Annotated in this window: 62 protein-coding genes and 1 other annotated feature (2 of these 63 only partly in view); of the genes, 11 read left to right on the top strand and 51 right to left on the bottom strand. The window is 37.9% G+C overall.

From position 1 onward, the window contains the following. Positions 1-460, bottom strand: partial view of a superoxide dismutase gene (locus tag ACQ5H4_RS10400; RefSeq protein WP_430774858.1) — the 5' portion only. Its footprint begins 149 nt before the window's first position; only the first 460 of its 609 coding nucleotides appear in the window; its start codon is at positions 458-460; the stop codon falls past the left edge of the window. A gap of 374 nt (positions 461-834) precedes the next feature. Here ACQ5H4_RS10400 and ACQ5H4_RS10395 point away from each other — a divergent pair, with 374 nt between their 5' ends. Further along, a complete protein-coding gene (locus tag ACQ5H4_RS10395) occupies positions 835-1,530 on the top strand; it encodes a Crp/Fnr family transcriptional regulator (RefSeq protein ID WP_430774857.1) in 696 nt (231 codons plus the stop codon). Positions 1,531-1,568: 38 nt separating this feature from the next. Here ACQ5H4_RS10395 and ACQ5H4_RS10390 read toward each other — a convergent pair whose 3' ends face one another. Both ACQ5H4_RS10390 and ACQ5H4_RS10385 read right to left on the bottom strand, forming a co-directional pair. Continuing rightward, positions 1,569-2,051 (bottom strand): DUF456 domain-containing protein, encoded by a 483-nt coding sequence (locus tag ACQ5H4_RS10390; protein WP_430774856.1) that lies wholly within the window; start codon positions 2,049-2,051, stop codon positions 1,569-1,571. Between the two features lie 45 nt (positions 2,052-2,096). After that, positions 2,097-3,710, bottom strand: coding sequence for a Na/Pi cotransporter family protein (locus ACQ5H4_RS10385; RefSeq protein ID WP_430774949.1), 1,614 nt, complete (start codon positions 3,708-3,710; stop codon positions 2,097-2,099). 266 nt (positions 3,711-3,976) lie between these two features. Here ACQ5H4_RS10385 and ACQ5H4_RS10380 point away from each other — a divergent pair, with 266 nt between their 5' ends. The 3 genes from ACQ5H4_RS10380 (at position 3,977) to ispG (ending at position 6,427) form a co-directional block, all read left to right on the top strand. Further along, on the top strand, positions 3,977-4,747 hold the full coding sequence (locus tag ACQ5H4_RS10380) for a DUF1189 domain-containing protein (RefSeq protein ID WP_430774855.1): 771 nt from the start codon (positions 3,977-3,979) through the stop codon (positions 4,745-4,747). A gap of 99 nt (positions 4,748-4,846) precedes the next feature. After that, positions 4,847-5,203 carry a hypothetical protein gene (locus ACQ5H4_RS10375; RefSeq protein WP_430774854.1) on the top strand — a complete coding sequence of 119 codons (357 nt, stop codon included), beginning with the start codon at positions 4,847-4,849 and terminating at the stop codon, positions 5,201-5,203. A 117-nt stretch (positions 5,204-5,320) separates the two neighbouring features. Beyond that, positions 5,321-6,427, top strand: a complete 1,107-nt coding sequence (gene ispG / locus ACQ5H4_RS10370) for a flavodoxin-dependent (E)-4-hydroxy-3-methylbut-2-enyl-diphosphate synthase (RefSeq protein ID WP_430774853.1) — start codon at positions 5,321-5,323, stop codon at positions 6,425-6,427. 55 nt (positions 6,428-6,482) lie between these two features. Here the strand turns inward: ispG and ACQ5H4_RS10365 are convergent, their stop codons facing one another. Further along, positions 6,483-6,860 (bottom strand): hypothetical protein, encoded by a 378-nt coding sequence (locus tag ACQ5H4_RS10365; protein ID WP_251514267.1) that lies wholly within the window; start codon positions 6,858-6,860, stop codon positions 6,483-6,485. 128 nt (positions 6,861-6,988) lie between these two features. Between ACQ5H4_RS10365 and ACQ5H4_RS10360 the strand changes: the two genes are divergently transcribed. After that, entirely contained in the window at positions 6,989-7,558 is a 570-nt protein-coding gene (locus tag ACQ5H4_RS10360) for a 5' nucleotidase, NT5C type (protein ID WP_430774852.1), read from the top strand. Positions 7,559-7,561: 3 nt separating this feature from the next. Here ACQ5H4_RS10360 and ACQ5H4_RS10355 read toward each other — a convergent pair whose 3' ends face one another. The 3 genes from ACQ5H4_RS10355 to ACQ5H4_RS10345 are packed head-to-tail and all read right to left on the bottom strand — an operon-like array spanning position 7,562 to position 9,614. Further along, positions 7,562-7,978 carry a Fur family transcriptional regulator gene (locus ACQ5H4_RS10355; protein ID WP_430774851.1) on the bottom strand — a complete coding sequence of 139 codons (417 nt, stop codon included), beginning with the start codon at positions 7,976-7,978 and terminating at the stop codon, positions 7,562-7,564. Next, positions 7,975-8,826, bottom strand: coding sequence for a metal ABC transporter permease (locus tag ACQ5H4_RS10350; RefSeq protein ID WP_430774850.1), 852 nt, complete (start codon positions 8,824-8,826; stop codon positions 7,975-7,977). The genes ACQ5H4_RS10355 and ACQ5H4_RS10350 overlap by 4 nt, the downstream gene beginning before the upstream one ends. Next, a complete protein-coding gene (locus ACQ5H4_RS10345) occupies positions 8,823-9,614 on the bottom strand; it encodes a metal ABC transporter ATP-binding protein (protein WP_430774849.1) in 792 nt (263 codons plus the stop codon). Before ACQ5H4_RS10345 ends, ACQ5H4_RS10350 begins: the two co-directional genes overlap by 4 nt. 150 nt (positions 9,615-9,764) lie before the next feature. Between ACQ5H4_RS10345 and ACQ5H4_RS10340 the strand changes: the two genes are divergently transcribed. Further along, positions 9,765-10,019: a DUF2624 domain-containing protein gene (locus tag ACQ5H4_RS10340; protein WP_430774848.1), complete on the top strand. Its 255-nt coding sequence runs from the start codon at positions 9,765-9,767 to the stop codon at positions 10,017-10,019. Positions 10,020-10,056: 37 nt separating this feature from the next. Here ACQ5H4_RS10340 and ACQ5H4_RS10335 read toward each other — a convergent pair whose 3' ends face one another. Together ACQ5H4_RS10335 and ACQ5H4_RS10330 are read right to left on the bottom strand one after the other, a co-directional pair. Continuing rightward, positions 10,057-10,953 (bottom strand): deoxyribonuclease IV, encoded by an 897-nt coding sequence (locus tag ACQ5H4_RS10335; protein ID WP_430774847.1) that lies wholly within the window; start codon positions 10,951-10,953, stop codon positions 10,057-10,059. Positions 10,954-10,972: 19 nt separating this feature from the next. Beyond that, on the bottom strand, positions 10,973-12,283 hold the full coding sequence (locus ACQ5H4_RS10330) for a DEAD/DEAH box helicase (RefSeq protein WP_430774846.1): 1,311 nt from the start codon (positions 12,281-12,283) through the stop codon (positions 10,973-10,975). Positions 12,284-12,504: 221 nt separating this feature from the next. On the opposite strand from ACQ5H4_RS10330, the gene vrrA reads away from it, so the two are divergent. Both vrrA and ACQ5H4_RS10320 read left to right on the top strand, forming a co-directional pair. After that, positions 12,505-13,152 carry a VrrA/YqfQ family protein gene (gene vrrA, locus ACQ5H4_RS10325; RefSeq protein WP_430774845.1) on the top strand — a complete coding sequence of 216 codons (648 nt, stop codon included), beginning with the start codon at positions 12,505-12,507 and terminating at the stop codon, positions 13,150-13,152. A 102-nt stretch (positions 13,153-13,254) separates the two neighbouring features. Then, positions 13,255-14,193: a 4-hydroxy-3-methylbut-2-enyl diphosphate reductase gene (locus ACQ5H4_RS10320; protein WP_430774844.1), complete on the top strand. Its 939-nt coding sequence runs from the start codon at positions 13,255-13,257 to the stop codon at positions 14,191-14,193. A 38-nt stretch (positions 14,194-14,231) separates the two neighbouring features. Here ACQ5H4_RS10320 and ACQ5H4_RS10315 read toward each other — a convergent pair whose 3' ends face one another. The 27 genes from ACQ5H4_RS10315 to rpsU form a co-directional block, all read right to left on the bottom strand. Next, a complete protein-coding gene (locus tag ACQ5H4_RS10315; RefSeq protein ID WP_430774843.1) occupies positions 14,232-15,347 on the bottom strand; it encodes a Nif3-like dinuclear metal center hexameric protein in 1,116 nt (371 codons plus the stop codon). Further along, a complete protein-coding gene (locus tag ACQ5H4_RS10310; protein WP_430774842.1) occupies positions 15,344-16,054 on the bottom strand; it encodes a tRNA (adenine(22)-N(1))-methyltransferase in 711 nt (236 codons plus the stop codon). The genes ACQ5H4_RS10315 and ACQ5H4_RS10310 overlap by 4 nt, the downstream gene beginning before the upstream one ends. Before the next feature lie 79 nt (positions 16,055-16,133). Then, positions 16,134-16,496 (bottom strand): cytochrome c550, encoded by a 363-nt coding sequence (gene cccA, locus ACQ5H4_RS10305; RefSeq protein WP_430774841.1) that lies wholly within the window; start codon positions 16,494-16,496, stop codon positions 16,134-16,136. 177 nt (positions 16,497-16,673) lie between these two features. Beyond that, positions 16,674-17,813: an acyl-CoA dehydrogenase family protein gene (locus ACQ5H4_RS10300; protein ID WP_430774840.1), complete on the bottom strand. Its 1,140-nt coding sequence runs from the start codon at positions 17,811-17,813 to the stop codon at positions 16,674-16,676. A gap of 101 nt (positions 17,814-17,914) precedes the next feature. After that, the gene (locus ACQ5H4_RS10295) at positions 17,915-18,442 is read right to left on the bottom strand and encodes a hypothetical protein (protein WP_430774839.1); all 528 of its coding nucleotides are present in this window, start codon (positions 18,440-18,442) and stop codon (positions 17,915-17,917) included. A gap of 77 nt (positions 18,443-18,519) precedes the next feature. Beyond that, positions 18,520-19,644, bottom strand: coding sequence for an RNA polymerase sigma factor RpoD (rpoD, locus tag ACQ5H4_RS10290; RefSeq protein WP_430774838.1), 1,125 nt, complete (start codon positions 19,642-19,644; stop codon positions 18,520-18,522). A gap of 33 nt (positions 19,645-19,677) precedes the next feature. Further along, the gene (gene dnaG / locus ACQ5H4_RS10285) at positions 19,678-21,492 is read right to left on the bottom strand and encodes a DNA primase (protein WP_430774837.1); all 1,815 of its coding nucleotides are present in this window, start codon (positions 21,490-21,492) and stop codon (positions 19,678-19,680) included. Positions 21,493-21,531: 39 nt separating this feature from the next. Further along, positions 21,532-22,002, bottom strand: coding sequence for a YaiI/YqxD family protein (locus ACQ5H4_RS10280; RefSeq protein ID WP_119709163.1), 471 nt, complete (start codon positions 22,000-22,002; stop codon positions 21,532-21,534). Positions 22,003-22,266: 264 nt separating this feature from the next. Next, positions 22,267-23,076 carry a pyruvate, water dikinase regulatory protein gene (locus ACQ5H4_RS10275; RefSeq protein ID WP_430774836.1) on the bottom strand — a complete coding sequence of 270 codons (810 nt, stop codon included), beginning with the start codon at positions 23,074-23,076 and terminating at the stop codon, positions 22,267-22,269. Between the two features lie 65 nt (positions 23,077-23,141). Next, positions 23,142-23,774 (bottom strand): transcriptional regulator CcpN, encoded by a 633-nt coding sequence (gene ccpN / locus ACQ5H4_RS10270; RefSeq protein WP_430774835.1) that lies wholly within the window; start codon positions 23,772-23,774, stop codon positions 23,142-23,144. 130 nt (positions 23,775-23,904) lie between these two features. Continuing rightward, a complete protein-coding gene (gene glyS, locus ACQ5H4_RS10265; protein WP_430774834.1) occupies positions 23,905-25,980 on the bottom strand; it encodes a glycine--tRNA ligase subunit beta in 2,076 nt (691 codons plus the stop codon). Beyond that, positions 25,973-26,863 (bottom strand): glycine--tRNA ligase subunit alpha, encoded by an 891-nt coding sequence (glyQ, locus tag ACQ5H4_RS10260; protein WP_430774833.1) that lies wholly within the window; start codon positions 26,861-26,863, stop codon positions 25,973-25,975. Before glyQ ends, glyS begins: the two co-directional genes overlap by 8 nt. A gap of 81 nt (positions 26,864-26,944) precedes the next feature. Next, positions 26,945-27,124 (bottom strand) — a binding site (T-box leader). A 46-nt stretch (positions 27,125-27,170) separates the two neighbouring features. Beyond that, positions 27,171-27,926 carry a DNA repair protein RecO gene (recO, locus tag ACQ5H4_RS10255; protein ID WP_430774832.1) on the bottom strand — a complete coding sequence of 252 codons (756 nt, stop codon included), beginning with the start codon at positions 27,924-27,926 and terminating at the stop codon, positions 27,171-27,173. A 29-nt stretch (positions 27,927-27,955) separates the two neighbouring features. Beyond that, on the bottom strand, positions 27,956-28,099 hold the full coding sequence (locus tag ACQ5H4_RS10250) for a YqzL family protein (protein ID WP_119709169.1): 144 nt from the start codon (positions 28,097-28,099) through the stop codon (positions 27,956-27,958). 153 nt (positions 28,100-28,252) lie between these two features. Continuing rightward, positions 28,253-29,170 (bottom strand): GTPase Era, encoded by a 918-nt coding sequence (gene era, locus ACQ5H4_RS10245; RefSeq protein WP_430774831.1) that lies wholly within the window; start codon positions 29,168-29,170, stop codon positions 28,253-28,255. Next, a complete protein-coding gene (locus tag ACQ5H4_RS10240; protein ID WP_430774830.1) occupies positions 29,163-29,564 on the bottom strand; it encodes a cytidine deaminase in 402 nt (133 codons plus the stop codon). The genes era and ACQ5H4_RS10240 overlap by 8 nt, the downstream gene beginning before the upstream one ends. A gap of 200 nt (positions 29,565-29,764) precedes the next feature. Then, positions 29,765-30,148: a diacylglycerol kinase family protein gene (locus ACQ5H4_RS10235; RefSeq protein WP_430774829.1), complete on the bottom strand. Its 384-nt coding sequence runs from the start codon at positions 30,146-30,148 to the stop codon at positions 29,765-29,767. Then, positions 30,126-30,596 carry an rRNA maturation RNase YbeY gene (gene ybeY / locus ACQ5H4_RS10230; RefSeq protein ID WP_430774828.1) on the bottom strand — a complete coding sequence of 157 codons (471 nt, stop codon included), beginning with the start codon at positions 30,594-30,596 and terminating at the stop codon, positions 30,126-30,128. Before ybeY ends, ACQ5H4_RS10235 begins: the two co-directional genes overlap by 23 nt. Next, the gene (locus ACQ5H4_RS10225; protein WP_430774827.1) at positions 30,593-32,773 is read right to left on the bottom strand and encodes an HD family phosphohydrolase; all 2,181 of its coding nucleotides are present in this window, start codon (positions 32,771-32,773) and stop codon (positions 30,593-30,595) included. Before ACQ5H4_RS10225 ends, ybeY begins: the two co-directional genes overlap by 4 nt. A 130-nt stretch (positions 32,774-32,903) precedes the next feature. Further along, the gene (locus ACQ5H4_RS10220) at positions 32,904-33,869 is read right to left on the bottom strand and encodes a PhoH family protein (protein WP_430774826.1); all 966 of its coding nucleotides are present in this window, start codon (positions 33,867-33,869) and stop codon (positions 32,904-32,906) included. Next, positions 33,866-35,059 carry a sporulation protein YqfD gene (gene yqfD, locus ACQ5H4_RS10215; protein ID WP_430774825.1) on the bottom strand — a complete coding sequence of 398 codons (1,194 nt, stop codon included), beginning with the start codon at positions 35,057-35,059 and terminating at the stop codon, positions 33,866-33,868. Before yqfD ends, ACQ5H4_RS10220 begins: the two co-directional genes overlap by 4 nt. A gap of 41 nt (positions 35,060-35,100) precedes the next feature. Beyond that, the gene (yqfC, locus tag ACQ5H4_RS10210) at positions 35,101-35,385 is read right to left on the bottom strand and encodes a sporulation protein YqfC (protein WP_119709176.1); all 285 of its coding nucleotides are present in this window, start codon (positions 35,383-35,385) and stop codon (positions 35,101-35,103) included. An 81-nt stretch (positions 35,386-35,466) separates the two neighbouring features. After that, the gene (locus ACQ5H4_RS10205) at positions 35,467-35,964 is read right to left on the bottom strand and encodes a hypothetical protein (protein ID WP_430774824.1); all 498 of its coding nucleotides are present in this window, start codon (positions 35,962-35,964) and stop codon (positions 35,467-35,469) included. A 37-nt stretch (positions 35,965-36,001) separates the two neighbouring features. Further along, positions 36,002-36,991 carry a flotillin-like protein FloA gene (gene floA / locus ACQ5H4_RS10200; protein ID WP_430774823.1) on the bottom strand — a complete coding sequence of 330 codons (990 nt, stop codon included), beginning with the start codon at positions 36,989-36,991 and terminating at the stop codon, positions 36,002-36,004. Further along, positions 36,988-38,289 carry an NfeD family protein gene (locus ACQ5H4_RS10195; protein WP_430774948.1) on the bottom strand — a complete coding sequence of 434 codons (1,302 nt, stop codon included), beginning with the start codon at positions 38,287-38,289 and terminating at the stop codon, positions 36,988-36,990. The genes floA and ACQ5H4_RS10195 overlap by 4 nt, the downstream gene beginning before the upstream one ends. Before the next feature lie 178 nt (positions 38,290-38,467). Then, positions 38,468-38,911 carry a GatB/YqeY domain-containing protein gene (locus ACQ5H4_RS10190; RefSeq protein WP_430774822.1) on the bottom strand — a complete coding sequence of 148 codons (444 nt, stop codon included), beginning with the start codon at positions 38,909-38,911 and terminating at the stop codon, positions 38,468-38,470. Positions 38,912-38,925: 14 nt separating this feature from the next. Further along, positions 38,926-39,099 (bottom strand): 30S ribosomal protein S21, encoded by a 174-nt coding sequence (rpsU, locus tag ACQ5H4_RS10185; RefSeq protein WP_019154564.1) that lies wholly within the window; start codon positions 39,097-39,099, stop codon positions 38,926-38,928. Positions 39,100-39,314: 215 nt separating this feature from the next. Between rpsU and ACQ5H4_RS10180 the strand changes: the two genes are divergently transcribed. Further along, a complete protein-coding gene (locus ACQ5H4_RS10180) occupies positions 39,315-40,238 on the top strand; it encodes a Na/Pi symporter (protein WP_430774821.1) in 924 nt (307 codons plus the stop codon). A gap of 29 nt (positions 40,239-40,267) precedes the next feature. Here ACQ5H4_RS10180 and deoC read toward each other — a convergent pair whose 3' ends face one another. The 13 genes from deoC to gpr all read right to left on the bottom strand — a co-directional run bounded on the left by deoC (position 40,268) and on the right by gpr (position 54,938). After that, the gene (deoC, locus tag ACQ5H4_RS10175) at positions 40,268-40,936 is read right to left on the bottom strand and encodes a deoxyribose-phosphate aldolase (protein WP_430774820.1); all 669 of its coding nucleotides are present in this window, start codon (positions 40,934-40,936) and stop codon (positions 40,268-40,270) included. A 22-nt stretch (positions 40,937-40,958) separates the two neighbouring features. After that, on the bottom strand, positions 40,959-42,308 hold the full coding sequence (gene mtaB, locus ACQ5H4_RS10170) for a tRNA (N(6)-L-threonylcarbamoyladenosine(37)-C(2))-methylthiotransferase MtaB (RefSeq protein ID WP_430774819.1): 1,350 nt from the start codon (positions 42,306-42,308) through the stop codon (positions 40,959-40,961). A gap of 5 nt (positions 42,309-42,313) precedes the next feature. Continuing rightward, positions 42,314-43,060 carry a 16S rRNA (uracil(1498)-N(3))-methyltransferase gene (locus tag ACQ5H4_RS10165; protein WP_430774818.1) on the bottom strand — a complete coding sequence of 249 codons (747 nt, stop codon included), beginning with the start codon at positions 43,058-43,060 and terminating at the stop codon, positions 42,314-42,316. Positions 43,061-43,111: 51 nt separating this feature from the next. After that, positions 43,112-44,050 carry a 50S ribosomal protein L11 methyltransferase gene (prmA, locus tag ACQ5H4_RS10160; RefSeq protein ID WP_430774817.1) on the bottom strand — a complete coding sequence of 313 codons (939 nt, stop codon included), beginning with the start codon at positions 44,048-44,050 and terminating at the stop codon, positions 43,112-43,114. A 20-nt stretch (positions 44,051-44,070) separates the two neighbouring features. Continuing rightward, entirely contained in the window at positions 44,071-45,192 is a 1,122-nt protein-coding gene (dnaJ, locus tag ACQ5H4_RS10155) for a molecular chaperone DnaJ (protein ID WP_430774816.1), read from the bottom strand. 126 nt (positions 45,193-45,318) lie between these two features. Then, positions 45,319-47,145: a molecular chaperone DnaK gene (gene dnaK, locus ACQ5H4_RS10150; RefSeq protein ID WP_430774815.1), complete on the bottom strand. Its 1,827-nt coding sequence runs from the start codon at positions 47,143-47,145 to the stop codon at positions 45,319-45,321. Between the two features lie 34 nt (positions 47,146-47,179). Further along, entirely contained in the window at positions 47,180-47,764 is a 585-nt protein-coding gene (gene grpE / locus ACQ5H4_RS10145; protein ID WP_430774814.1) for a nucleotide exchange factor GrpE, read from the bottom strand. Positions 47,765-47,853: 89 nt separating this feature from the next. Beyond that, the gene (gene hrcA, locus ACQ5H4_RS10140; RefSeq protein WP_430774813.1) at positions 47,854-48,885 is read right to left on the bottom strand and encodes a heat-inducible transcriptional repressor HrcA; all 1,032 of its coding nucleotides are present in this window, start codon (positions 48,883-48,885) and stop codon (positions 47,854-47,856) included. 85 nt (positions 48,886-48,970) lie between these two features. Then, on the bottom strand, positions 48,971-50,110 hold the full coding sequence (hemW, locus tag ACQ5H4_RS10135) for a radical SAM family heme chaperone HemW (protein ID WP_430774811.1): 1,140 nt from the start codon (positions 50,108-50,110) through the stop codon (positions 48,971-48,973). A 99-nt stretch (positions 50,111-50,209) separates the two neighbouring features. Next, entirely contained in the window at positions 50,210-52,045 is a 1,836-nt protein-coding gene (gene lepA, locus ACQ5H4_RS10130; RefSeq protein WP_430774810.1) for a translation elongation factor 4, read from the bottom strand. A gap of 142 nt (positions 52,046-52,187) precedes the next feature. Continuing rightward, positions 52,188-52,517, bottom strand: coding sequence for a YqxA family protein (locus ACQ5H4_RS10125; RefSeq protein WP_430774809.1), 330 nt, complete (start codon positions 52,515-52,517; stop codon positions 52,188-52,190). A 20-nt stretch (positions 52,518-52,537) separates the two neighbouring features. Next, entirely contained in the window at positions 52,538-53,737 is a 1,200-nt protein-coding gene (gene spoIIP, locus ACQ5H4_RS10120) for a stage II sporulation protein P (RefSeq protein ID WP_430774808.1), read from the bottom strand. 76 nt (positions 53,738-53,813) lie between these two features. Beyond that, entirely contained in the window at positions 53,814-54,938 is a 1,125-nt protein-coding gene (gpr, locus tag ACQ5H4_RS10115) for a GPR endopeptidase (RefSeq protein ID WP_430774807.1), read from the bottom strand. A 226-nt stretch (positions 54,939-55,164) separates the two neighbouring features. Here gpr and rpsT point away from each other — a divergent pair, with 226 nt between their 5' ends. Then, positions 55,165-55,431, top strand: coding sequence for a 30S ribosomal protein S20 (rpsT, locus tag ACQ5H4_RS10110; RefSeq protein WP_119709192.1), 267 nt, complete (start codon positions 55,165-55,167; stop codon positions 55,429-55,431). Positions 55,432-55,493: 62 nt separating this feature from the next. Here the strand turns inward: rpsT and holA are convergent, their stop codons facing one another. After that, on the bottom strand, positions 55,494-56,516 hold the full coding sequence (gene holA, locus ACQ5H4_RS10105) for a DNA polymerase III subunit delta (RefSeq protein WP_430774806.1): 1,023 nt from the start codon (positions 56,514-56,516) through the stop codon (positions 55,494-55,496). A 298-nt stretch (positions 56,517-56,814) separates the two neighbouring features. Here holA and ACQ5H4_RS10100 point away from each other — a divergent pair, with 298 nt between their 5' ends. After that, positions 56,815-56,949, top strand: a complete 135-nt coding sequence (locus ACQ5H4_RS10100; protein ID WP_084361972.1) for a YqzM family protein — start codon at positions 56,815-56,817, stop codon at positions 56,947-56,949. Positions 56,950-57,002: 53 nt separating this feature from the next. Here ACQ5H4_RS10100 and ACQ5H4_RS10095 read toward each other — a convergent pair whose 3' ends face one another. Beyond that, on the bottom strand, positions 57,003-57,671 hold the end of the coding sequence (locus tag ACQ5H4_RS10095; RefSeq protein WP_430774805.1) for a DNA internalization-related competence protein ComEC/Rec2. The gene runs 1,650 nt beyond the window's last position; the window shows 669 of its 2,319 coding nt (coding positions 1,651-2,319); the start codon falls outside the window, past its right edge; the stop codon is at positions 57,003-57,005.

The raw sequence follows: 57,671 nt of genomic DNA, 5'->3' as shown, positions 1-57,671 counted from the left end.
TTAATGGAGAGTCTTGATTTGGTGTGCTTGTCACTTCTAGTTCTCCGTTATTTACCGCAAGCCAAGCCCAACCAGAACCAAAACGAGTTGTAGCAGCCTTTGCAAATTCCTCTTTAAAGCTATCAAGATTTCCAAACTTTGCATTAATTGCAGCTAGAAGATCACCAGTAGGCTCTCCACCACCATTTGGAGATAAGATTTGCCAGAACAATGTGTGGTTAGCGTGACCTCCACCGTTGTTACGTACTGCAGTGCGAGCTGCTTCAGGTACTGCATCAAGATTAGCAATTACTTCTTCAACTGATTTTGACAGTAATTCTTCATTTCCAGCTAAAGCATTATTCAAGTTGGTTACGTAAGTGTTGTGATGCTTTGAGTGGTGAATGTTCATTGTTTCCTTGTCGATATGTGGTTCTAGAGCGTCGTAAGCATAAGGTAGTTGCGGTAATTCGAATGCCATGAATAACTCCTCCTAAATATGTATAATGATTTTTTCTTTAGAAAAACCCTTTCATTTTTAACATTTGGATATTCCTAAAGTTATTAACTTAAGATTACCAAACTTGGCAACTTTGTTCAAATATTAAGCTTAAGCCAACAGATTTACATTACCCCTTTTGGAGAGAAATATTCGCAAAACTGGATGATATCTCTTCCTTTTATCATACCATTTCTGATGTTTCGATAATTTGTCAAAATTGTAAATATTAGCGTCATGTCAATGATTTAAGTCATAGTAGTTATGGATTGTTCTTTTTAAAGGACGGTACGTTATTGACACTCTTTATGTATTTTTATTAAATCAAAGAGAGGAGAGGAAAGGGCGGGTATTACATGAATGAAATAAATGTTTCATTATATAGCTTACTCATACAAGAATTTATAGATAAAGAAAATATACAGAAAATAAAATCAGGTACTACCATATTTAATGAAAGAGATTCTGTGAGTCATATTTATATTCTTTTACAGGGAAGTTTGTCTCTTGGAAGAGTTCATATGAGAGGAAAAGAATTTATTATTAAAATTCTTAATGGAGAAGAATTAATCATTGAATACCAATTATTTAAAACAAATCCGATTTATCACTTTTTTGCAAAAACCATTTCAGATTGTGAATTTCTTATAATCAAAAGAGAAGAGTTCGAAAAGTTTGCGATGAGTTCACCTCGCGTCCTGAGTGCATTGACATCTTGGCTCAGCACTAGATATTTAAAAGCTCAAATGAAGTGTCAGGATCTCATTATGAATGGAAAAAAAGGTGGACTTTATAGTATCTTAATTCGACTTTGTAATAGTTACGGAATAATGACTGATAAAGGAATTTTAATTGACTTACCACTCACCCACCAGGAACTGGCAAGTCTTACGTATGGAACAAGAGAAGTCATACAGCGCATGCTAAAGGAACTTAGGGAACTAGATGTAATATCCTATGATCAACAGAAGTTTACCGTGAAAAATTTAGCCTATTTAAAGCAAGAAGTAGATTGTCAAAACTGCCCCCATGAAATATGCGGGTTAAACTAAAAGAGAAAAGGGCTCATAAGCTCTTTTCTCTTTCTAGTTTATAGAACCACAAAGACAAAATAGACAATCATAAATAATTGAATAAGTCCTTTTGTAATCACGCTACTAATAAACCCGACTACCGACCCAACACCAACTTTCAAGGATTCACTTAACCCTCTTTTATTGATCAGAAGCTCTGCAATAACCGCACCAATAAAGGGCCCTAATATAATTCCTAGAATTGGGATAATAAAGGGACCTATTAATAAACCAATTGTACTTCCCCAAATTCCAGCTTTTGAGCCTCCGAATTTTTTCACTCCAAATAAATTCGCTAAATAATCTGCGCCAAATAATAAGAGGACAAATAAACTTTGAATGCTCCAAAACAACCAATTAAAAGGTTCAAAGGAGAATAAAAAGCCGTAAAGGATAAAACCGCCAACCAAAAATAGCACACCTGGAATGATCGGATAAATCAAACCTACAAAAGAAACTAGAAATAACAATACAATAATAAGCCAATACACTAGTTCCATCTTGTCACCTCTGTACAAAAAAACAAGGGAAGTCCCCTTGTTTTTTTAAGAATGTCTTACTCCAAGAACTGCTTCTGCAATATTTACAGCATGATCACCGATACGTTCTAGATTGCTAATAATATCAACAAACACAATTCCAGCTGAACCGGAGCACTTTCCTTCATTCAAACGAAGTATATGCTGCTTACGAAGAGTTCTTTCCATTTTATCAATTTGATTTTCTTTTTCAACCACATGACGAGCCGCATCCAAGTCTTTATGATCAAGAGATTGAAGTGCTTCTTGAACAGTAGAGATCGTTAAAGCAAACATTTCCTCTAAATCTTTCATTGCACTGTCTGTAATTTTCACTTTATTTGAATTTTGATATTCTACAAGCTCAACAATATTTTCGAAATGGTCCCCTATTCTCTCAATATCACGAACCGTATCCATTAGTGTTGTATGCTCTTCTGAATCATTTGTTGAGAGAGGGCTTGTAGCCAGCTGCACTAAATAATCAGTAATTTTTCGGTCAAGATTATTTATTGCACTTTCTAACTGATACGCCGATTCAGCATGCTTGTTCTGCTTAGAATTCACAAAATTACTTGTTTCCTCTAACCCTTTAATGGCAAATTGTCCCATTCTCAAAACTTCTTCCTTTGCTTGTCCTAAAGCAATAGAAGGAGACTGTTTAATAAAGTTAGGGTCTAAATGCTTCGATTTGTAATCAATTAGAGAGTCATCACCTGGTATTAGCTTGATCACAATAAGCGCAAGTAAACCAATAAACGGAAATTGAATAATTGTATTTGTCGTATTGAAGATACCATGAGCAAAGGCAATCGTCATTTCTTCATTTAAATTTAAAGCACCTTGTAAAGATGTGATAACTTTTGTAAAAGGAACCAGTAAAATCATAAAGATGGCTGTACCAATTAGATTAAATAGCACATGCGTGGCAGCCGCTCTTCTTGCTGCAACCGATGCACCAATTGATGCTAATACAGCTGTTATTGTTGTTCCAATATTATCACCAAACAATACAGGTAATGCCGCATCAATGTTAATTAGATTTTCGGCATATAGGCCCTGTAATATTCCAATCGTTGCACTAGAACTTTGTACAATAACGGTAAATACCGTTCCAATCACAACACCCAAAATAGGATTAGAACTCATATTAACGGTTAACTCGTGAAAGGCCTCTAAGCTTCTTAGCGGCTTCATCCCACCACTCATTAACTCTAATCCATAAAACAATGCACCGAAACCAAAAATAATTTGTCCAATGCTTGTTGTTTTATTGCTTTTAAAGAAGAATATAAGGATTGAACCAAGAGCAATAATTGGAAGCGCATATTCACCAATATCTATACCAATGATAAATGCCGTAACGGTTGTACCGATGTTTGCCCCCATGATGACACCGATTGCTTGTCGCAATGTCATAAAACCAGCACTAACTAACCCAACCGTAATAACCGTAGTACCCGAACTACTTTGGATTAGCACTGTAACAATAATCCCTGCTAACACACCCATGAAAGGATTGGTTGTAAATCGATCAAGAATATCTCTTAATTTGTCTCCTGCCGACTTTTGTAACCCATCCCCCATAAACTTGATACCAAATAAGAAAATTCCAAGGCCACCTAAAAACTCAAAAATCATTTGTTGAATATTTAATTCCAAGTATTTCAACCCCTACACTTTTTTCGACATTTTTCTTAAAAACCCTTAATCATTATGTGTAACGTAAAGGAAAAAGTAAATATTATTATCTTTAAATTTACAATGCCTTAACAAAAGGATAGTAATGTTACAATTATGTTACAAAACAAATTCCTATTTTTTAACTAATCGTGTTAATTTGGACAACAAAGCCATATAACGATAAAATAATGAAGGATTACATAGAAAGGTGTGTGTCATGCGTCATGAACATATTTCAGCAATTATTTAAAAGTCTCTACTCCCCGAAAGACATTGCTAAAACAAGATTCCAAGGTATTGGAAAAACCATTCTTTATGTCTTTCTACTAACTCTCGTTTCTGTTATCCCAACCGTTAGCTATGTAAGTTCAGCTATAAATAATGGAATTGAGACAGCCGCCCACACAGTAGATAATGAACTTCCTGATTTTTCAATAGAAAATGGGGAACTCTCAGCAGACCAAGAGGAACCGATCTATATTGAGGATACTGATTTTACCATTATTTTTGATTCTACAGGTGAAGTTAGTGAGAACGATTTAGAGGGTTATGAGAATGCCTTTGCTCTTCTTCAGAATGAGTTTGTACTTATTGCTGGAGGAACGCTCGACACTTACGACTATTCAACTTTAACCGACCTAAACATTACGAAGGATAGTATTTTGGAAGTGATTCATTCCGTTGACGGTTTATTATCAGTTATTATTCCCGTCCTTGCACTTGCCATTTATATTTTTTCAAGTGGAATCAAATTTATTGAAATTACCATTCTTGCATTGTTCGGCCTATTTATTAAGAATGTAACCAGTCGTAATCTACCATATCGTCAATTATGGAGACTATCAGCTTATAGCGTGACTCTCCCTACTATTTTCTTTACGATAATGGAAGCTTTTCAAACGAACGTTCCTAACGGTTTCCTAATTAATTGGTTCGTTTCTATCATTATGTTATATTTAACAGTACGAGAAATCCCTCAGAAAGCTAAGCAATAAAAGAAAAACGCGATTTTACGCGTTTTTCTTTTTTATTTGTACTATCAATCTATCTACTGCATATAAATAGAGTAACTCTACTAATAAGGAGAATCGTCCATGAAACGTCTCTTCGTTTCTCTACTAGTTACTCTTATTGTATATATCATATATGTGGACTTAAGTATAGGTACAATACCAAACACAAACAACAAAACGATAGAATCCATTAAAGTAGATTCTAAAGTCAATCACACAGAAGAGACTGTTATTGCCTCTTTTAGTAAAACAGTGGAACAAGGAGATACTGTTCTTTCGATCATAGAGGCACAACTAGAGGGAGCAATACCCGTTCCAATTGAAAAAGTAGTAAATGATTTTATCATATTAAATGAAGGCAAAAAACCAGAGGAAATTCATGCCGGAAAGATATACCTATTTCCTGATTACAGCAAGTCCGATAGCATCTCACAATAATGGAGACTTTTTCCCGGCATCAAGATTCTTGTCACCTTTAACGTTCATTGTTACAATGTTCAATAGGAAAGTACTAAGATTAATTTAGATCTTTTTTTCAAAAGGAGAGAATCACTGTTGAGTGAAATTATACATCGTACAAAAACTCGTCCCATTAAAGTCGGACCTTTAACTATTGGTGGAAATAATGAAGTTGTTATTCAAAGCATGACTACTACAAAAACACATGATGTTGAGGCCACGGTTGCTGAAATAAAGAGGCTAGAAGAAGCCGGTTGTCAAATCGTGCGTGTTGCTTGTCCTGATGAAAGAGCCGCAAACGCGATTTCTGAAATTAAAAAAAGAATTAATATACCTCTAGTGGTAGATATCCACTTTGATTACAAACTAGCTCTAAAAGCCATTGAGGGAGGTGCGGATAAAATCCGTATTAATCCCGGTAATATTGGTCGTCGCGAAAAGGTGGAGGCAGTTGTTAAAGCGGCTAAAGAAAAGGGCATTCCCATTCGAATTGGTGTCAATGCTGGTTCGTTAGAGAAAAGAATATTAGAGAAATATGGGTACCCAACAGCTGATGGGATGGTAGAAAGTGCCTTACACCATATCAAAATTTTAGAAGACCTCGACTTTCACGATATCATCGTTAGTATGAAGGCATCCGATGTAAATCTAGCGATTGAAGCCTATGATAAAGCAGCAAGAGCGTTCGATTATCCTTTACATCTTGGAATTACTGAATCAGGAACTTTGTTTGCAGGTACTGTAAAAAGTGCAGCAGGTTTGGGAGCGATCTTAAGCAAGGGAATTGGCAACACCGTTCGAATTTCACTTAGTGCTGACCCTGTAGAAGAAGTGAAGGTTGCCCGTGAATTATTAAAATCATTTGGTTTATCTTCAAATGCGGCAACACTTATTTCTTGTCCAACATGTGGTAGAATTGAAATTGACTTAATTTCGATCGCAAACGAGGTAGAGGAGTACATTCAGCAGATTAAAGTACCCATTAAAGTGGCAGTATTGGGCTGTGCGGTAAATGGTCCTGGAGAAGCTAGAGAAGCCGATATTGGTATAGCGGGGGCTCGTGGCGAAGGCCTTTTATTCCGTAAAGGGGAAATTGTTCGTAAAGTGCCTGAAGCAACAATGGTTGAAGAGCTTAAAAAGGAAATCGATCAAATTGCCGCAGAATTTCAAGCAAAACGTGATCAGGAAGCAATGCAATCATAATGAAGGAAAGAGGCTCTGGCGTAATTGCCGGAGCCTCTTCTTTTATCTGTAGGGGTTAAAAAAATGGTAGTATAAACATACCGACAATGATGGAAATCGCTCCAATCCCGATAGCCCAGCTACCAAGGCCAGTTGCTCCACGTCTTCGGGCGATAAACCCTAATACAATCCCAACTGCTCCAAACAAAATGGGTGCTACAAATAATGAAAGGATAGAAATGATTAAAGCAGCAAACCCTATCCCTGTGCCGCTTTTCATTGTCTCACCAACATTGTTTGTTGTTCTTTCCCGGTTAAAAGTAGTTGGTGCAGCAATTTCAGCTGAGGTTTCTTCTAAATAATCTGCAGGTTGGTATTTATTTGTTTCACCAACATTGTCGCTCGTACGAAGGTAATCGAATGATCCTTCGTTATTGCGTTCTTGATCTGCCATATTGATCCCTCGCTTTCCTTTGATAGGAGCAGTATTATTATTTGCGCGATCACAACAATTATGTTTGTTAATCATTTCTAATTCGACATTTTTCAATTATGGAATATAACGAAATGGGGAAGTACTACATGAAGAAAAGAAAATTAGGGTTTGATATTGATGGAACCATTACCTGCCCTGCAGCTATTGTTCCTTTTATAAATGAAGCCTTTCAATTACAATTAACACTCGATGATTTAACTGACTATGATTTATTAAAAGTAGTGGATATCCCAGATAAAGAATTTACCGATTGGTATGATAAAAAAGAGGCAGACATCTTCACATTGTCTCCATTAGCCACGGGGGCAAGAGAATTATTATTAGAATGGGGAAAACAGCACGAATTAATTTTCATCAGCGCACGGGGAGAAAACATGTTAGAGGTGACTAAAGAATGGTTTATTAACCATGGGATCAGATACGATCATTTAGAACTTATCGGATCACATGAAAAAGTTGAAGCAGCAAAAAAGTACGGAGTAGAAATATTTTTTGAAGATAAGTATGAAAACGCCATTGAAATTGCAATAAAATGCCATATACCAGTGCTTTTATTTGATACGCCCTATAATCAAGGCTCCCTTCCGAATGAGGTAAAAAGAGTTTCTAGTTGGAAAGAAGCCAATAATTGGGTTGAGAAATGGTTCGATGATTAATTTTTAATTAACGGTACATTCTGGGCATCGGCCATAAATTTCAAATTTATGGCCAGAGATATCATAGTCCTTCAAGCTTTCCTGTAAACTATTCATAGGGCATGTATCAATTTCCTTCGTTTTTCCACAGTCCAAACAAATAAAATGATGGTGATGGTGTTTACTTTCACAAGAATAACGAAAATGTTTTTCACCGGATAATTCTGTCATCTCAAAAATACCTAAATCAACAAATAACGAGAGATTGCGATAGATCGTATCAAAGCTCAATCCAGGGTAATGATCCTTCATCCGGTCAAGCACGTCCTTAGCCGTTAAATATTTATTACTGTTAGCAAAAAGACCAAGCATTTCTTCTCTTTTTCCTGTATGCTTGTAGCCTTTATTTTTTAATAACTCAAGAGCTTCTGTAACATTCATACTCTCACCTCATGTTTCCATTGCAACATTTTCTTTAATAATATAACAAGAATGAGAATCAATACAGCAATAACTACAATCGTTCCACCCGGAGCCAAATTAAGATAGTAAGAAATAGTCAGCCCCCCGAGGACAGAAACTTCTCCGAAAACGGTAGAAAGTAGGATTGTTTGTTTAAATCCTTTTGCAATCCGAATACTAGCCGCTACAGGGAGAGTCATGAGTGAAGATACTAGTAAAATCCCGACAATTCTCATCGAAGCTGCAATGACTAATGCAACTAAGACAATGAAAAAGAAATGAAGGGATTTCACCGCTATTCCTGAAGCTTTTGCATGTTCTTCGTCAAATGATAAAAGAAATAACTCCTTATATAAAAGCGTAATAAAAGCTACCACAATCATACTAATGATGATGATAATAATTAAATCGGTTCGACTGACTGCACTGACACTACCGAATAAATAACTATATAAATCGGTATTAAAACCATCAGCTAATGAAATAAAAATAACACCTAAGCCAATACCACTAGATAAAATAATGGGAATAGCCAGCTCCTGATAATGTTTATATACGGTTCTAAGCTTTTCTATAAACAACGAACCTACTACAGAAAAGGTCATTCCTAAATAGATAGGATTTAGTCCCGTAGTGAGCAAAAGTTTTTTTTCAAGCAACAAGCTTGCCGCAATGCCAGCTAAAGTAACATGGCTTAAAGCATCGGCTATTAGTGAAAGTCTTCTTACTACAATATAAACACCGAGTAAAGGCGCAATTATTCCAATGATTGCACCTGTGAGAAATGCATTTTGTAAAAACTCATACTTAAATATCGCTTCAATCACCGTTTTTCCCCTCCATGATGATGAACATGATTATGATGTTGATGGTCATGTTCATGCATAAGAACTTGAACATCATGGCCATATAGATCAGACATATTTTGTTTTTCAAACTCCTCCGTATCACCATGAAAATGCATATGCTTATTCAAGCAAGCCACATGGGTAACTTTATCTGTAATCGTACCGATATCATGCGTTACTAAAATTAATGTAATACCTCGATCTTGATTAAGCTCCGTAAGCATCTCGTAGAAAGATTGGACATTCTTCGCATCAACACCAACTGTTGGCTCATCTAAGATAAGTAAGTCTGGATCACTTACTAATGCACGAGCTATAAAAACTCTTTGCTGTTGTCCTCCTGATAACTCACCGATATTACTTCCTATTTTTTCAGTTAGCCCCACAGAATCAATCGCTGCTCGTATCTTTACTTTATCCTCTTCTTTATGCCTTTTAAATAATCCCACTTTTTTAGTTAACCCACTTGATACAACTTCGTATACTGTTGCAGGAAATCCCGAGTTAAAGGAATTTGCTTTCTGAGAAACAAAACCGATTCGATGCCAATCTTTAAAATGCTCAATAGCTGTTCCAAATAATTCGACTTCTCCCTTTTGCAGCTTCAATAAACCTAAGATTATTTTTAATAAAGTAGACTTCCCTGACCCATTAGGTCCAACAAGTCCTAAGAACGCTCCGCGAGGAACCGAGAATTGAATATCTTCAAGTACATTTTCCTTTTCATACTTATAAGTCAGGTTATTTACATTTATAATTTTTTCCATTTTAACCACCTATTATTATCAGAATCATTCCGATTTACCAAAAGTAGTATACATGAGAAATGAATCGATGTAAAGGAAGTCCTTCCTGCCTCCTTATATACACCTTTTATTAGCTAGCCACATAGATTAACATCAGGGAGTGGTGAATACGTGAGTATTTTTCAATCAATTGTTAATCACAAAATAAATACAATTACGACAGAAGAGTTACTGAAATACGCCAAACAATTTGGAGTTGCCATTAGCGTTAATGAAGCGAAAAAAATTGCATCTTATCTTAGAGGACGACAAGTAGATATTTTCAATCCCTCTGAAAGATCGAAACTGTTAAAGGATATTGAAAAATTCACAAGCCCTGCGACAGCAAAAGCCGTCAGTCAGTTGGTTACACAATTTACGAAATAATTAAACAGAGGCTCATTTTTCAATGAGCCTTCCTTTTTTATGCCATAATATGTTCGAGTAAGTTTTCGTTAAATGTCTTTGTAGTTAACATTTCAATCTCTTGTTTGTACGGTGCTTTTTTATTATTCTTATCTTCTCCAACAAACGGTGTTTCAAGGATTTTTGGAATACTCATTAGTTGCGGATGATGCACGATATAAGCAAGTGCTTCAAATCCAATTTTTCCGTATCCAATATTTTCATGTCTATCTTTTCTTGAACCCCGATCATTCTTACTATCATTAATATGAAGGACCTTTAAGCGATCAATTCCAATGGTTTTATCAAACTCGTTGAGAACTCCATCAAAATCCTCAACAATGTTATACCCCGCATCATGAATATGACAAGTATCAAAGCAAATTGAAAGCTTTTCATTATGTTTGACACCGTCAATGATCATTGCTAATTCTTCGAAGCTTTTTCCACATTCAGATCCTTTGCCTGCCATTGTTTCTAAAGCGATCTGAAGCTGCTCATTTCCTGTTAAAACCTCATTAAGACCCTCAATGATCTTCTTGATTCCAGCCTCTTCCCCTGCTCCTACATGGGCTCCTGGATGCAGAACAATTTGCTTTGCACCGATCGCCTCTGTACGTTCGATTTCTGTTTTTAAAAATCGTACACCAAGGTCAAATGTATCTGGGTTTGTAGTATTTCCAATATTAATAATATAAGGAGCATGAACAACAATATCTTCTAGATTGATTCCATTTAACTCCATATGCTTTTGACCTGCTGTGATGTTTAAATCTTCTATTTTCTTCCTTCTAGTATTTTGAGGAGCACCTGTGTAGATCATGAAAGTATTCGCACCATATGAGACCGCTTCTTCACTTGATGCTAGCAACATACTTTTCCCACTCATTGAAACATGTGAACCTAATTTTAGCATTTCCACACTCTCCCGCCTATTATTTCTTTTTCAATCGGTTCTGTCTTTTCTTTATTTTATCCATTTCAAACTGCATCTTCTTCTTATAGCCTGGCTTCACCTTTGCCGGCTTTTTAACAAAAGACTTCGCTAGCTTTTCAACCTCGTCCGACTGCTTCGTTCTCTTTTTACGTCTGTTACGATCTTCAAGTTCCGAGAGTTCACCTTTTTTAATATCAATATGCTTAAATTCAATCCCTAGTTTTTCAAGCCTATTTAATTTATCCTCATCCGATGTTTCATAAATAGTGAGAGCTATTCCCGAATTCCCCGCTCTAGCTGTTCTACCCACACGATGTACATAAAAATCTAAATCAGTTGGAAGTTCATAGTTAATCACATGACTAATTCCTGGAATGTCAATACCTCTTGCAGCTAAATCGGTAGCCACAATATATTGAAATTCTAAATCCGTGATTTGCTTCATCATCCGTTTACGTTCTCGAGGACTTAAATCTCCATGAATTCTTCCAACCTTTAACCCTCTATGAGTAAGTGCCGTGGCAACTTCCTCGGCTTTTTTCTTTGTATTCGTAAAGACAATCGCTAAATATGGGTTATACAGCTTTAGTGCCTCATACACAAGTGTTGACTTTTCACGATGTCTTGATGGAAGAAGAATATGTTCAATCTTCGCTGCTGTTAACTGTTTTGGCTCAATATGAATATACTTAGGATTTTCCATATACTTCTTTAGAAAAGGTTTTAGCTTTTCAGGAATGGTAGCTGAAAAAACAAGCATTTGAAGCTTTTCTGGCATTCTTGCTCCAATTTGGTCAACATCTTCTAAAAATCCCATATCGAGCATTAAATCGGCTTCATCGACTACATACATGCTTGCCGTATGTACAAATAGGGCTTGTTCCTTTACTAAATCATTGATACGTCCTGGAGTCCCTACAACGATATGTGGTTGAGTTTTTAATTTTTCAATGGCACGAACTTTGTCTGTACCTCCGATAAATAGACGACTTGTAATCTCTTCGCCCTCTTCCGCATGCTCGGTTACCTTTAATACCTCTTGGTATATTTGTGTCGCAAGCTCTCTTGTTGGTGCGGTGATTACAGCTTGTACCTCTTGCTTTTTAGGATTAATTTTATGGAGTACTGGTAACACATACGAATGTGTTTTCCCAGTCCCTGTTTGAGATTGACCAATAGCACTTTCACCTTTTAGTACAGTTGGAATCAATCTTTCCTGAATTTCAGTTGGTTCATAAAATCCAATGGCATCAATCGCCTTGTTTATAAATGGTTTAAGTTGATACGTTGAAAATTTTGTTTTCGTCATTATTAAAGCTCCTTCAGTTTTGGTAAGGATGTCCATACCCATCATGTAATTATAATAAAGTTCTTCATAAAGTGCCACCTACAGTTCATTTCCCATATGATTATGTTTTACGAATTACAGTATTTTCAAACCAGTTCATAACTTATCATCATTCACCTAGACCAAATATCCATTTGTTGCATAGGGTATATGAGGGGAAATTATGAAAGGAGGGTGTTCGTATGCCACCAAGACAACCGCTTCCTATGCGTGGAGGAACGCCTCAACCTATGCTTGGATTTGGACGACGTAACCAAATGAGACCAATGATGCCCCCAGCAAGAATGGGGAATATGGGGATGAACAGAGCCCCAATGGGTGCAAATGCTCCAAGAGGAATGAGGGGTCCTACAAAAAATGGCGGAGGAGGTTTACTGTCTAAATTACTTGGTAAAGGTAAATCTCAAGGCGCACAAGCCGGTATGCAAATGTTTGGTAATGCTTCTCGCTCTGCTGCACCAGGTGCAGGTAGCGGGCTGTTAAAATCACTAGCAGACCCCACAGCAATTACGGGATTTCTAAATAATACGCAGCGGGTATTAAACACCGCTCAACAAATCGGACCAATGGTACAGCAATATGGTCCAATTGTTAAAAACTTACCAGCAATGTGGAAACTTTACCGTGGTTTAAATGCTGCGAGTTCGGATGAGGAAACTAAGGATGATGGAGACGTAGAGTCCACTAACACTGAACCAAAATCAGAATCAAAAACAAAACGAAAACGCACGAAGTCAGAGAGTACTGAAAACGAAACACATTCAATCGAAATCGAAGAGAAGGCATCAAAAAGATTACAAGGAAAATCCGTACCTAAAATATATGTATAAAGGAATATGCCCGCAGCATATTCCTTTTTCTCTTCTTTGTATAATCATGACACTTTATATATAATGATAGAATAAGCATGCTAAAAGGGGAGAACCAACTCAATGAAAGTTATAAAAATATCACCCCGTGGTTATTGCTATGGTGTTGTTGATGCGATGGTCATCGCACGAAATGCAGCACTTGATAAATCTTTGCCACGGCCTATATATATATTAGGAATGATTGTACACAATAAGCACGTTACGGATGCTTTTGCTGAAGAAGGGATTATAACGCTAGACGGCCCTAATCGAAAACAAATACTAGAACAAGTAGATAAAGGTACTGTTATATTTACTGCCCATGGTATATCTCCAGAAGTTAGAGAGTTAGCAAAGAAAAAAGGACTTGTTACCATCGATGCTACTTGTCCAGATGTAACAAGTACGCATCAGCTGATTGAAGCAAAAAAGGATGAAGGTTACCAAGTGATCTATATCGGTAAAATAGGGCATCCAGAGCCTGAAGGAGCATTAGGTGTAGCTCCTGACATTGTACACCTTGTAGAGACAATCGCAGATGTTGAATCATTAGCTATTCAAGCTGACAAAATACTTGTCACGAACCAGACAACAATGAGCCAGTGGGATGTAGGCCATATCATGAAGAAAATAGAAGACAAATATCCACACGCAGAATTTCATAAAGAAATCTGTATGGCTACACAAGTTCGACAAGAAGCAGTTGCCGAACAAGCTGGTGAGGCTGATGTGGTTATTGTTGTTGGAGATCCAAAAAGTAATAACTCCAATCGTCTTGCGCAAGTTTCCGAAGAAATCGCAGGTACAGTAGCATACCGAATTAGTGACATATCTGAATTAGATATTGACTGGATTAAAGATGCACAAACAGTGGGAGTAACCTCTGGAGCATCAACACCTACTCCTATCACTAAAGAAGTCATTTCTTTTATCGAGCAATTTAATCCTTTGGATGAATCCACATGGACTCGTGAGAAAAAGGTACCTCTTCAAAAAATATTACCAAAAGTAAAAAGATAATATAAAGGAAAGTCACGAAATTTCGTGACTTTCCTTTTTTACACAAATTGAAACGGGTCTGTATGAATCGTTGAAGCAAAAATATTCACATTATATCCTTTTTGATTACACATCTCAGTAAGCTTTTTTGCCACTCCTAGCTTCATGACCTTTTCTACGTTGTGGCCTGGATCAATGATATTTAGTCCTAACATCATGGCATCATGAGCAACATGGTAATACATATCACCTGTTACATACACATCAGCACCTTTGAAGCTAGCGGATTGAATATACTTATTCCCATCTCCCCCGAGCACCGCAACCTTTTTTACCATAGCGTCTAAATCTCCTACGACTCGAACAGCAGGTACATCTAGCACTTCTTTTACAAAATTCGCAAATTCTCGGAGTGTTGTTTCTTGAATTTTCCCTATCTTGCCCAAGCCAAGTGATTTTGACTTATTTTTTAGTGGGTACACATCATAAGCCACTTCTTCATATGGATGTGCTTTGATCATAGCGGAAATGACCTTTTTCTCTAGATGAGCAGGAAAGACGGTTTCTATCCTCACTTCTTCTACCTGTTCAACTTTCCCTATTGTCCCAATGAAAGGATTTGTCCCCTCTAACGGAATAAACTCTCCCTTTCCTTCAGATGAAAAGGAACAGTGAGAGTACCGACCTATTGAACCTGCTCCAGCATCACCTAACGCTTTTTTTAAAGACTCTTCATATCCTACTGAAACGTATACAACCAGTTTGAGTAATTCAGAGTCATAAGTTGGTACAAGAACTTCTGTATTAGTTAATTGAAGGGCTTCTGCCAGTAAATCATTCACCCCACCTTCAGCAACGTCCAGATTCGTATGTGCAGCATAAACAGCAATATCATGCTTGATTAATTTTTCAATAATTCTACCTGTTGCTGAATCGGTCACAAGCTTTTGAAGTGGTCGATAGATAAGCGGATGATGTGCAATTATTAATTGAACATCATTATGTATGGCTTCATCAACGACTTCTTCAAGTACATCCAAAGCAATCATTACATTTGAAACTTTCATGTTTAGCTTCCCAATTTGCAATCCAATTTTATCCCCTTCTAGTGCTAAATTCTTGGGAGAAAATTGTTCAAAAAGACTAATGATTTCATGTCCATTTACGGTTTTCATCTTCCTAAAACCTCCTTTGTCATTGAAATCTTCTTCTTTAATTCCAATTCCTTTTCTAGTTTTTCTTCCGTCTGTTTTGACTGACCTAATTGATTTAAAATACGTTCCCAGTTATTCCGTTCACCAGTCCACTTTTGAAGAAAAGCCTCATTTTTTTGTTTACTTAAGAAAGGGCCAAACAGTAACTCACATTCAATGTTCTCCGTATATGCCGATTGGGGATCTCCTTTTTCAGCAACCAATATTTCGTATATTTTCCCGTCCTCTTCTATAATTGCTTCGTCCGTGAGACTCCATCCATTTTCTAATAACCATAATCGAATGGATATAGCACTAATATTTGGTTGAAGGACAAGCCTCTTTACACCGTCAAGTTTATCCTTTCCTTCTTCAAGAATAGTAGCTATCAGCGCGCCACCCATCCCGGCAATTGTTATGCATTCTACTTCACCCGCATCTATTACTTCGAGACCATTTCCTTTTCGTACATTAATTTGATTCGATAACCCTTCCATTTCTACTTGTTTTTTGGCAGATTGAAACGGACCTTCCACGACCTCTCCAGCTATTGCATAAGTCACTTTTCCTGCCTTTACTACATGACAAGGAAGATAAGCATGGTCAGAGCCTATATCAGCTAGTTTTGCACCCTTTGGAATCAAATCAGCAACTGCGCTTAGTCTTTTTGATAATCTTTCAACATTCATTTAGTAACACCATCTCTTTTTTTGATTACATACAGTATAAAAAAAGTCCTTCACATATGCAAAGGACTAAAACGCTTACTTATTTAAGTTCCAATAACCAATCTGCCATTGCTTCTTCGTTACCTGCCACTAGACCTCCCGGCATGGAACCTTTACCATTCGCTAGGATATCTTGAATTTCCTCTTTTGATAGCTTGTCACCCACACCTGTTAATGCAGGACCAACGCCCCCTTGGTATGAATCCCCGTGACATCCAATACAGCCCGCAGTCTTATAAAGATCTTCGGGATTGTTTGAAACTTCTTCTGCCTGTTCTCCACCGTTCTCTTGTTCTGCAGCTAGTTCCTTACTGTCACCTAAGCCTTTAAACGAAAAAAGGAACATCGCAGCAATACCAAGAACCATGATTAAGACAAATGGAATAATCGGATTGCGATTCATGCTTTTCCCTCCCTTATGTAAGTACATCCAAAACTATTTAAATATAGAATGCAAACAATATCTATTTTACTTGAAAATGGGCAGAAGGAAAAGTACTAAAGTAAACTTTGTCACATTATGTTCTCATTTTAGACAAAACCTCACTAGTTTTTGTGAGGTCTGTCATAAACGAAGGAGTTAACAACCAATTTCTCGTGCAATTACCATTCGTTGAATTTCTGAAGTACCTTCACCAATTTCTGTTAACTTTCCATCACGCATATATCGTTCCACATGATAATCCTTCATATACCCGTAACCACCGTGTATTTGTACAGCTTGATCAGTAACTTCCTTACAAATTTCCGATGCGTAAAGCTTACACATGGAAGCTTCCTTTGTAAAGGATCGTCCTTGGTCTTTTAACCAAGCAGCTTTATAAACCATATTTCTAGCAAGTTCAATTTTCATGGCCATGTCTGCAAGCTTAAATTGTATCGCTTGAAAATGGGACAGTGATCTTCCAAATTGCTGCCTTTGCTTTGCATAGCTCAATGCCTTTTCGTAAGCCGCCTGAGCAATCCCTACTGCCATTGCACCGATTCCAATCCTTCCCCCATCAAGAGTGATTAAGAACTGTTTAAAGCCCTCTCCACGCTTTCCTAGTAAGTTATCAACCGGTACTTGAACATCTTCTAATACTAACTCGGTTGTATTAGAGGCATGAAGCCCCATCTTTTCATAGTTGCTGATGACCTGGAAGCCAGGGGAATTCGTTGGGACAATAATAGCACTAATTTCTTTTTTCCCGTTTTGTTCACCAGTTACTGCGGTAATGGCTAAATGCTTTGCATAGCTTGCATTCGTAATATAACATTTATTACCATTTATAACAAACTTCCCATCTTTCTCATTCGCTCTCGTCTTTGTACCTCCTGCATCAGAACCAGCATTGGGTTCGGTTAGCCCAAACGCTCCAAAGGATTCACCTGTACAAATCGGAATTAAATATTTTCTCTTTTGGTCTTCTGTACCAAACAAATGGAGTGGAGCCCCCCCCAGCGATATATGGGCTGAGTAAGTAATTCCAGTAGACGCACATGCTCTACTTAGCTCCTCTGTAACTATGGCAAAGCTTATTGTATCTGCTCCCCCACCACCGTATTCTTCTGGAAATGGAAGCCCCATTAAACCTAATTCAGCTAGTTTTTTAAACACCTCATGCGGGAACTGCTTTTGAAGGTCTCTTTCAAGCGCACCTGGTGCAACCTCTTCATTAGCAAATTCTCTAATTGTTCGAAGGATCATGCTTTGTTCTGATGTTAAATCAAAATTCACGTTTTTCTCCTCCTTAAACCTAAAATGAAATCGATTTCATATTTATTATATAAGGAGTTAAATAATTTTCTCAACATTTTAAATTTTATAATAAATAATCATTATATAAAAATAGACCCAATTAGTAATAGCAGTCCTAATATAGAAGAAATAATAAAGGACAATAATTTTGCTTTTCTACCAATGATAAACCAAGCTATACAGTTTAAAGTTATGATTGTATAGAGGCTTACACCACTATTAGGAAAAACATAAGTGACATAATCTACTGAGCATAACAGCGCCACGAGGGCTGTCGAAATCATTGGCACAATAAAGTCTGTCGCTTTTCTAAAAAAATAAAAACTAGCTCCAAATCCAAAAATTAGCAATAAAGCATAAAGAGTCATTTGCAAAAAGAAAGATAATTCAGTAAAATATATAAATATACCAATCGGAATCAGTAGCAATGTCGTATAAGGGAGGAAAAGCTTCCTCTTGGTGCTTCTTTTTCCAATTTTCGTTCCGTTAACTTGTTCACCTTCAGTATATAAAGCTAATAAAAAATTGCAATATTGTTCTGGTAACAGCTTCGTTTCTTTCCAATAATAAATTTCTTTAACAATGATTTCTTTCCGATTATGACTCATACATTGTCCTTTCTGTTGCTGAACATAAAAATAGTTTACCTCTATTGTAAGAAGTAAACTATTTTTAGACAATCATTTTATTCTAAGAAATCCTTCAAACGCTTGCTACGGCTAGGGTGTCTTAACTTCCTTAACGCTTTTGCTTCAATCTGTCTTATACGTTCTCTTGTGACACCAAACACTTTTCCAACTTCTTCTAAAGTTCTTGTGCGGCCATCATCAAGTCCAAAACGTAGTCGTAATACATTTTCTTCACGGTCGGTTAAAGTATCAAGAACATCTTCAAGCTGTTCTTTTAACAGCTCATATGCAGCATGCTCTGAAGGTGATGTAGCATCCTGATCCTCAATGAAATCACCTAAATGTGAGTCATCTTCTTCACCAATTGGTGTTTCTAATGAGACTGGTTCTTGAGCAATTTTTAAGATTTCACGAACCTTATCCGGAGTTAAATCCATATCTTCCCCAATTTCTTCTGGAGTTGGTTCACGTCCAAGATCCTGAAGTAACTGGCGTTGAACACGAATTAATTTATTGATGGTTTCCACCATATGAACGGGGATACGAATGGTTCTTGCTTGGTCAGCAATCGCACGAGTAATAGCTTGTCGTATCCACCAAGTAGCATACGTACTAAATTTAAAGCCTTTGCGATAATCAAACTTTTCAACCGCTTTGATTAATCCCATGTTACCTTCTTGAATCAAATCAAGAAACAACATGCCGCGACCAACATAACGTTTTGCAATACTAACCACAAGACGTAGGTTAGCTTCTGCTAAACGACGCTTAGCTTCTTCATCACCTTGTTCGATACGGTTAGCGAGCTCAATTTCCTCTTCGGCAGACAATAGGTCTACTCGACCTATCTCTTTTAAGTACATTCGAACCGGGTCATTGATTTTCACTCCTGGTGGTACGCTTAGATCATTTAAATCAAATTCTTCTTCACCTTTAGCAAGCTCTTGTACATTAGGATCTCCGTCTTCGGATTCTCCAACTAGTTCTACACCTTGCTCACCTAAAAATTCATAAAACTCATCCATTTGATCAGAGTCTACATCAAAATTAGCTAATTTCTCTGCAATATCATCATAGGCTAGAACCCCTGTTTTCTTTCCAACCTCTGTTAACTGGTCTTTTACTTGTTCTAGGGTCAAATCTGAATCAACCTCTTTTGAACGGGCCGATTTTTCAGCCATATGTACCCCTCCTTCCAAAGTCAAACAACAATCTCAAGCTTTTAATGTTTTGCGCAATTGGATAATTTCCATCGCAATCGCAGCTGCCTTACCATGATCCTTTTGTCTCTCTGCTTCTTTCTCTTCTACTTCTTTTTCTTTTATTTTTAACATCTTTTGATAATTAAACACCTGCTTAATGTAATCGGAAAGCTCCTGGTCGCTTATTTCCTCACCAATAGACATCATTCCAATATCTGCTACAGTACGTCTAAGCTTTTCATCTTTTATATATGTTAGGAAATCACTCGGGTTTGGTTGGAATCCCTTTTCATAGTAACCATACAAGTATGTTATGATTGCTTGATGTTCATCAATATTAAAGGGAGTACCGTTTAACAAATCCTGCACTTTATATGCTATGTCAGAATCCTTCAACATATAAGCTATTAAACGTCTTTCTGCAGTTTCATAAGCCGGTCTTAGGTTGGAAGAATGTTTGATAACCACATCTTGATTTCTTTTTTGAACATATTGCGCACGATTTCCCTTTTTGTTCGCAAAGAAAAATTGCTTTTGTTGTTGCTTTAATGCATCGAGTGAAAGGGAAAACTCACTCGCCAACTGTCTCAAGTAGTGATCTCGTTCTACTACCTTCTCTAGTTGGCTTATTTCCTTTAATACTTCTTCGATATATTGGAGGCGAATTCCTTCATTATTTAAATCCTTTCCTCTTCTTAAATATCGCAGTTTAAAATTCATTAATGTAACACTTGCAGAGATAATTTCGTTTTGAAATTTCTCATCACCATTTTGGCGAATATAATCATCTGGGTCCATTCCATCTGGCAATATTGCCACACGTACCTGAATCCCAGCTGAATGAAGAAGCTGACTAGCACGGTGAGCGGCTTCAATACCAGCATTGTCTCCATCGTAACAAATCGTTACTGCTTCAGCACTCCGCTTGATTGATACGATATGATCGTCTGTCAATGATGTTCCCATGGTTGCAACTCCATTGAGTACACCTGATCGATCGGCAGCTATTACATCAGCAAACCCCTCAAATAATACGATTTGATTCGTTTTTTTAATGCTTGCCCTTGCTTGGTGAAAATTATATAAAATTTTACTTTTGTTAAAAATTGCTGTTTCAGGACTATTTAAATATTTTGGCTCATCAGCCCCTAATGATCTTCCTGAAAACGCAATTGTATTGCCTTTGTGGTCTAATATAGGAAACATTATGCGGTCTCTGAAGCGATCAAAATAAGTTCCATCACGTTCACGTTTAATAACTAGCCCTGCCCTTTCCATCACTTCAGGGGGATAATTACGTTTCGATAAGAATTTGTAAACAAAATCCCACGAATTTAATGAATAGCCTATTTGAAATTTAGCAATCGCTTCATTAGTAAAGCCTCTCGATAAAAGGTACTCAAGTGCATGTTGACCGTCTTTTGTGTTTACGAGCAAATGATGATAGAATTTACGTAATAAATCGTGAGCATCAATCATCTGCTGAAAATCATTCGGGATCGTCCTAGAATTTGTGTAAGATGACGATTCGATATGTAGCTCAACATTTCCTTTTTCAGCTAGTTTAACAGCCGCTTCTATAAATGAGACACCTTCTTGTTCCATTAAGAAAGAAAATGCATTTCCACCTGCTCCACATCCGAAACAATGATAAATTTGCTTATCGGGAGAAACGGAGAAGGAAGGAGAATTTTCTCCATGAAACGGACAAAGTCCAAAATAATTCCGACCTTGTTTTTTCAGCTGAACATAGTCGCTAACCACGTCCACTATATCAACCGCCTGGCGAATTTCATTAATTTTATCCTCAGGGATACGTTCTGCCATGAAAACAACTCCAGGTATTAGTGAGTAATTCGCGATAAATTATAGATTTCCTGCAAATTTCGACAAAATGCTATAAAAATTTTTCGCAAAATCATCTCGGTCATTTTGACCAAAACGTTTGGGTCCTTTCGAGTGTACCCCTTGTCGCCTAGCTTTCGCGGCAAGATACCTCATATCAAGAGCAAGATTAATATCTTTCTCTTCGTATACATTCCCCCTTGGAGAAAGTACATAAACACCTTTATTCACGAGTGTCGAAGCTAACCCGATGTCTTGGGTGACTACAAAGTCTCCTTTATCCACATGGTTCATGATATATAAGTCAACTTCCTCCTTGCCCGTATCGACATATTTCCATGTTCCTGCAGCTTCTGTGGTGCTCATATGATTATAAGATGCAACAAAAATTACTTCCAATGAAAAATTCGACGCAATTTCGACAATTTCCTGCTTCACTGGACAGGAATCTGCATCAACTAGAACCTTGGGTAAACCTAATGTACTATTAATTCTACATCACTCCATATATTCCTTCTTATTTCGAGGAATAACTTAGTGGAAAAGCGTTTGTCGAATTTTTTTCGGACGAGAATCTTGACTTCTGACAATAAATAGTTTATTCGTTCATAGTGAAGTCTAAACCTAATCTGATACATTTTTATCACAATTTTTTATTATAGTATATAAAAGTCTATTTTTCCATCACTTTTTTTGTGATACCTTTCCAAACAATAAAAAGAAATAGCACATCATTTTATGCGCTATTTCTTTTTTTTATCCTCTTTTTAAGTAACGGTTTAAAATGACATTAGCTGTTTCTTCAACAGCTTTGTTGGTTACATCGATCACATGACATCCAATTCTTGAGACAATTTTATCAAAATACTCAATTTCTTCTTTAATCCGTTCGATATTCGCGTAGCTTGCTCTGTCATTTAAACCTAAAGAAAGAAGTCTTTCACGCCTAATATTATTTAGTTTTTCTGGGCTTATTTTTAATCCGAAACATTTCTCTGAAGGTACTTTAAACAATTCCTCTGGAGGATCAACCTCTGGAACAAGTGGAACATTCGCCACTTTAATACGTTTATGAGCCAGGTACTGTGACAATGGGGTTTTTGAGGTTCTTGAAACACCCACTAAGACGATATCCGCCTTTAAAATCCCCCTCGGGTCTCGACCATCATCATACTTAACGGCAAATTCAATTGCTTCCACCTTTTTAAAATACTCCTCATCGAGCTTCCTAACCAAACCCGGTTCAAATAAAGGTTGTTTCCCACAAATTTCTTGAATTTGGTCAATCAAAGGACCTATAATATCACAAGCATATATTCCTTCAGACTTCGCTGTATCCCTCATATACTCCCGCATATCTGGCTTAACAAGTGTATAGGCAACCATCCCACCGTCTAATTTCACAAGTGAAATCACTTCGTCAATATTGGATTTATCCTCTACATATGGAAACCTTTTGATTGTGACTTCTTGTCCATCAAATTGGCTTATCGCTGCTTTTGTCACGAGCTCTGCAGTTTCTCCTACAGAATCAGATACCACGTAGACGATTGGCATTTTCCCCATACTTCCTCATCTCCTACATCATTTGTAATAATATTATGCGAATCGAGTAATTCCGTTTTCGGTCGTTAATTTCCTTCTGCTAATGCAACAAACGCCTTTGTTAAATTTGTTTTAGTGATTCTGCCAAGTACTTCGAAACCTCTTTCCGATTCTCGAACAACAGGCAATGCATCAATCTGCTTATCAATTAATTTATGCGCCACATCAATGAGAAGATCGTCTTTTCCGCACATCGTTACATTAGGCATTCTTGTCATGATGATATGCACTGGTAAAGTGGTTAGTTCCTGCTTTCCAATACTTGCTCTTAATAGATCTTTCCTCGACAATACGCCTGTGAGCAAGGAAGATTGATCGACAACAAATAATGTCCCAACATCTTCGAGAAACATAGTACAGATCGCATCGTAAACAGAAACGTTTTCGTTCACAACTACAGGAATAGACTGATAATCCTTCACAAAGAGTTTCTTTAAGTTCTCAGTTAATAATTGTGTGCCTGATTTCCCTGTGTAAAAATAACCTACCCGCGGCCGTGCATCCAAATATCCAGCCATGGTTAAAATAGCTAGATCTGGTCGAAGTGTAGCTCTCGTTAAATTGAGTCGTTCTGCAATATGCTCTCCAGTTATCGGCCCATTTTCCTTTACAATTTGTAAAATATGCTCTTGCCGTTTATTTAGCTCGATTGTACTCACCACCTATTTGCCCTTTAGGCTCATATGTATGTCATACTTATATAAAATTATTATATACTATCTCTCATAAATGAAAAGACATAAGGATAAAAAGAGCCTTCACCATTCAGAAGGCCCTCTTTAAAAAAGATTATTTTGTTACAATTTCCTTTACATTTGCAAAGCTGATAATCAATTCTGCCAACTGTGACATTAATGCTAAACGGTTGTTTTTCAACGCTTGATTCTCTGCCATGACCATTGTATGGTCAAAGAAGTCGTTGATTGCCCCTTGTAAAGATGCAAGTTTGTCGAAAAACTCTTCCTCACTAGTTTCACTAGATGCTAATGCAGATTTCACACCGCGATATTGATTATATAGTGCCGTCTCGTACTGGTTTTCAAACAGGGATTCATTGATTTCCGCATGTTCCACTGCTTTGTTCGAGATGGTAAGCACACGGCTAAGAGCTTCAACCGTCTCTTTAAAACCACTAGCATCTTTTTTCGTTTGTAGAACAAAAGCCTTTTTGACAAGTGTAGGTAAAGCTGTAATATTCTTTTCTAATACAGCATCAATGATATCATAGCGAATGCTTTGTTCTTGTAAATAATGCTTTAAGCGAAGCTTGAAGAAAGTTACAAGCTCAAGTAGTAACTCCTCTTCACCTTTTTCTCCAATTCCCTTTTCCTTAATGGAAAGGATAGAGAGACGTAGAAGATCGGTTAGTGAGACATTCCATTCTTTATTGATTAAGATTTGAACAATTCCTGACGCTTGTCTTCTTAATGCGTACGGATCCTGTGAGCCGCTTGGGATATTGCCAATTGCAAAAAATGAGACAATCGTATCTAGTTTCTCTGCTAAGGCAAGAAGTGCCCCACTATTTGATTTTGGCGTAGAGTCTTCGGCGTTTCTTGGCATGTAGTGTTCATTAATGGCAACAGCAACTGCTTCAGATTCACCCTTTTGTCTAGCATATTTCTCACCCATGAAACCTTGAAGTTCTGGGAATTCGTATACCATATGAGTGACTAAATCAAACTTACTGATTTCAGCAGCACGATCCGCTGTCTTTTTATCATCCTCATTAAAGGTTAATAACTCTGCTAACTGATTGGTTAGTGAACGTACTCGTGCAACTTTTTCAGAAAGGGTACCAATTTCCTCATGATATACAATGGAGGCAAGCTTAGCGAGAGCATCAGAAATATTCGTTTTTTGATCTTCTCTATAGAAAAAGGCTGCATCTGATAGTCTTGCTCTAAGAACCTTCTCATTTCCCTTTGCTACTGTCTCAAGATGCATATGATCTCCATTTCTTACTGTAACAAAGAATGGCAAAAGTGTTCCGTCCTTTTTCTTAACAGGGAAATATCGCTGATGCTCTTTCATAGACGTGATAAGAACTTCTTCGGGTAGCTCTAGAAATTCTTCCTCAAATCTTCCAAATAAAGCGGTTGGATATTCAACTAGATTCGTTACTTCTTCTAATAACTCCTCATCGACAGGAATCGCCCAGCCTTGCTCTTCTTCTAACTTAGAAATTTGTGACAGGATTGCGCCTTTTCTTTCTTCTGCATTTGCAATAACAAATTCACCTAAAAGCTTAGTTACATACTCTTCTGGAGTACCGATTTTCACTTCTTTCCCTAAGAAACGATGCCCGTTTGTAAAATTGCTTGTCGATACATTCGTGATGGTAAATGGGATAATCTCTGTTCCATATATAGCAAGTATCCATTTGATTGGACGAATATATTTTAGTGTTTCACTTGCCCAACGCATATTTTTAGGGAATGTTAGTCCGGTAATAATATGTTCTATCTCCGGAAGTATTTCTTTTGTCGCTTGCCCTTTTGTAAACTTTCGAACATGAGCGTACTCGACCCCATTAATCTCTTTGAAATATATATCCTCAACCGACATTCCTTGACCTCTAGTAAATCCTACAGCTGCTTTCGACCAATTCCCTTCATGGTCAACTGCAATCTTTTTAGCAGGTCCTTTTGCCTCTTCCTCAACATCCTCTTGGCTAGTACTTACACCGTAAGCAATGACCGCTAGACGTCTTGGAGTAGAAAAATGAGTGATGGAATCAAATGAAATCTTTTTCTCTTTTAGCCAGTTCTCTATTTTTGATGTTAACTGTTCAATTGACCCTGTCACAAAACGAGCTGGCATCTCTTCAAGCCCGATTTCAAGTAATAAATCTTGCTTATTCATGTGTATCTTCCCCCTTTTGCTGTAGAATTGGGAATCCTAACTTTTCTCTCTCTTCATAGAACGTTTTAGCTATCTTTCTTGCTAGGTTTCTACATCGACCGATAAACCCAGTACGTTCAGTAACAGAAATAGCGCCTCTTGCATCTAGAAGATTGAATACATGAGAGCATTTTAAGACATAGTCATAAGCGGGATGAACAAGCCCTTCGTTCATTTGACGATGTGCTTCTTTTTCATAAATGTTAAACAGATTAAAAAGCATTTCAGGATCTGATGTTTCAAAAGTATATTTTGAGTGCTCATATTCAGGCTGTAAGAAAATATCACGAACCGTAAAGCCGTTGGTCCACTCTAAATCAAATACATTTTCCTTTTCTTGAATATAAGAAGCAAGGCGCTCGATTCCATAAGTTATTTCAACTGAAACAGGCTTACACTCAAGTCCCCCTACCTGTTGGAAATACGTGAATTGCGTTATTTCCATACCATCTAACCATACTTCCCAACCAAGTCCTGCACAACCAAGCGATGGGTTTTCCCAATTATCTTCTACAAAACGAATATCGTGTTGAAGAGGATCAATTCCCAGCGCCTTCAATGAATCAAGATAAATTTCCTGTATATTGTCAGGAGAAGGCTTCATAATCACTTGGAATTGGTGATGTTGGTACAAGCGATTAGGGTTTTCTCCGTATCTTCCGTCGGCTGGTCGTCTTGACGGTTCCACATACGCCACATTCCATGGTTCAGGTCCAATAGCACGTAAGAACGTATAAGGACTCATGGTTCCCGCACCCTTTTCCACATCGTAAGCTTGCATTAGAATACATCCTTGATCAGACCAATGCTTTTGCAAAGTTAAAATCATGTCTTGAATATTCATCGTACACCTCCAAAATTTATCGCATAAGAGATGATGGTTTTTTGGCAAACAAAAAAACTCCCGTCTCCTATGCCTTTTGAGCATAGGGACGAGAGTTACCCGCGGTTCCACCCTATTTGCTGACTTTTAAAAAAAGTCGGCCACCTTATTCCGACATTGCTCGGGAACGCCCTTCCTTAACACTCTATTCCTAGCTTTCACCGTCCTAGGATCGCTTCTAAGTAGAGAAAGTTAAGTACTCCTTTCCTTCAACGCAAATATTAAATTTAATTTGAATCTTAGCTGAAACAAAGGTCGTTGTCAACTCTTAAAAGTCATTACTTCCTAATTGGTTAATTTGATTTAGAAATTTTTTCGTTTTTAAATGTAAACCAGAATATTCATCATAATAAGCATTAATAATTTTTTTTAACTCATCCTTTGTTTCTTGCTTCACAGATATATTCCCTAACCTACCCATATCAATAAAATAAAATAAACGAAGTAGTTTTACTGTTGATTGTGAGATTTTATAGTGATATGGATCCTTTTCCAAACAGCGATGACAGATAAATCCGCCCTCTCTAATTGAAAATGAAAAATGACCGTCTGTACTTCCACAAACGGTACATTGATTAAGGACGGGATACAACCCTAATGTATTCAACATTTTTACTTCAAAAATATGGACAATAATTTCTGGGTCATAACCTTCGTTAATATAATTTAGCGTTTGATATAGCATCTCAAATAAAAATGGATTTGCTTTTTTTTCGTCAGTACTTTTATCTGTTAGATCAATGACGTAACTTGCATAAGCAGTTAGGAAGATATCCTCCTTGATTGAGCGCATGGAGGAAAGCATTTCACCCTGCTGCAAACTCCCCAGGCCGCTACTTGTTTGCACTAGGAATTGACCGTATGTAAAAAGCTGAGTGATGGCAGCTAAACGGCTGTTTGGCTTTTTGGCGCCGCGAGCCATCACCCCAATTTTCCCCCATTCGCGTGTGAATAGAGTGACTATTTTATTTGTTTCACCATAATGATTTGTTCGAATGACGATGCCTTCGCATTTTTGAAACATCTAGAACACCATCCTAGTACTAGACAAACCTAGAGATATGGAAATTCAACCTCTGCTAGCTCATCATCCTGATTCCCGGGTATGTCTTGATTCTCCTTCTCTAACTCCTTAAAGAGCAGATAAGTGTCAATGTTACCTGTTTGCGAAAAAACTTTCCAGGTAAAATCCATCATCAAAAACCCCCACCTTTCAAATAGTTGACTAGCAATAAATCCAAATCGTTACCATTATCATAGCCTTGTCTACCAAAAATAATGAGTCGAAAATATTGTTAATAAAAAAGGTGCATAAACTAGAAAGATGAATAATAATCTAAAAATGGTAAATCAATATTCGTCCTCACGGAACCCAAAATCTCTAAGTTGGGACATTTTGTTGCGCCAATCCTTCTGAACCTTAACCCATAATTCTAAAAATACTTTTGTTCCCAATAAGTTCTCAATATCCTGTCTTGCACGTTTTCCAACTTCCTTTAACATGCTGCCTTGTTTACCAATAACAATACCTTTTTGTGAATCACGTTCTACGATAATGGTTGCCATGACGTGTACGACATCTTTGTCTTCTAGGCGTTCCATTTTCTCAATAACAACCGCTAATGAATGTGGAATTTCTTCTCTTGTTAAATGCAATGCCTTCTCACGTATTAGCTCTGACACAATAAATCTTTCTGGATGATCTGTTACTTGGTCGGCTGGATAATATTGAGGTCCTTCAGGTATATATTTCTTAATCACATCAAGCAATACCTCTAGGTTATTCCCTTCAAGTGCAGAGATGGGAATGATTTCAGCAAAAGGATACTTTTCTTTATACGACACGATAATTTCCATGAGTTGGTCAGGATGAACAAGGTCAATTTTGTTAATCACGAGGAATACAGGTGTTTTAATTGATTGAAATTTATCTAAAATAAACTCTTCACCACGACCAAAACCTTCTTCTGCATTCACCATAAAAAGAACAATATCGACTTCTTTTAATGTGTTTTGAGCAACCTTCATCATAAAGTCCCCAAGCTTATGCTTTGGCTTATGAATCCCTGGTGTATCAATAAATACTAATTGTGCATCATTGGTTGTTAGTACACCTTGTACTTTGTTTCTTGTAGTTTGTGGTTTATCACTCATAATAGCGATTTTTTGTCCGATTACACGATTGAGGAACGTTGATTTCCCCACATTTGGACGGCCGATGATTGAGATAAACCCTGATTTGTGCTCTTGCTTTTGATTATTACTCATTTAAATCCTCCGGTGAAAATGCTCCTGGTAGTAATTCTGCGACGGTTAATTCTTGTGTATCGCCTTTTAAATTTGTTAAAATGACTTTCATGTCTTTAGGACATAACTCTGAAATAACTTGACGACATGCTCCACATGGAGAGACAGGACCTTCTGTATCTGCCACCACGGCAAGCATCTCAAACTGACGATCTCCCCCAGCATAGGCACTGAAAAATGCAGTTCTCTCCGCACAATTGGTCATGCTAAAAGCAGCATTTTCTACATTACACCCATGATATACTTTTCCATCAGTCGTTAAGAGGGCAGCTCCCACTTGGAATTTCGAATATGGTACATAAGCTTTTCCTCTTGCAATTTTCGCTTCTTTAATTAATGTTTCTTCCTTGCTCAAATTAATACTTCCTTTCAAGGAGACTACATACTCCTATTTTACCCTATTTTGTTCTGTATTTCATCGATTGTAGCAAAATTGTAATAAAGAAGATTGAATTTTCTAAATATTAATCAATTTCTTCAATTGTTTCCCTATTTTACTCTTTCTTGAATGCGATTTCAAATAATAACGGAACCGAAAATAGGTTCGGTTCCCTATTACCATAGCCTTGGTATAAAAATAATCAAACCAATAATGATACTCACAATAGAATATATAAAAACTGCCGCAGCAGCCATATCCTTTGCTTTTTTTGCTAATGGATGATATTCCTCTGTCACTAAATCAACAAGATTTTCTATACTCGAATTAATTAGTTCTAAGGAGACCACTCCACCAATTAATAAGAGGAGAAACAACCACTCAACTATAGAAACTTCTAGAAAAAAGCCAAGTAAGACAACTAAAATTGTAAAGAAAAGATGAATTTTCATATTCCTCTCCTCTTTTACTGCCTTACTAAACCCGGATAGGGCATGCCGGAAAGAGGATAGGACATGTTTCGTTTTATACTTACTTTTATCGTCTGAGCCCGTACTCATCCAATATACTCCGTTGAAGATCAAACATTTCCTTTTCCTCTGCTTCTGTCTCATGATCATACCCTAATAAATGGAGAAATCCATGGACAGCTAAAAATCCTAACTCACGCTCAACAGAATGCCCGTAGTCCGTAGCCTGTTCTCGAGCTCTATCAGTTGAGATTATTATATCTCCTAGTACTCTTGGCATGTTTGCACCGCTTATTTGGATTTCTCCCTCTCCGAGTTCCTCTAAGGCGAAAGAAATTACATCTGTTGGCATATCTTTTCCTCTATATTCACGATTAATTTCCTGAATACGGTTATTATCAACAAATGTAACGGATAACTCACAAGGGTCTGTTATTTGAAGTTTTTTTTGAGCTAAATTTAATAAGTCTTCAATTTGCTCAATCGCTTTTTCTCCCATTTCATTTGTTTCATCTAAAAAATCGATACTTAAGTTCATGCTTGTTTCACCTTCTGTTTCGTAATTTCTGGATATTCAATTCGAGAATGGAAGATTCCCTTTAACGTTTCACATAGTGTATTTGAGATGATTTCCATTTCCTTGAGTGTTAAGTCACATTCATTCAGCTGCCCATCCTGTAATCGATCTGCAATAATACTTTTAACCAAGTTTTCTATTTGCTCAGGATTAGGATGCTGCATAGACCGAACGGCTGCCTCCACACTATCGGCTATTCCGATGATGGCAATTTCCTTGTTTTGAGCTTTTGGTCCAGGATAACGATAATCCTCTTCTCGCACTTCATTGCCATTTTGTTTTGCCTTGTGGTAAAAGAACTTGAGTAAAGTAGTTCCATGATGTTGCTCAGCAATATCAACAATTTCTTTAGGCATTTTGTATTGTTTTAGTAGTTCAGCACCATCTGTAGCATGTGCCACAATAATATTTTTGCTAGTTTGTGGCGGCAAGCGATCATGAGGATTTTCAATATTCATTTGATTTTCAATAAAGAATTGCGGTCTCTTTGTCTTCCCAATATCGTGATAATAGCATCCTACCCTTGCTAATAAGCCGTTTGCACCGATTGCCTCGCAAGCTGACTCGGCAAGATTTGCTACCATAATGGAATGATGGTATGTTCCAGGTGCCTCCGTAAGTATTTTTCTAAGAAGCGGATGATTTGGATTTGATAATTCAATCAATCTCATCGTCGAAAGGATTCCAAATCCGGCCTCGAAAAACGGAAGAAGTCCGATGGTTAGAATCGCGGCAATAATTCCCGATGTAAAGGCACCACCAAAGTAAAACGTATATTCTTTTGCGTTATAGTGTCCGTTGTTAATAAATAACAACGCAAAAATAATGATGATATTTATCAAAGAAACAAACATACCCGCCTGAAGAATTTTCATCCGCTGATTTTGTTTACTTAGGAACATAATGCTCGCTAAACCACTACAAATGATGTAGATACCAATATTTACATTGAGTGAGCTTGTAATATTTTCACTAAACAAAATGGTTCCACAAAGTGCTAAAATAATGGTTGTTAAGATCGCGAGTCTATCGTCCACCAAAATTTTAATTAACATGGCTGCCATGGCAGCAGGAAATAAATAACCTAAATCTGAAAACTCAAATTGTTGAAGGAGACTAATTCCTTTTAACATCACGATTGAAAGAATAAAGATAATGCTAAACAAAAGCAAGTAATTTTGCTTCATTTCTCCACTCACTTTGAGTTCATGGAAGTAATAATACAGAGCAATTACCATTACCATAACAAGAAGTGCTAATCCGATAAAAGGCAGTGTTGATTGCTGATTGTCTGTTAGGCCGACAAGCTCTAACTGACGGAAGACTTCTCTACTAATCAGTTGATTCTCCTCAACAATTATTTGCCCTTGTAATATCTTTACTGGCTCAACACTTTCCTTCGCCTGTTCTCTTAACTCCTGAGTTGCCTCTAAATCAAAAAACTCATTTTGAACAACCGCATATCGTCCTAATTCAATTACAGCTGATTTTAATTGACTGCTCATGGAAGTTAGTTTCAGTTCTTCTTCTACAAGCCTCTTACTATTTTCCACTTCATCTGCTGGAATTCTTCGGTTCATAACCGTATTTATAGCGGTTATTGCCACATCCTTAGCAACGGATAACTCTTCCTTGGAGGATGAGACAAGTGCTAGCAAGACAGAATCGGAAATACTTCTTGTGACTTCCTCTGTTAGCTTGCCCTTCATCTTGTCGACTACTTCCTTGTCTGAAGGAGTACTCCCTGCATTCCCACCTTCTAGTCCCTGAGCAGTTCCTGTTGAAGCGTTTACTTGGTCTTGCAGTTCCTTCTTCACTTCCGAGGCTGCATCGAAGATTGAGGTAATTAAATCGACACGATTCTCATTTGTTTCCTTTTTCATATAATAGACATCTTGAACACTGTCTTCAGCTTCTTCTCTCTTGTTTTCAGTACTCTCTTTATCAGAGATCGTTACTGGAGATCTTACGGTTTGATTCGCAATGGAAAACAAGCGTAAATCCATTTTTTCTGGCTTAACATTGGTAAACATGGAGGCATAAAGGATTAAGCCAAGGACGAGGAATAACAAGACCCGAAATATTCGTAGATCCAGTAGGCCTCTAATTTTCATCAACTGTTGTTGAATCTTTTCCACTATGACTCTCCTCCAATTCTTATCATTAAACAAAATAACTGCCACATATGTAAAATGATAACAGTTTTTTAGAGAAGATGCATCTTTTTCAAAAAACAAGAAAAAACCGTTCGATTTCAGCTCGAACGGTTTACTCATTAGATTGCTTTTCGTACGCTTGAATGATTCGACCTACCAGAGGGTGTCTAACCACATCGCTTTGTTCTAAATGAATAATGGAAATTCCCTTTACTGATGTTAGGATGGACTCTGCCGTTATCAAACCCGATTTTACACCTTTCGGTAGGTCGATTTGTGTTTGATCACCGGTAATGACCATTTTAGAGCCGAAACCAAGTCGTGTTAAGAACATTTTCATCTGTGCCTGTGTTGTGTTTTGTGCTTCATCTAAAATAACAAAGGCATCATCTAAGGTTCTTCCCCTCATATAGGCTAGAGGAGCAATTTCTATCGTTCCTCGTTCGATCATACGCTGTGTATGCTCTGTTCCTAAGATATCATGAAGTGCATCATATAGTGGACGTAAATACGGGTCAACCTTTTCTTTTAAGTCCCCCGGTAAAAATCCGAGACTTTCTCCTGCTTCGACTGCTGGTCTTGTTAAGATAATTCGTTTTACATTTCCATTTTTTAATGCATTCACTGCCATAACCACAGCTAAATATGTTTTTCCCGTACCTGCTGGACCAATACCAAAAACGAGATCATGCTTCTTCATCGCCGTTAAATACTGCTGCTGACCGAGAGTTTTCACTCTTATTGACTTGCCTTTGGCATTTTTCGCAATTTCTTCTTCATATATGTCCTTAAAGTACTCTAATGTACCTTTCTTAGACATTTGAATGGCATACATACAATCTCGTCCGCTAATATTAATGCCTTTTCTAATAACATACAATAAATTACTGATAATGTTTGTAACCATCTCAACATTTTCAGTCGAGCCCGACACACTTACGGTTCCGCCTCTGGTTACAATCGATACACCCAATTCCTGCTCAATCATTTTAATATTTGCATCAGCATTACCTAGTAGAGCGATGGCTTCATTTGGATTTTCGAGATTTACACTAATCGTTTTTAGTTCTTCTGTCATTCCGAGTCTCCTTGAGTAATTGGTTGAGGTTCTGCAATATTTTCAATAACTTGAAAATGAATAATTAAGTTAACTTTACCATTCTTGACCAATTGGCGCAAAACTTTTTCCCCTTTTATTTTAGCATCTTCAGGTAGGAGACTTTTTATATCTTTTCTAGCCATTTCTCTTGCGACAGTATATGCTTGTTTTTCCGTATATACCCTTGTCTCATTTTCACTTTCACGAATCGTGGATTGTTGGTAAGAAATCGGCAAATTCCATTTTAGGAATTTAATGGGCTTCGTATTTTCCTCTGTTACCGATTGTTTGTACTCAACCTTCCCAAACCCCCAAATAGGAATGTTAAATCCACCTATAGTTATTGTATGTTTTCTTACTTCATTTCCCGTGTACACTTGAAAGTTCGTTGACAAAGGAAGTTCAACCTCTGTCCAATACCAAGTTTCACCTAAAACTTCTCCCCTTGCCGGTACGAGCTGCTCCTCTCCTTCTCTACCAATTGTCCCTGATACTAAAATTTTCCCTGGAGAAACGACTTCATTGAGCGAAACCAAGGTTTTTCCTTCTTCAACAAAATAGTCAACAACCGTTGCTTTCTTTTTTGCTACTAAATTTTGAGGGCCGTATTCCTTTTGTTTTTCAGGTTCGTTTTTTTCGACTACCTGTAAATGGTAGGTTGTCCCCTGTAACTCCACTCCTATCCATGTTAATTCATCCATACTGTCAGTAATCGACTTTTGAATCGCATCTGGGGTACCTAATGACCACTGAAATTTACCCTTTTTCACTCCTATTTCATCAAGGGTTTTACGAATCTTATATTCTGTTGCCGGGTCTGCTCCTTTAATTTCGATTCCCCATACCATGTTTGAAAGCAGGGTAATGACAATTAAAAAAAGAAAGGCACCGATAAAGAAACCAATATTTTTAATGGCTCTTTTCATCAGAAAAGGAAGGCCTGTCCGTCGCTGGAACTCAATTTTACAGCCTGAGTTCCTAACAACCTTCCTAATTTTGTGGGCATCCTCCACTTTTATTTCAAAGCTCATGGCGTTTACGCCATGACGCTTTACTCTCCAGATTGAAACTTGCTCTCTTGTTAGCGTGTTAATAAATCTTTCAAGGCCTTTTCCTGTCACCTTTACAGATACAATTCCCGTATAGTAGTAAATCCATTGGTTCTTCATATTCTGCCTCCTTACCTTTCAGACGAAATCAATTAAAGCTCTTATTCTTCAAGATAAATAACGTGTTCAATTTTTCCTTCGAGTAGAATCTCCTCTGGAAGTATCGTCTTAATGACAAATGCCTTGCCCTTTATTAACAACTGCCCTTGCTTTAAAAGCAGTCTTAGTTCTTTCTCTGAGAAAGTGAGTAAGCCACGGTGGTTCTCAATATAGATGTGGATTTGACCAATCATAGTAATGCGGGGTAAATCCATCATGACATCTTGTGGAAGATCCATTGTTTGGGTCATCCAGTTTCTTACACGTTGCCCCCACCTTTTAGCCATAAAAAAAGAACCCCCTTTCATCTCATATTTATGAAATGAATGGGGGTTCTAGCACTACTTTTTCAGCAATTCTGCCATGTTTTAGTAGTGTGAATTCGTTCTTTTTCGATGATAACCCTGTTTTGCTTTAGGTGGACCCAAAATTTCTGACCAAATAACCGCATCCCTTAATGTCTGGCTAGATACACGGAGGTCATGATCTGTTTTAGCAGCCGGTTCCACTCTCGTCTGCTGATTTAATCGACCCGTCGATTGACGGTCCATCTTCTTGACTGGAGTGGACTGTTGTTCTCGATAAGGGTTTTTCACTTCTTGCACTCGATTGGTGCTCAAGCTTTGTGTTACTACAGGTTCTTTCTTTTCCCCTCGAGGACGTTCAAACTTTTGTTGAATTTCCCCAAAATCAAAGTCGATGAAAGGTTTTGGTTTCTCTGTTGTTTGTCCAGGGAGAAAAGGCTTTGGCTGTTTACCCTTTTTTTGACGGTCGTCTTCCCCCGTGCCCTTCATCTGTTTATAGAAGGAGGAAATAATCCCGATCAATACAACTAAGATAAAGGGATTTTCCAATAGAAATTGCAAAGATGGACACCTCCTTGCTTTACGTTAAGTAACCGTATTATTTTTTATCTGTATTTCCGTCTGGTTTACCAATAGAATCTCTCATACTCGTGTCAGCGGCAATGTTTTGGATATTTAAATAATCCATGACACCAATTTTCCCAGAAGTTAACGCCTCTGACATGGCAAGTGGTACCTTTGCTTCTGCTTCTACTACTTTTGCTCTCATTTCTTCAACCCGTGCTTTCATTTCCTGTTCCTGAGCTACCGCCATCGCTCTGCGTTCCTCTGCTTTTGCTTGAGCGATCTTTTTATCTGCTTCCGCTTGTTCTGTTTGTAATTCAGCACCAATATTCTTTCCGATATCAACATCCGCAATATCAATCGACAGAATTTCAAATGCCGTACCCGCGTCTAAGCCTTTTGACAAGACAGTTTGTGAGATCATATCTGGATTTTCTAACACTTTTTTATGATTGTCAGAGGAACCAATTGTGGAAACAATTCCTTCCCCAACACGAGCAACAATCGTTTCTTCACCAGCACCACCGACTAAACGTTCGATATTGGCACGCACGGTAATTCTCGCTTTTGCTTTTACCTCAATTCCATCCATAGCAACCCCAGCGATAAATGGAGTTTCAATCACCTTAGGATTTACGCTCATCTGTACTGCCTCTAATACATCACGACCCGCTAAATCAATCGCAGCCGCTCGTTCGAAAGACAATTCAATATTCGCACGATGTGCAGCAATCAATGCATTAACCACTCTATCTACATTACCACCCGCTAAGTAATGGCTTTCTAGCTGATTAGTTGTAACATCCAAACCAGCTTTATGTGCCTTAATTAATGGATTGATTACTCTACTAGGGATAACTCGACGTAATCTCATTCCAATCAGTGTAAAAATGCTTACTTTAACGCCTGCAGCAAGGGCTGAAATCCAGAGCATAACCGGTACAAATGTAAGCAAAACAGATAATAAAACAATTCCTAATACAACTAAAACAAGTACAAATATCGTTCCAGATCCTAAAATCATTCTTCTTCCTCCTTAGACAATGGTTCATTTATCTCTCTGACAACAATTCTAGCTCCTTCAGATTTCACTATCTTTACTCTCTTATCTTTTCCAATAAAACTACCCTCACTAACGACATCAATGCGCTCATCATCTAAAACAATAGTACCTGCTGGACGTAATGCCGTGAGTGTGATTCCCACTTTCCCTACGATCTCCGGACGATTTTTATTTGAAACGTAACCGGCTTCGCTTTTTGTGGAGTCAGTTAGAATAATCCTTCTAAAGAATTTCATCTTTTTACCAAACACCTTTACCATTAAGATCGATGCTAATACAGAAACACTCAATGCAATAAGTATCGAGATTCCCATATGAACAACATTATCCGTGGCTAGAAACAAACTTGCTAAAATAGCCGCTAGACCAAAAATACCTGCAATTCCGCCAGGTAAAAACAACTCCAACAATATGAGTCCAATTCCTATGACAAATAAGATTAAAGTTTCAAAGCCAGCTAATCCTGCCACTAAATGTCCGTAGAAGAATAGTAGCAACGATGAAAGTCCCATAAATCCTGGGATTCCAAACCCTGGTGAGTATAACTCAAGAATTAATCCAAGACTGCCAATCGATAGCAAAATAGGAACAACAACAGGATGTGTGATGAAACGCGCGATTTTTTCTGCAAAGCTCTCTTCTACAGTTATAAGCTTTGCGCCAGATAAATCAAGTACTGAAAGTAAATCCTCTAAGCTAGTAACAGTCCCTTCTGAATATCCCACTTCCTCCGCCTGATCGGCAGTCAATGTTAACAACTTTCCAGTTGGTGCCCCATACTCAGGTAAGTCTACTTCACGATCAGCCATTGCTTGTGCATAGATGGGATCCCGTCCACTTTGTTCTGCCGCCGCTTTCATGGCACTTAACCAGTAGGATTGCGCTTTTTCATCAGCAGCATTTCCTGCTTGGTCAATGACAGCAGCCGAACCAATCGTTCCACTTGGCACCATATAAATCTCATCCATATTAAGCGAAATATACGCTCCTGCTGATAACGCTTGATTGTCAACAAACGCAATGGTTTTTATACTCGTCGCCGACAGTAATTGGCCTATTTTCCCTGCCGCATCGACAGCGCCTCCTGGTGTATTGATTGTAAAAATAATTGCTTTTGCATTTTCTTCTTCAGCCTCTTTTACAGCTCGCGATAAGAAGGCGTAAAGACCTTTCTCAACGGTTTCTTCCACAGGCACTACATATACAGCTTCGCCTTGTGCTCCTCCTTTAAGCGGAAGGATCGACAATAAGCCAACCATAAAAAAAGAAATGACCATGATCCATCGACAAAGCTTCACCCATTTCCCTCCTTCCTCCCTTGACGCATAGTATGTATACGGATGATCCTACAAAAGGTTTCAAAACTTAGTTAGTTTCTTTATTCAAAGTATATGTAAAAAGACTGCAGTATACCCTGCAGTCTTTAAAGCATGTTTATTATGAAAGGTGTTGTTGTACAAGTTTATTAACAAGTGATCCATCAGCCTTGCCTTTTACTTTAGGCATTAGTACTGCCATCACTTTTCCCATCTCAGCCTTTGTAGAAGCACCTGTTTCTAATATCGCCGCTTTCACTATATCGGAAAGTTCCTCTTCCGTTAGCTGTTTTGGCATATATTCGACTATATACGATAATTCAGTACGTAGTTTCTCAACTAGGTCATCACGACCTGCTTTTTCAAATTCATGGAGGGAATCCTTGCGTTGCTTTACTTCGCGAGAAAGGACAGTTAACTCTTCGTCTCCGGATAATTCCTGGCCAGTTTTAATAGCTTCATTTTGCAACGAAGCTTTGACCATCCGAATAACGGAAAGTTTATCTTTTTCTTTGTTTTTCATCGCTTGCTTCATATCATTATTTAAACGCTCGAGAAGACTCATTTACACACCCTCTCTTACCACTTACGTTTTCTAGCAGCTTCAGACTTTTTCTTACGCTTAACGCTAGGCTTTTCGTAGAATTCGCGCTTTCTAGCTTCTTGTATAGTACCTGACTTAGATACAGTACGTTTGAAGCGACGAAGAGCATCTTCAAGCGATTCGTTTTTACGAACAACGGTTTTAGACATTCTCTTTCCCTCCCTCCGAACACAACACACTTACAACAAACAACATGGAAATTCCATGTACTTTGCAATTATAATATAACAGTGATACAAGGTCAACTGTAATTCGACTAGCTATCGTCCATTTATGAATAAAACTTTAAAATATCTTATTTTCTTACGTATACTTAGCATGTCCCACATCCCTTTGCAATAAAGATGTATAAGGAGGGAATAGCATGTTAAGTGTACTTTTATTCTGTATCTTTATTGTATTATTTATTTTTGGTATGACCATTTTGCGCACTGGACTATTTAACTTATCCGCAGATTCACTTAAAAAATGGCTTGTAAAATTAACCGATCGTACATGGAAAGGTCTGTTAGCATCCATTATCATTACAGGAGCTCTACAAAGTAGCTCAGCTGTCATGGTCATGACGATTGGATTGATTTCTGCTGGGCTGTTAACATTTCGCCAATCTATTGGTATTATACTTGGAACCAATATTGGCACAACCTTTACAACTGAATTTATTACATTCCAAATCGACTCTTTTCTTGTACCCATGGCTATTTCAGGAGCCTTACTTATTTTCATGAAAAATAAAAATGCAAATGCATTTGGCTTGATCCTACTGGGAATGGCAACGGTTTTTTCAGCTATGAGTGGCTTCAAATATTTAGCTAAACCCTTATCTAGTCTACCAATCATTCAACAATTAATTATTGATATGAATGAAAGCAACTTACTTAGTGTTGGTGTGGGGGCTATTATTACAGCTCTTATCCACTCAAGCTCTGCAACGACAGGAATTATTATGGGGTTCCTGTCAAGTCAGTTACTTACGATTGGTGCTGGTATAGCCGTCATGCTTGGAGCTAATATTGGAACCTGTGTAACTGGATATGTGGCTAGTATCGGCGGAGGAAAAGAGGCTCGTCTGTGTGCATATTCACATATATGGTTAAATGTAATCGGGGTGATTGCCTTTTTCCCATTCATCGCATATCTTTCAAGCATAGCCGGTCGCCTAGCTCAAGAGCCCGATGTACAATTGGCTCATATTAGCGTCCTGTTTAACGTCATCTCTTCGCTACTTGTCCTTCCATTCGCCAGCCACTTTGCAACATTTGTTACGAGATTACATGGTAAAAAATAAAAACATGCCAATTGGCATGTTTTTATTTTTTAATAATCACTATTTGAAACTAAACCTTTTACAATAGCAATGCCTGAGCTAGCTCCAATACGAGTTGCACCAGCTTCAATCATATTTTTTGCGTCTTCCGCACTTCTTACTCCACCTGAGGCCTTCACACCAATGGTAGGACCAACTGTCTTGCGCATAAGTGCAATATCAGCAACCGTTGCTCCACCAGCCCCAAAACCTGTAGATGTTTTTACAAAATCAGTGCCTGCACTTACAGCTAGTTGACATGCACGAACCTTTTCCTCTTCTGTTAAAAGAGATGTTTCAATAATTACCTTTGTTAAAGCTTTACCTTTTGCAGCGTTAACAACAGCTTGAATATCTTTTTCTACCAAAGAGTCATCTCCATTTTTTAGAGCACCGATATTGATAACCATATCTACCTCGGTTGCACCATTTTCAATGGCGTTCGTTGTTTCAAATGCTTTTGTTTCTGGTGTATTGGCTCCCAATGGAAAACCGATGACCGTACAAACATCCACACCCGTTCCCTTTAATAATTCACTAGCATATGCCACCCACGTTGGGTTCACACATACAGAAGCAAATTGATATTCCTTTGCTTCTGCACATAATTGTTCAATTTGGTCTTTTGTTGCTTCAGCTTTTAGCAAAGTGTGATCAATCATTTTCGCGATTTCTTTCATCGTAAACACTCCAATACAAAAATTATATCGCTGCTTGTTCTGCTGATCTAACATACTCATCGAGCACACGGACAAATTGACCTTCATTGTAAGGGTAACCAGCTTTTGTAATTTTCACCTTTACAATTTGTCCAATCATTTCTTCAGTCCCTTTAAATATAACCTTTAAATAATTATCTGTATATCCCTCATACATTCCTTCACCGTTTTTGGAACGTTCTTCAGGAATCACTTCAAGTACTTCCCCTTCAAATTTTGAAGCATACTCTTTAGCTAATTGATCCGATAATGATATTAATCGGTGCACACGTTCATTTTTAATTTCTTCATCCACTTGGTCATCCATTCTAGCAGCAGGTGTACCCGTACGTTTAGAATATGGGAATACGTGCAGTTCAGAAAATTTATGTTCCTTAATAAAATGATAAGTTTCCATAAATTCATCTTCTGTTTCACCAGGGAAACCAACGATGACGTCAGAGGTGACTGCAAGACCGGGTAGAGCTTCCTTTAATCGATTTAAGCGCTCACCAAAGAACTCCATCGTATACTTACGGCGCATTCTTTTTAACACCGTGTTAGAACCAGACTGCAATGGAATATGAAGATGTCTAACTATAACATTCGAGTCATTCATTACTTGAATAACTTCATCGGTAATTTGACTCGCTTCAATGGAAGAGATTCTTAGTCTCTCAAGCCCAATCACTTCTTTTTCTAAATCTTTTAATAACATAGCAAGATTATAATCCTTCATATCTTCACCATATCCACCTGTGTGAATACCAGTTAATACGATTTCCTTATAACCAGCATCAACTAGTTGTTGTGCTTGTTTTATTACTTCCTTTGGATCACGAGACCTCATTAATCCACGAGCCCAAGGAATGATACAAAATGTACAGAAGTTATTGCAGCCTTCCTGAATCTTTAAAGACGCACGAGTACGGTCCGTAAACGCAGGAACATCTAATTCCTCGTAAACACGATTTTTCATAATATTACCAACCGCATTAATTGGTTGTCTTTCTTCTTTAAATCGTTCGATATATTCAAGCATCTTTACACGGTCCTGTGTTCCAACAACAATATCCACACCAGGAATTGCCATAATTTCAGCTGGAGACGTTTGTGCATAACAGCCTGTTACACAAATAACGGCATCCGGATTTTTACGGATCGCACGTCTGATTACTTGGCGACTTTTTTTATCCCCTGTGTTTGTTACTGTACAAGTATTAATGACATAAACATCTGAAGTTGATTCATAGTCTACTCTCTCATATCCCTGTTCTTGAAATAGCTGCCAAATGGCTTCTGTTTCATAATGATTTACCTTACAACCTAATGTATGAAATGCAACTGATGGCATATTGTTCACCTCAATAGTTCAAATTGATAAGAAATAGCTGACAGCACGTATAAGGGTGCTGTCTCTGTACGTAAAATTCTAGGACCAAGCCCACATGACTGGAACCCCTCTTTAGAAAGCAACTCAACTTCTACTTCCGTTAGTCCACCTTCAGGACCGAATACAATTAAGACACTGTCATCTTTCTTCATTTCTTGAAGAGTACGAGCGAGTGTTGAACGTTCCCCTTGCTTTGCCTCTTCTTCATAAGCAATTAATTTATACGTATAGTCTTTTGAAAGACTAACAAGCTTTGCTAAATTAAGAGGAGTTGCAACAGTTGGCACGATCCGTCGGTGCGACTGCTCTGCTGCTTCCTTTGCAATCCTTTGCCAACGATCTACTTTTTTATCTGCCTTCTTTTCGTCCCATTTCACTACCGATCTAGCAGTTGAAACTGGAACGAAAGAATAGGCACCTAATTCAGTGCCTTTTTGTATGATCCACTCTAACTTATCACCTTTAGGAAGACCACTTGCAATCGTCACACGAACTGGCAGTTCAGAGGACACTAACTCCCATTGTACAACGTCTGCAACGACTTGTTCATCGGTAATTTCTGCAATTCGACATATAGCCCCTTCTCCTTTGGAAGTCGTACAAATGATTTGATCGCTTATCTTTAATCTCATCACCTTCACAATGTGCCTGAAATCGTCACCCTTTATGACAAATCGTCCTTCCGTTGTCTGATCAACAAAATATCGTTGCACACGCTACACCTTCTTTATTTCATATATAAAGGGGGTATATCCCCCTTCACATTATTGCCTCTTTGCAATCATCGCAATCCAATCTTCCATTTGAATCGTCTCTATTATTTCAAACCCAGAGCGTTCAATTGCTGCTCTAACTTCATCTTTTTTCTGTAGAATAATACCTGAAGAAATAAAATAACCGTCTTTTTTAACAACTCTCGCTACATCATCAGTAAATCGAACAATCACTTCGGCTAAAATATTTGCAACTACCACTTCTGCCTGTTGGTCCACACCGTTAAGTAAGTTATTTTGAGCTACGGTTACTACTTCATGTGTTTTATTGAGCTTACTATTAATCTTTGCTGATTTAACAGCCACTTCGTCTAAATCTAGAGCGAGGACTGAGCTTGCACCTAACATAGCTGACGCAATACTTAATACTCCTGTTCCCGTTCCAACGTCGACAACACGGTCACCTTTTCTAACCGTTCTTTCTAACGCCTGTATGCACATTACTGTCGTCGGATGTGTCCCTGTACCGAATGCCATTCCTGGGTCCAATTCAATAATTAATTCATCACTTGAAACTGGAGTATATTCTTCCCACGTAGGTACAATGGTAAATCGTTCAGAAATTTTCACTGGATGATAATACTTCTTCCATGCGGTGGCCCATTCCTCTTCATTCACTTCACTGACCGTTATTGTATTTCTTCCAATATCAATATTATGAATGCTTAAGTTGTTAATAGATTCTTTTATGGCATCAACCGTTTCTCCCAAGAAGCTTGTAACCGGTAAATATGCTTTAACCATTACGCCTTCATCCGGATAATCTTTCGGATTGAGTTGGTAGATTTCACCGAATTGGTCTTCCCTTTCTTTCACAAGCTCTAATGGATCCTCAATAACCACTCCGCTTGCGCCTGCCTCATGCAATATATTTGAGATCGGTTCTATTGCCTCATTTGTTGTATGAATGCAAAGTTCTGACCATTTCATCCTACCAACTCCCATTCCTTTTATTCGCCTTTAAATGCTCTTTTTACTTTTGAAAAAAAACCTTCTTCATGCTCACCTTGAGGTACACTTCCGCTTACATCTGCAAACTCATGAAGCAATTGCTTTTGCTTTTCAGTTAACTTTGTAGGTGTTAAGATTCGAATAATAATATGCTGATCACCTGTACCATAGCCTCTTACGTTTGGAACACCTTTTCCTTTCAATCGGAATTTGGTTCCTGTTTGTGTACCAGCAGGCACTTTCAATTTGACTTTCCCGTGCAGTGTTGGTACTTCTACTTCATCACCAAGTGCGGCTTGAACAAAAGTAATAGGCATTTCACAATAGATATCATCTCCATCGCGTTCAAAGAACTCATGTGAACGGACATGGAATACAACATATAGGTCTCCTGCCGGCCCACCATTTACTCCAGGTTCACCTTGTCCAGCAACACGCAGCTGTTGACCATCATCAATACCTGCAGGAATCTTTACATGAATCTTACGACGCTTCTTCACTTTCCCGGTTCCACTACATGTTGAACACTTGTCTTTAATCTGTTTCCCGGTTCCACTACAGTAATGACAAACTCGACGGTTAACAATGCGGCCAAATGGTGTATTTTGCTCCACATTTAATTGACCTGCCCCATTACAATGACTACAAGTATCTGGCTTCGTACCAGGTTTTGCTCCAGATCCGTGACATGTTTCACAATTTTCTTCTCTCGGAATTTCTAAATCGGTTTCCTTTCCGAAAACTGCTTCCTCAAAACTAAGGGTCATTGTATATTGAAGGTCGGCTCCTTGTCTCGGTGCATTAGGATCTCTTCTTCTTGACCCACCACCGCCAAAGAACGTGCTAAATATATCCTCAAAGCCGCCAAAACCACCAAAATCTCCTCCACCAAAACCTTGGTTAGGATCCGTGTGACCAAACTGATCATAGTGTGCTTTCTTTTGGTCGTCACTTAACACCTCATATGCTTCTTTTACCTCTTTAAACTTTTCATCTGCATCTGCTTCCTTATTAATATCAGGATGATACATTTTCGAAAGCTTTCGGTATGCCTTTTTTATCTCATCCTTTGAAGCACTTTTACTTACTCCAAGTACCTCATAGTAGTCCCTTTTACTCATGATTGCCCACTCCCCGAATCATTTCACATAAAGGTTATTTTAACATTACCATTCAACCCAAAGCAATGAAAAAGCCAAAGTCGCTTGGATTTGACTTTGACTTTTTCTAAGCTAGTTAGCCTTAACCTATTTATCGTCTTTTACTTCTTCAAATTCTGCATCAACGACATTGTCATCCTTGCCACTTTCGCCCGCTGGACCTCCAGCTGCTTGAGCTTGCTTAGCTGCTTCTTCATATAGCTTAACCGTCAAGTTTTGAACGATTTCTTGAAGAGCATCCTTTTTCGCACGAATTTCTTCTAATTCGTTTTTCTCAATCGCAGCCTTTAATGCATCCTTCGCTTCATTTGCTGAAGCTACTTCAGACGCATCTACTTTTCCTTCTAGGTCTTTTAGAGTCTTTTCAGTTGTAAATACAAGCTGATCCGCTTCATTGCGTAGTTCTACTTCTTCTTTAAGCTTTTTATCTGCTTCTGCATTTTCTTCTGCTTCTCTAACCATCTTTTGAATTTCTTCATCTGATAGACCAGTTGAAGACTTAATTGTTATAGTCTGTTCTTTGTTTGTACCTAAATCCTTCGCACGAACGTTTACGATACCATTTTTATCAATATCAAATGATACTTCAATTTGTGGAATACCACGTGGTGCTGGTGGAATGTCCGTTAATTGGAAACGGCCAAGTGTTTTGTTATCAGCCGCCATTGGACGCTCACCTTGTAGAACATGGATATCAACAGCTGTTTGGCTATCTGCCGCAGTTGAGAATACTTGTGACTTTGAAGTTGGAATCGTCGTATTGCGATCAATTAACTTCGTAAATACGCCACCCATTGTTTCAATACCAAGTGATAATGGTGTTACGTCAAGAAGAACAACATCTTTTACGTCACCAGAAATAACTCCACCTTGAATAGCAGCACCCATTGCAACTACTTCATCTGGATTTACACCTTTATGTGGCTCTTTACCTGTTTCACGCTTAATTGCTTCTTGTACCGCAGGAATACGAGTTGAACCACCAACAAGAATAACTTTATCAAGTTCTGCAGGTGTTAAACCAGCATCTCTTAGTGCTTGACGAGTCGGCCCCATTGTTCTTTCTACAAGGCTTGCAGATAATTCTTCAAATTTCGCTCTAGATAATGTCACTTCCAAGTGAAGTGGACCAGCTTCCCCAGCCGTAATAAACGGAAGTGAAATTTGAGTTGTCGTAACACCTGAAAGATCCTTCTTCGCCTTTTCTGCTGCATCCTTTAGGCGTTGAAGCGCCATTTTATCTTTAGAAAGATCAATAGCATTTTCCTTTTTGAATTGCTCAACTAGATAATCGATAATCACTTGGTCAAAGTCATCTCCACCAAGACGATTATCACCTGCTGTTGATTTTACTTCAAATACACCATCGCCTAATTCCAAAATAGACACGTCAAATGTTCCGCCTCCAAGGTCGTAAACAAGAATCGTTTGATCGTCATCCATTTTGTCTAAACCATAAGCAAGTGCTGCTGCCGTTGGTTCGTTGATAATACGTTCTACTTCTAGACCAGCAATTTTCCCAGCATCTTTTGTCGCCTGACGCTCTGCATCATTAAAATAAGCTGGAACGGTAATTACAGCCTTTGAAACAGGCTCTCCAAGATAGTCTTCTGCGTACGCTTTAAGATGTTGAAGAATGATTGCAGATACTTCTTGTGGTGTATAATCCTTTCCTTCAATCGTTTCTTTATGGCTAGTCCCCATATGACGCTTGATGGACATGATTGTATTCGGATTTGTAATTGCTTGACGCTTCGCTACTTCACCAACTTGACGCTCTCCATTTTTGAAAGCAACAACAGATGGTGTTGTGCGGTTTCCTTCTGCATTAGGAATGACCTTAGGCTCTCCACCTTCAAGTACAGACACACATGAGTTTGTTGTCCCTAAGTCAATACCAATGATTTTACTCATAAAAATAACCTCCCAAAATTCTATTATGTAGGGATTACTGGTTCACCTTGACCATCGACGGTCGGATGACTTTATCCTTTAACTTGTACCCCTTTTGGAATTCCTCTACAACTACATTTGATTCGAAGTTTGGATCCTCTACTTGCATAACCGCTTGATGCATATGCGGATCAAATGGATGACCAACAGCTTCGATTGCCTCAAGGCCTTCACCTTTTAACGCTTCAAACAGACTGCGATAAACCATGTCCATCCCTTGTAATAATGACTTTGTTTGTTCATTATCAGGTTCAACCTGTAGAGCTCTTTGAAAATTATCTAGAGCTGGCAATAAATTTGTGATTAAGCTTTGAGCTCTATATTTTTGCGCCGCTTCAAGGTCAATTCTGGCCCGGCGACGAGAGTTATCAAAATCAGCCTGCAAGCGTAAGTAACGATTTTCAGCGTCTTGAAGTTTTGTTTCTAGCTCTTGTATACGAGTGTCCTCAGAATTAGTTTCAAGATTTTCCTCTGTTACCACTTCTTCTTCAGCAAAAACTTCTTCAATACCTTCTGAGCTTGCTTCTGTTTCATTAGAAGATTGTAATTCTTCATTTAATGTGCTTTTTTCTTCTGCCAAATTACTCACCTCCCTTAAATGTGGTCCTTCCTCATTTATAAGTAGTGGTAGATGTTAAGGAAAGATTCCCCTTAACATCATCACCACCGTTATTTATTTTGATACAGATTTGTTAGTACAGAAGTTAAATCTTGACTAATCGTTTGTAATAAGCTGATCACTCGAGAGTATTCCATTCTAGTAGGACCTAAAATAGCAATTGTCCCAAGTTGTTCCTCACCAACAGAATACGTAGCCGTAATTAAGCTACAATTCTCCATTGCTGAATTGTGATTTTCTTTTCCAATTCTCACATGAATTCCCGTCGGGTTTTTGCGAATCAAATCGTACATACTTTTTTCATGCTCAATCATGTTTAAAAGGTTTTTTACCTTTTCGATATCATGAAATTCCGGTTGACTGAGAATATTGGTTCTTCCACCAAAAAACACCTTTTCATTTGATGGAATCTTCAACGTATCAGCGAATGCATGGAGCATGGAATCATAATTGCGGATATGTTGTCTAAGTAAAGTGGCTACCTCTTTGTAGATCTTTTCATTTAAATCTTCAAGTGGCACACCCGTTAGACGTTCATTAAGGATATTGACCATTTTCTCAATATCGCTTGCATCTAACCCCTCAGGAAGATGAAACATTCGATTGTCTACATGTCCTTTATCAGTCACAATGATTGCGATAGCTGTTTCCTTATTAAGTGGAACAATTTGGATCTTTTTAAGCTTATTTTCTCTAACCGCAGGTCCAAGAACAATAGAAGTATAATTGGTCAGCTCAGATAATATTTTTGCAGATTTTTGTACGATTTTTTCAAGTTCATAAAGCCTTTCAGCAAAAATCGATTTAACCGATTGCATATCATGCTGATCAAGCTTCTGTGGCGCAAGAAGATGATCTACATAAAAACGATAGCCCTTTTCGGACGGAATTCTTCCAGAAGATGTATGTGTCTTTTCAAGAAAGCCTAGCTCTTCTAAATCAGCCATCTCATTACGAATCGTAGCAGAGCTAAAACTAATATCCTCTTTTTTCGACAAACTTCTAGATCCAATCGGCTGAGCAGAACGAATGAAATCATCAACAATCACCTGAAAAATTAACAATTGACGATCTGTTAACATGTTTCATCACCTCTGTTAGCACTCTCTTCTAACGAGTGCTAAATCTAATAATAAATTATCAAATGTTAGGGCCATATGTCAACATTTAGATAACACCGATAAATGACTGAAACACTTCATTTCCTAAAAACCGCCCATTTTTTGTTAATGCAATATTGCCCTCATGTACAGAGATTAAGTCACGACCTTGTAAAGACTCTATCTCTTTCTTAAATAGCGAAAGCGGATCTACTCCAAATTTTTGAAAGAAGCGGTCCACATTGATTCCTTCCATTTTCCTTAAACCGAGAAACATTTCTTCCTCCCACATTTCATTGTTCTCCACTTTGTGAATATTATGAGAGGGTAGAGCGCCATTCCAAATGGGATCCATATATTTTCTTAAAGGACCATGGTTGGCAATTCTCTCTCCAGCAACATAACTATGAGCACCAGCACCAAACCCATAGTATTCCTCGTTATTCCAATATGTTAAATTATGCTTGCTCTCGTGTCCTGGTAGAGCAAAGTTGGAAATCTCGTATTGCTGAAATCCGGCTAGCTGCATTTGCTCCATCAGTACCGAATACATTTCCGCTTCAGCATCTTCTCCCGGAACCGGCAGCTTCCCTTTTCTCATTTGGTTATAAAACACCGTTTTGGGTTCAATAATGAGGGAATAGCCAGAGTAGTGTTGAATATCAAGGGAGAGAGCCGTTTGTAATGTTTCTTTAAAACTATCTAGCGTTTGATTCGGCAAGCTATAGATTAAATCTACACTAATATTCTCAAACCCAACTTTTTTTGCTTTTTCAATTGAGGTGAACACATCTTCCGCTCGGTGTGTTCTTCCAATCGCCTTTAGCAACTGATTATCAAAGGTCTGTACACCAAAGCTTAATCGATTAACTCCACCCTCAAATAATACACGAAACTTTTCATCGGACAAGTCACCTGGATTGGCTTCAAACGTAAACTCTGCATGATGTTCCAATGGAAGATATTTTTTTATGGAAAACAATAATCGTTGTAATTGTTTTTCATTTAGTGAAGTTGGAGTTCCTCCGCCAACAAATATGGAATGAAGAGGCTCTGCAGGATTTTTTTCAAGTGTTAATCGAATTTCCTCCTCCAGTGCGTCTAAGTATTCATCCACAGGCTGGCCTTTTAAGTAAACCTTATTAAAATCACAATAGTGACAAATATGCTCACAGAACGGAATATGAATATATGCTGCTTTTACCATTTTTTACACAACCTTAAATTATAACTTTTTTGCAACGAAAAAAGGTTAGACCACTTGATTTATCAAGCTTATCTAACCTTTCCTTTAAAATCAAATCATCTACTTCTTTGAGTTTGTATCATCCATTTTCAACACGGCCATGAACGCTTCTTGAGGTACCTCTACGGAACCTACCTGCTTCATTCGCTTTTTACCTTCTTTTTGCTTTTCAAGTAGCTTACGCTTACGCGAGATATCTCCACCATAACATTTGGCTAATACGTTTTTACGCATCGCTTTAATGGTAGAACGCGCTACAATTTTTTGCCCAACTGCTGCTTGAATAGGAACCTCGAACTGTTGTCTAGGTATTAATTCTTTCAACTTTTCGACTATGATCTTTCCACGTTCGTATGCGAAGTCTTTATGAACAATAAAGCTTAACGCATCCACCTTTTCAGCATTAAGAAGAATATCCATCTTAACAAGTTTGGACTCCTTGTATCCAATTAACTCGTAATCGAATGAAGCATAACCCTTTGTGCTTGACTTTAATTGATCAAAGAAGTCATAAACGATTTCTGATAGAGGGATCTCGTACACAATGTTTACACGAGTCTCATCCATGTATTGCATATCGATAAAAATCCCTCGTTTTTCCTGACATAGTTCCATAATTGCACCCACATAGTCATTAGGAGCCATCATTGTAGCTTTTACATATGGCTCTTCAACGCGTGCAATTTTTTGTGGATCTGGCATATTCGATGGATTATCAACTTTAATTTCCGTACCATCCGTCATAATCACATGATAAATAACGCTTGGTGCTGTTGTAATCAAGTCAATCTTGAACTCTCTTTCAATACGCTCTTGAATAATTTCCATATGGAGCAATCCTAGGAACCCACAACGGAAGCCGAACCCGAGCGCCTGAGATGTTTCTGGCTCAAATTGAAGTGCAGAATCATTTAGTTCTAACTTTTCTAATGCTTCTCGTAAATCATTGAACTTCGCACTATCAATTGGATATAAACCGCAATATACCATTGGATTTAAACGGCGGTAACCTGGTAAGGCTTCTGTTGCTCCATTTTTCACACTAGTAATCGTATCCCCCACTCGTGTGTCTCCAACATTTTTAATAGCTGCAGTTAAGAATCCAACATCACCAACAGTTAGTTCTGGAACTGGAGTTGATTTTGGTGTGAATACCCCTACTTCAGTAACCTCAAATTCTTTTCCCGTTGCCATCATGCGGATTTTGTCTCCAACCTTTACCGTACCATCTACAACACGGATATAAGCTACCACTCCGCGATACGCATCATAAAGAGAGTCGAAAATTAGCGCTTTTAATGGTGCTTCTGGATCCCCAGTAGGTGCAGGAACCTTTTCTACTACTTGCTCTAGAATGTCTTCAATTCCAATTCCTGCTTTTGCACTTGCTAAAACCGCTTCAGATGCATCTAGTCCAATTACTTCTTCTATCTCGTTACGCACACGTTCTGGATCTGCACTTGGTAAGTCAATTTTGTTAATAACTGGAACAATTTCAAGATCATTGTCTAACGCTAAGTAAACATTTGCTAATGTTTGAGCTTCAATCCCCTGTGCTGCATCTACCACAAGGACAGCACCTTCACAAGCCGCTAAGCTTCGGGATACCTCATACGTGAAGTCGACGTGCCCAGGTGTATCGATTAAATGGAAAGTGTATATCTCTCCATTCTTTGCTTGATATTTTAATTGCACAGAGTTTAATTTAATGGTAATTCCACGTTCTCTTTCAAGGTCCATTGAATCTAGTAGCTGATCCTTCATTTCTCTAGCTGTTAACGCATTCGTTTTTTCAAGGATACGGTCAGCTAATGTGGATTTTCCATGGTCAATATGTGCAATGATAGAAAAATTCCTGATTTTTTCTTGTCTATTTAGTCTGTCTTGTCTGTTCATTCGGTTCACTCCTACTATACTTCGCACGTATACACTATTTTTGATTATAGCAGTAGGGTATCCAAGATTCAATAGAGAAAAGCGGAAGCAACTGGAGCTAGGCTTATAAAGAAAAAACAGCAATCCTGAGATTGCCGCATTCCTAGCTATTTTTAATCAGATCAATTGTAATATCTACTATTCCCGTTACTATGTCTGCTAGTGTTTTACCTAAGTCTGAAAAAAAGTTATAGGCTTCCATCTCTTCTAGCTGCTCTCTCTTTTTATTAATATCGTGACTATCTACATTATTTCCTAGTACTGATACTTGGACATTTTCTTCTTGCTCGCTAATGGTGAATGCACCTTTAAAATCGGGATCCTCAAACCCCCTCATGCTTACGATCCCATTGTTTGCAATTTGCATTCCAAATAATACCGACACAAACATGAGAGACATTAGCAATATGCTTTTAAACATAAACATTTTCATAACTATCACCTAAATTAACATTATTGTTCCTCTGAAGGAACGGTTACTGGATAATTCACCTTTTCAGCTTCCCAGAAAATCTCGCTAAAGACATCTGCAAATGCATCAGCAGAGAGATTAAGCTCATCAAAGTTGTTATCTACTCCGCCGAACTCTACTAATAGAGCATTACCAGAAAGGTCCTGATTGAAACGGCCATTTGTACTAGCTCCACTTTTTTGGATAATCCCTCTGCTAATACCAGGATATTTTTCCTCGAGCTTATAATGAATTTCTGTTGCGAGCTTAAGGTTCTTTTCATAATTTGGGTGTTCAGCCCCAACAACAAAAGCTAGCTTTGCATAGGACTTACCATTAATTACTTTTGTCGTATCTTCTTTTCTTTTAGAATCACGGTGAATATCTATTAAATACGAAAGATTTGAGTTACTAGCCATCGCCTCTTGAACCATCTGTCTTGATGCATCGTATGAACGACCATATGTCCAGCCATTTGCATTCAATCGATCCGTGACATCTGTTTTATCTAAAATCGTACCAACCCCATAACCTTCTAGTTTTTCTTGAAGGCGATCGCCAATTTTTGTCACATTGATTTCTGAGTGTTGTGCACTATTGGCATTGGTTACCCCTTCTAAGTATGGGAGATATGATTCTCTTGTATGAGAGAAATAAATGTACGCCACCTTTTTATCCCCTGTCGTTAAAGAAGGTGGGGCGCTCGGTTTCGATTCATCCTCTTTTATGTCATCCACATTTTGCAAACTTGCCTCATTTTCTTTCTTTAATGCTTCCTCTGGTGGAGCTGATTCAATTGGCATATTCGTATAATTGGTACCTTCACCAGCAACAAGAATTTTCCCATCAAATAAGGAAAACCCCGGGAGTTCTCTTCCTAATAAGCTGCGTGGATCATCAAGATTCACATTTGTGGAGGCTTTAAACAAGACACTCGACATACTCGGAACTTCATCTCTTTCTATTAATCCGCTCATAAAATAATGGTTTTCTCTAGCCATCAACTGATAGAGTACATTTCCGCTCACATTCATTGTCGCTTTGTTCACACTCGATGACCTAAGCTGATATTGTGGGTTTAAAGAAGTTAATAGTCCGCTCACAGAAAAGAGTAGGAAAATCAACAACAAACAAGATAAAATGAGCTTTAAAATGCTTGTCCCTTGAATAGTTACAACATAGGGCGTTTTTTGTAGTTTCATTATTCCACCTCTTAGCCTAGTCTAGTAAATGATATGTACTTACTAGAGAAGGTAGAACAATAAATTTAGACGCAATCTATCTTGTGTAGAAACCTGCATTTTCTTGGTTTACGGCATCATGCAAAGCCGCATTTAATCCATTTGCAATTAAATTGGACATATCTTCAATAAAAACATCCACTTCCTTTGGTGTTACCATTAAGTTATGTCCAAGCGGAGATAATACTTCATGAATCAATCTTCTTTTTTCTTCATCTTCTAAAGTACCAATCATCCCTAGAAATGTATTTCGGTGATGTTCTTCAGGCATATCTTCGTCAGTCAATTTCTTCTTCTCACCAAAAGTCATTCCTGCTGGCGCTAATGCCCTAGAAGGTCTATTTCCTTCTTTTAGCTCCCGCCCAAAATGTTTTAAAATAAAATCAATCGTATCACTTGTAATGGAAACCGCATCCACCACCGTTGGCACACCCACTGCGATCACCGGAATTCCTAATGTTTCTTCACTAAGCTCCTTACGCTTATTTCCTACCCCAGATCCTGGATGGATTCCAGTATTTGATATCTGAACCGTTGAATTGACCCTCTCAATGGATCGCGAAGCTAACGCGTCAATTGCGATAACAAAGTCAGGCTTCGTTTTTTCAACCACTCCCAAAATAATGTCACTTGTTTCTATACCAGTTAAGCCCATAACACCAGGAGCTAACGCACTCACTGGTCGATAACCTTCGTCCACACTTTCAGGACTTAATTGATATAAATGTCGTGTAACTAATAGATTTTCACACACCTGTGGACCAAGTGCATCAGGAGTAACATTCCAATTCCCTAACCCAACAACAAGACAGGAGGCATCTTTATTTATTCCTAATCCACTCAAAAAATGGGAAAATTCTCTCGCAAACGTTTCTTCAACTTTTTTTTGTAAATCTGTGTCCTGTTGTCTAATCCCTTGTACTTCGATAGTTAAATACTTTCCAGCTTTTTTATTTAGCTCTTTCTCTCCTTCCTTCGACACTTCTACTAACGATAGCTTGATCCCGTTCTCTTCTTTTTCTTTAATAACCACACCATTTATATTTGAGAGATCTTGTTCATCTGTTACATTTCTCCCCCTGCTTGCAATCACCATCTCCCTTGCTTCTACTGCCAAATCGGTACGGATGGAGTATTTACTTAAATCTATTGATTCTTTCATCATATGCCCCTCTCTTTCTTCAAATTAGATAATAAACTAGCAACTATTATTTCCTTATCTAAGTGAAACCATTCAATTCGTGGGATATCGATGGATATATTTCCATTGAAAAGTATTGCAATAGTATTCACCGAATGATAAAATGTGTTTTGTTCTTAATTTACGTAAATTAATGAATGGTGATAGTCGAGTATATAATCTCGATGCTTTGTAGGAGGTGAAAGGAATGCCAAATATTAAATCTGCAATCAAGCGCGTGAAAACAAGCGAAGAGCGTAATGCACGTAACACGATGGTGAAATCTGCAACACGTACTGCTGTTAAGAAAGTAGAATCAGCTATCGTAAACGGTGACGCTACTACTGCACAAGAGAGCTATGCTCTTGCTGCAAGTAAACTTGACAAAGCTGCAGCGAAAGGTCTTATCCATAAGAATGCTGCTGCTCGCAAAAAGTCTCGTTTAATGAAGAAATTAAACTCATTAAACTCTTAATTTTTTGCTATATCATAGATAAAAAAGCTAGATCCTTTTAGGATCTAGCTTTTTTCAAACCTTTATGAACCAGTATGTAAATGAAATAAGAACATTTCAATAAGAAGCTCCTTGTTCATTCCACCTGTTTTCGCTTGATAATCTGCATCTGCTAACATTTTCATGATTTTCGTCAGCTCTTCATCACTAAATTGCATCGCCTGTCCTGCAGCTAGCTTCACACGGAATGGATGTACTTTTAGATACCCTCCCATTTGCTGTTGACCGTATCCACGTCTTGCTAATTCCTTCACCTGGTAAATTAAACGAAACTGCCCCGCAATAATTGCTAAGATTTTTAATGGTTCTTCATTTTGCCTTAACAAATCATAATAAATACGTAATGCCTCGTCTACTTTTCGATGCACAACCTTATCGACAAGTGTAAAAATATTTTGTTCAAGTGAGCGTGACACGAGCTTCTCGACTGTTTCAGCATCAATTTGTTTTGTCTCATTGCAGTATAAGCTAAGCTTGTCCACCTCTGAGGTTAATAAAAATAGATTTGTCCCAGCTAATGCGAGCATCCGCTCTACTGCATAATCATCAATGCTTGTTCCATTTGTCTTAGCTCTTTGGACAATCCAATTCTTTAGTTCGTGTTCCCCCAGTTTTTTTGCTTCAGACACTACAGCTGTTCTCTTTAACTCTTTTGTAAGTTTTTTTCGTTCGTCCAGCTTTTCATATGGCGCTACCATCACAACAATCGAATAAGGAGACGGTTCCTTCATGTATTGTTCTAGTCTTCCTAGCTGGTGTTCCACTTTGTCCTTCGTTTTTTCAGCCGTTAAGAAACCTGGGTTATTTAGAAATATAAGCCTTTTATCCCCTAAAAATGGGATTGTTTCGGCATCCTCTAATGCCACTTCAATCGGTGTTTCATCTAAATCATAGGTGGATAGATTAAAATCACTTTCATCTTCGTCCAAAACATTTTGTATAAAAAGCTGCTTTGTTTCATTTATTAAAAACGATTCCGTTCCATACAAAACGTAAATAGGAGAAAATTCTTTCCTCTTAATTTGTTTCCATAAATCAAAAATCACTTTTCCTCGCTCCGTTCAGGAAAATAGGTTACTTATTTATCCTAATGAAGGATCAAGGTTTTGACAAGCATTTTAAAGGGAATTGATCAATCTCCTGACCAATTCCCATCTATAGAAACGCTGAAAAAAGAGGCCTAGGATACTCCTTTTACAGCGATAACCCCCGTTGTATCATTATTGTTACCGTACATCTAAAAAGTATTTGTGACAATCACTGACAAGTAAGGAAAAGAAATAGAGGAGCGGTAGATTTTTTTTATGAAATCGCTTATACTAAGATTGATTAGGAGGGGTAGTTGTGAACGAATTTGAGAAAAATGTGCAAAGTAAACGTAATGACGCCGTTGATTCTGGTGTAGGGTTCATCGTTTCCTTCGGTTTTTTTGCAACTTTATTTATCATTGCAACTGTCATTAAACTCGTAGGGGCATAATGTTTCTGTTCTGCTACATAAAACATAAGGAGACTGCTACTGCAGTCTCTTTTTTATGGATTTGTTACATCATATGGGATCTGTTTAGAAAAGGTTCCTATTCCATTCTGAAAAGTGTAACTAATCGCCCCATCAGTATCCGTACGAAAAATTTTTATATTTCTTTCCTTTAACCCTTCCAAAACTTCTTGATGTGGATGCCCAAATCGGTTACTCTTTCCAACAGATATCACTGCCACCTTCGGGTGATAGGCCTGAAGAAGACTAGCAGATGTAGAGCTTTTGCTGCCATGATGTCCTATTTTTAACACATCCACTGGTAAGGTAGGATACTCTCTCAATAGCCTCTCTTCTCCTTGTTCCTCTAAATCTCCCGTAAACAACCAAAATAACCCTCCTAATTTTACATGAATAACCACTGAATTATCGTTTCGATCCTCTAGTTCAATAATGGGATTCACGATTTTAAAGGTCGCCCCCTTTTCTTCCCAACTCATACCGTTCTTCACAAATATGATGCTTATATTCTTTTCCTTTGCTAGTTGAATAATTTCATTTTCCAAGCTGGAACGATTCGAAACATAAGGAAGGATTAATTCATTCACTTTCATTGTTTCGAGAACAGACTTTGCTCCACCAATATGGTCCATATCACCATGCGTTAATATTAGTTTATCGATTGTGCTTATCCCTTTCCCTTTTAAAAACGGGACGAGAATATC

Origin of the sequence: Bacillus coreaensis, from assembly GCF_050586445.1 — a bacterium.
Lineage (GTDB): Bacteria > Bacillota > Bacilli > Bacillales > Cytobacillaceae > Robertmurraya_A > Robertmurraya_A coreaensis.
Note: the sequence above shows the minus strand (reverse complement) of the source record. Positions and strands in the feature narration are given on the sequence as shown.

What these genes read in the sequence shown, in the direction of transcription:
- ACQ5H4_RS10395 (WP_430774857.1), top strand. Translation starts at nt 835, where the DNA reads ATGAATGAAATAAATGTTTCATTATATAGCTTACTCATACAAGAATTT.
- ACQ5H4_RS10390 (WP_430774856.1), bottom strand. Translation starts at nt 2,051, where the DNA reads ATGGAACTAGTGTATTGGCTTATTATTGTATTGTTATTTCTAGTTTCT.
- ACQ5H4_RS10385 (WP_430774949.1), bottom strand. Translation starts at nt 3,710, where the DNA reads ATGATTTTTGAGTTTTTAGGTGGCCTTGGAATTTTCTTATTTGGTATC.
- ACQ5H4_RS10380 (WP_430774855.1), top strand. Translation starts at nt 3,977, where the DNA reads ATGAACATATTTCAGCAATTATTTAAAAGTCTCTACTCCCCGAAAGAC.
- ACQ5H4_RS10375 (WP_430774854.1), top strand. Translation starts at nt 4,847, where the DNA reads ATGAAACGTCTCTTCGTTTCTCTACTAGTTACTCTTATTGTATATATC.
- ACQ5H4_RS10365 (WP_251514267.1), bottom strand. Translation starts at nt 6,860, where the DNA reads ATGGCAGATCAAGAACGCAATAACGAAGGATCATTCGATTACCTTCGT.
- ACQ5H4_RS10360 (WP_430774852.1), top strand. Translation starts at nt 6,989, where the DNA reads ATGAAGAAAAGAAAATTAGGGTTTGATATTGATGGAACCATTACCTGC.
- ACQ5H4_RS10355 (WP_430774851.1), bottom strand. Translation starts at nt 7,978, where the DNA reads ATGAATGTTACAGAAGCTCTTGAGTTATTAAAAAATAAAGGCTACAAG.
- ACQ5H4_RS10345 (WP_430774849.1), bottom strand. Translation starts at nt 9,614, where the DNA reads ATGGAAAAAATTATAAATGTAAATAACCTGACTTATAAGTATGAAAAG.
- ACQ5H4_RS10335 (WP_430774847.1), bottom strand. Translation starts at nt 10,953, where the DNA reads ATGCTAAAATTAGGTTCACATGTTTCAATGAGTGGGAAAAGTATGTTG.
- ACQ5H4_RS10330 (WP_430774846.1), bottom strand. Translation starts at nt 12,283, where the DNA reads ATGACGAAAACAAAATTTTCAACGTATCAACTTAAACCATTTATAAAC.
- vrrA (WP_430774845.1), top strand. Translation starts at nt 12,505, where the DNA reads ATGCCACCAAGACAACCGCTTCCTATGCGTGGAGGAACGCCTCAACCT.
- ACQ5H4_RS10320 (WP_430774844.1), top strand. Translation starts at nt 13,255, where the DNA reads ATGAAAGTTATAAAAATATCACCCCGTGGTTATTGCTATGGTGTTGTT.
- ACQ5H4_RS10315 (WP_430774843.1), bottom strand. Translation starts at nt 15,347, where the DNA reads ATGAAAACCGTAAATGGACATGAAATCATTAGTCTTTTTGAACAATTT.
- ACQ5H4_RS10310 (WP_430774842.1), bottom strand. Translation starts at nt 16,054, where the DNA reads ATGAATGTTGAAAGATTATCAAAAAGACTAAGCGCAGTTGCTGATTTG.
- cccA (WP_430774841.1), bottom strand. Translation starts at nt 16,496, where the DNA reads ATGAATCGCAATCCGATTATTCCATTTGTCTTAATCATGGTTCTTGGT.
- ACQ5H4_RS10295 (WP_430774839.1), bottom strand. Translation starts at nt 18,442, where the DNA reads ATGAGTCATAATCGGAAAGAAATCATTGTTAAAGAAATTTATTATTGG.
- rpoD (WP_430774838.1), bottom strand. Translation starts at nt 19,644, where the DNA reads ATGGCTGAAAAATCGGCCCGTTCAAAAGAGGTTGATTCAGATTTGACC.
- dnaG (WP_430774837.1), bottom strand. Translation starts at nt 21,492, where the DNA reads ATGGCAGAACGTATCCCTGAGGATAAAATTAATGAAATTCGCCAGGCG.
- ACQ5H4_RS10275 (WP_430774836.1), bottom strand. Translation starts at nt 23,076, where the DNA reads ATGGGGAAAATGCCAATCGTCTACGTGGTATCTGATTCTGTAGGAGAA.
- glyS (WP_430774834.1), bottom strand. Translation starts at nt 25,980, where the DNA reads ATGAATAAGCAAGATTTATTACTTGAAATCGGGCTTGAAGAGATGCCA.
- glyQ (WP_430774833.1), bottom strand. Translation starts at nt 26,863, where the DNA reads ATGAATATTCAAGACATGATTTTAACTTTGCAAAAGCATTGGTCTGAT.
- recO (WP_430774832.1), bottom strand. Translation starts at nt 27,926, where the DNA reads ATGTTTCAAAAATGCGAAGGCATCGTCATTCGAACAAATCATTATGGT.
- ACQ5H4_RS10250 (WP_119709169.1), bottom strand. Translation starts at nt 28,099, where the DNA reads ATGATGGATTTTACCTGGAAAGTTTTTTCGCAAACAGGTAACATTGAC.
- era (WP_430774831.1), bottom strand. Translation starts at nt 29,170, where the DNA reads ATGAGTAATAATCAAAAGCAAGAGCACAAATCAGGGTTTATCTCAATC.
- ACQ5H4_RS10235 (WP_430774829.1), bottom strand. Translation starts at nt 30,148, where the DNA reads ATGAGTACGGGCTCAGACGATAAAAGTAAGTATAAAACGAAACATGTC.
- ybeY (WP_430774828.1), bottom strand. Translation starts at nt 30,596, where the DNA reads ATGAACTTAAGTATCGATTTTTTAGATGAAACAAATGAAATGGGAGAA.
- ACQ5H4_RS10220 (WP_430774826.1), bottom strand. Translation starts at nt 33,869, where the DNA reads ATGACAGAAGAACTAAAAACGATTAGTGTAAATCTCGAAAATCCAAAT.
- yqfD (WP_430774825.1), bottom strand. Translation starts at nt 35,059, where the DNA reads ATGAAGAACCAATGGATTTACTACTATACGGGAATTGTATCTGTAAAG.
- yqfC (WP_119709176.1), bottom strand. Translation starts at nt 35,385, where the DNA reads ATGGCTAAAAGGTGGGGGCAACGTGTAAGAAACTGGATGACCCAAACA.
- floA (WP_430774823.1), bottom strand. Translation starts at nt 36,991, where the DNA reads ATGATTTTAGGATCTGGAACGATATTTGTACTTGTTTTAGTTGTATTA.
- ACQ5H4_RS10195 (WP_430774948.1), bottom strand. Translation starts at nt 38,289, where the DNA reads ATGGTTGGCTTATTGTCGATCCTTCCGCTTAAAGGAGGAGCACAAGGC.
- ACQ5H4_RS10190 (WP_430774822.1), bottom strand. Translation starts at nt 38,911, where the DNA reads ATGAGTCTTCTCGAGCGTTTAAATAATGATATGAAGCAAGCGATGAAA.
- rpsU (WP_019154564.1), bottom strand. Translation starts at nt 39,099, where the DNA reads ATGTCTAAAACCGTTGTTCGTAAAAACGAATCGCTTGAAGATGCTCTT.
- ACQ5H4_RS10180 (WP_430774821.1), top strand. Translation starts at nt 39,315, where the DNA reads ATGTTAAGTGTACTTTTATTCTGTATCTTTATTGTATTATTTATTTTT.
- deoC (WP_430774820.1), bottom strand. Translation starts at nt 40,936, where the DNA reads ATGAAAGAAATCGCGAAAATGATTGATCACACTTTGCTAAAAGCTGAA.
- mtaB (WP_430774819.1), bottom strand. Translation starts at nt 42,308, where the DNA reads ATGCCATCAGTTGCATTTCATACATTAGGTTGTAAGGTAAATCATTAT.
- prmA (WP_430774817.1), bottom strand. Translation starts at nt 44,050, where the DNA reads ATGAAATGGTCAGAACTTTGCATTCATACAACAAATGAGGCAATAGAA.
- dnaJ (WP_430774816.1), bottom strand. Translation starts at nt 45,192, where the DNA reads ATGAGTAAAAGGGACTACTATGAGGTACTTGGAGTAAGTAAAAGTGCT.
- dnaK (WP_430774815.1), bottom strand. Translation starts at nt 47,145, where the DNA reads ATGAGTAAAATCATTGGTATTGACTTAGGGACAACAAACTCATGTGTG.
- hrcA (WP_430774813.1), bottom strand. Translation starts at nt 48,885, where the DNA reads ATGTTAACAGATCGTCAATTGTTAATTTTTCAGGTGATTGTTGATGAT.
- hemW (WP_430774811.1), bottom strand. Translation starts at nt 50,110, where the DNA reads ATGGTAAAAGCAGCATATATTCATATTCCGTTCTGTGAGCATATTTGT.
- lepA (WP_430774810.1), bottom strand. Translation starts at nt 52,045, where the DNA reads ATGAACAGACAAGACAGACTAAATAGACAAGAAAAAATCAGGAATTTT.
- ACQ5H4_RS10125 (WP_430774809.1), bottom strand. Translation starts at nt 52,517, where the DNA reads ATGAAAATGTTTATGTTTAAAAGCATATTGCTAATGTCTCTCATGTTT.
- spoIIP (WP_430774808.1), bottom strand. Translation starts at nt 53,737, where the DNA reads ATGAAACTACAAAAAACGCCCTATGTTGTAACTATTCAAGGGACAAGC.
- gpr (WP_430774807.1), bottom strand. Translation starts at nt 54,938, where the DNA reads ATGAAAGAATCAATAGATTTAAGTAAATACTCCATCCGTACCGATTTG.
- rpsT (WP_119709192.1), top strand. Translation starts at nt 55,165, where the DNA reads ATGCCAAATATTAAATCTGCAATCAAGCGCGTGAAAACAAGCGAAGAG.